The 57,671-nt window shown below is 48.1% G+C and carries 47 protein-coding genes (2 of these 47 only partly in view); 28 read left to right on the forward strand and 19 right to left on the reverse strand.

Features of this window, described 5'->3' with window-relative positions; translation table 11 throughout:
- From BMW79_RS16215 to treY, 10 genes are all read left to right on the forward strand, one after another.
- A protein-coding gene (locus tag BMW79_RS16215; RefSeq protein ID WP_089896484.1) for a FecR family protein crosses the window boundary here: on the forward strand, nt 1–552 show its 3' portion. It extends 417 nt beyond the left edge of the window; 552 of the gene's 969 nt are visible here — the last part of the coding sequence; its start codon lies off the left edge, out of view; its stop codon occupies nt 550–552.
- A gap of 108 nt (nt 553–660) precedes the next feature.
- Nucleotides 661–3,855: a TonB-dependent receptor domain-containing protein gene (locus tag BMW79_RS16220; protein WP_089896486.1), complete on the forward strand. Its 3,195-nt coding sequence runs from the start codon at nt 661–663 to the stop codon at nt 3,853–3,855.
- Between the two features lie 11 nt (nt 3,856–3,866).
- Nucleotides 3,867–5,282: a hypothetical protein gene (locus BMW79_RS16225; RefSeq protein ID WP_089896487.1), complete on the forward strand. Its 1,416-nt coding sequence runs from the start codon at nt 3,867–3,869 to the stop codon at nt 5,280–5,282.
- An 11-nt stretch (nt 5,283–5,293) separates the two neighbouring features.
- Nucleotides 5,294–6,643 (forward strand): alkaline phosphatase family protein, encoded by a 1,350-nt coding sequence (locus tag BMW79_RS16230; RefSeq protein WP_089896489.1) that lies wholly within the window; start codon nt 5,294–5,296, stop codon nt 6,641–6,643.
- A gap of 160 nt (nt 6,644–6,803) precedes the next feature.
- Entirely contained in the window at nt 6,804–7,385 is a 582-nt protein-coding gene (locus BMW79_RS16235) for a DJ-1/PfpI family protein (RefSeq protein ID WP_089896491.1), read from the forward strand.
- Nucleotides 7,386–7,481: 96 nt separating this feature from the next.
- Complete coding sequence (locus BMW79_RS16240; protein WP_218150322.1) at nt 7,482–9,950, forward strand: heavy metal translocating P-type ATPase; 2,469 nt, start codon at nt 7,482–7,484, stop codon at nt 9,948–9,950.
- 185 nt (nt 9,951–10,135) lie between these two features.
- Nucleotides 10,136–10,645, forward strand: coding sequence for a response regulator (locus BMW79_RS16245; RefSeq protein ID WP_089896494.1), 510 nt, complete (start codon nt 10,136–10,138; stop codon nt 10,643–10,645).
- Nucleotides 10,646–10,671: 26 nt separating this feature from the next.
- Nucleotides 10,672–12,192 (forward strand): 4-alpha-glucanotransferase, encoded by a 1,521-nt coding sequence (gene malQ / locus BMW79_RS16250; protein ID WP_089896496.1) that lies wholly within the window; start codon nt 10,672–10,674, stop codon nt 12,190–12,192.
- Complete coding sequence (gene treZ, locus BMW79_RS16255) at nt 12,185–13,999, forward strand: malto-oligosyltrehalose trehalohydrolase (RefSeq protein WP_089896498.1); 1,815 nt, start codon at nt 12,185–12,187, stop codon at nt 13,997–13,999. Before malQ ends, treZ begins: the two co-directional genes overlap by 8 nt.
- Nucleotides 13,989–16,628: a malto-oligosyltrehalose synthase gene (treY, locus tag BMW79_RS16260; protein WP_177192199.1), complete on the forward strand. Its 2,640-nt coding sequence runs from the start codon at nt 13,989–13,991 to the stop codon at nt 16,626–16,628. The genes treZ and treY overlap by 11 nt, the downstream gene beginning before the upstream one ends.
- Here the strand turns inward: treY and glgX are convergent.
- Nucleotides 16,620–18,743, reverse strand: a complete 2,124-nt coding sequence (gene glgX, locus BMW79_RS16265; RefSeq protein ID WP_089896916.1) for a glycogen debranching protein GlgX — start codon at nt 18,741–18,743, stop codon at nt 16,620–16,622. The genes treY and glgX overlap by 9 nt on opposite strands.
- A gap of 60 nt (nt 18,744–18,803) precedes the next feature.
- Complete coding sequence (locus BMW79_RS16270; protein WP_177192200.1) at nt 18,804–19,172, reverse strand: response regulator; 369 nt, start codon at nt 19,170–19,172, stop codon at nt 18,804–18,806.
- 304 nt (nt 19,173–19,476) lie between these two features.
- Between BMW79_RS16270 and BMW79_RS16280 the strand changes: the two genes are divergently transcribed.
- The 6 genes from BMW79_RS16280 to BMW79_RS16305 all read left to right on the forward strand — a co-directional run bounded on the left by BMW79_RS16280 (nt 19,477) and on the right by BMW79_RS16305 (nt 23,655).
- On the forward strand, nt 19,477–19,893 hold the full coding sequence (locus BMW79_RS16280) for a hypothetical protein (RefSeq protein ID WP_143059179.1): 417 nt from the start codon (nt 19,477–19,479) through the stop codon (nt 19,891–19,893).
- 121 nt (nt 19,894–20,014) lie between these two features.
- Nucleotides 20,015–20,344 (forward strand): ArsR/SmtB family transcription factor, encoded by a 330-nt coding sequence (locus BMW79_RS16285; RefSeq protein WP_089896507.1) that lies wholly within the window; start codon nt 20,015–20,017, stop codon nt 20,342–20,344.
- A 200-nt stretch (nt 20,345–20,544) separates the two neighbouring features.
- The gene (gene arsB / locus BMW79_RS16290) at nt 20,545–21,615 is read left to right on the forward strand and encodes an ACR3 family arsenite efflux transporter (RefSeq protein ID WP_089896509.1); all 1,071 of its coding nucleotides are present in this window, start codon (nt 20,545–20,547) and stop codon (nt 21,613–21,615) included.
- Nucleotides 21,616–21,628: 13 nt separating this feature from the next.
- On the forward strand, nt 21,629–22,123 hold the full coding sequence (locus BMW79_RS16295; RefSeq protein ID WP_143059180.1) for a DUF6428 family protein: 495 nt from the start codon (nt 21,629–21,631) through the stop codon (nt 22,121–22,123).
- Nucleotides 22,124–22,140: 17 nt separating this feature from the next.
- Nucleotides 22,141–22,554: an arsenate reductase ArsC gene (locus BMW79_RS16300; protein WP_089896917.1), complete on the forward strand. Its 414-nt coding sequence runs from the start codon at nt 22,141–22,143 to the stop codon at nt 22,552–22,554.
- A gap of 30 nt (nt 22,555–22,584) precedes the next feature.
- Nucleotides 22,585–23,655 carry an ArsO family NAD(P)H-dependent flavin-containing monooxygenase gene (locus tag BMW79_RS16305; protein ID WP_089896513.1) on the forward strand — a complete coding sequence of 357 codons (1,071 nt, stop codon included), beginning with the start codon at nt 22,585–22,587 and terminating at the stop codon, nt 23,653–23,655.
- A gap of 36 nt (nt 23,656–23,691) precedes the next feature.
- Here the strand turns inward: BMW79_RS16305 and BMW79_RS16310 are convergent, their stop codons facing one another.
- The 5 genes from BMW79_RS16310 to BMW79_RS16330 are packed head-to-tail and all read right to left on the reverse strand — an operon-like array spanning nt 23,692 to nt 29,828.
- The gene (locus tag BMW79_RS16310) at nt 23,692–23,991 is read right to left on the reverse strand and encodes a hypothetical protein (protein WP_089896515.1); all 300 of its coding nucleotides are present in this window, start codon (nt 23,989–23,991) and stop codon (nt 23,692–23,694) included.
- 24 nt (nt 23,992–24,015) lie between these two features.
- Complete coding sequence (locus tag BMW79_RS16315; RefSeq protein ID WP_089896517.1) at nt 24,016–27,168, reverse strand: efflux RND transporter permease subunit; 3,153 nt, start codon at nt 27,166–27,168, stop codon at nt 24,016–24,018.
- Nucleotides 27,165–27,470, reverse strand: a complete 306-nt coding sequence (locus BMW79_RS16320) for a DUF190 domain-containing protein (RefSeq protein WP_089896520.1) — start codon at nt 27,468–27,470, stop codon at nt 27,165–27,167. The genes BMW79_RS16315 and BMW79_RS16320 overlap by 4 nt, the downstream gene beginning before the upstream one ends.
- A 10-nt stretch (nt 27,471–27,480) precedes the next feature.
- Nucleotides 27,481–28,545: an efflux RND transporter periplasmic adaptor subunit gene (locus BMW79_RS16325; RefSeq protein WP_089896918.1), complete on the reverse strand. Its 1,065-nt coding sequence runs from the start codon at nt 28,543–28,545 to the stop codon at nt 27,481–27,483.
- An 8-nt stretch (nt 28,546–28,553) separates the two neighbouring features.
- Nucleotides 28,554–29,828 carry a TolC family protein gene (locus tag BMW79_RS16330; protein ID WP_245752511.1) on the reverse strand — a complete coding sequence of 425 codons (1,275 nt, stop codon included), beginning with the start codon at nt 29,826–29,828 and terminating at the stop codon, nt 28,554–28,556.
- Between the two features lie 235 nt (nt 29,829–30,063).
- Between BMW79_RS16330 and BMW79_RS16335 the strand changes: the two genes are divergently transcribed.
- The 5 genes from BMW79_RS16335 (at nt 30,064) to BMW79_RS16355 (ending at nt 35,035) form a co-directional block, all read left to right on the forward strand.
- Nucleotides 30,064–30,420 carry a hypothetical protein gene (locus BMW79_RS16335; RefSeq protein WP_089896524.1) on the forward strand — a complete coding sequence of 119 codons (357 nt, stop codon included), beginning with the start codon at nt 30,064–30,066 and terminating at the stop codon, nt 30,418–30,420.
- A 45-nt stretch (nt 30,421–30,465) separates the two neighbouring features.
- Nucleotides 30,466–32,955: a TonB-dependent receptor gene (locus BMW79_RS16340; RefSeq protein ID WP_218150324.1), complete on the forward strand. Its 2,490-nt coding sequence runs from the start codon at nt 30,466–30,468 to the stop codon at nt 32,953–32,955.
- Between the two features lie 30 nt (nt 32,956–32,985).
- Nucleotides 32,986–33,924: a DUF4625 domain-containing protein gene (locus BMW79_RS16345; RefSeq protein WP_218150325.1), complete on the forward strand. Its 939-nt coding sequence runs from the start codon at nt 32,986–32,988 to the stop codon at nt 33,922–33,924.
- A gap of 5 nt (nt 33,925–33,929) precedes the next feature.
- Complete coding sequence (locus tag BMW79_RS16350; protein WP_089896527.1) at nt 33,930–34,406, forward strand: DUF4625 domain-containing protein; 477 nt, start codon at nt 33,930–33,932, stop codon at nt 34,404–34,406.
- Nucleotides 34,407–34,474: 68 nt separating this feature from the next.
- Nucleotides 34,475–35,035 (forward strand): hypothetical protein, encoded by a 561-nt coding sequence (locus tag BMW79_RS16355; protein ID WP_089896529.1) that lies wholly within the window; start codon nt 34,475–34,477, stop codon nt 35,033–35,035.
- A 36-nt stretch (nt 35,036–35,071) separates the two neighbouring features.
- Here the strand turns inward: BMW79_RS16355 and msrA are convergent, their stop codons facing one another.
- The 5 genes from msrA to BMW79_RS16380 form a co-directional block, all read right to left on the reverse strand.
- Nucleotides 35,072–35,563 carry a peptide-methionine (S)-S-oxide reductase MsrA gene (msrA, locus tag BMW79_RS16360; protein ID WP_089896530.1) on the reverse strand — a complete coding sequence of 164 codons (492 nt, stop codon included), beginning with the start codon at nt 35,561–35,563 and terminating at the stop codon, nt 35,072–35,074.
- 159 nt (nt 35,564–35,722) lie between these two features.
- On the reverse strand, nt 35,723–36,256 hold the full coding sequence (locus tag BMW79_RS16365) for a TolB-like translocation protein (protein ID WP_089896532.1): 534 nt from the start codon (nt 36,254–36,256) through the stop codon (nt 35,723–35,725).
- 159 nt (nt 36,257–36,415) lie between these two features.
- A complete protein-coding gene (locus tag BMW79_RS16370; protein WP_089896534.1) occupies nt 36,416–37,243 on the reverse strand; it encodes a glycoside hydrolase family 16 protein in 828 nt (275 codons plus the stop codon).
- 181 nt (nt 37,244–37,424) lie between these two features.
- Nucleotides 37,425–38,480, reverse strand: coding sequence for an NAD(P)-dependent alcohol dehydrogenase (locus BMW79_RS16375; protein WP_089896535.1), 1,056 nt, complete (start codon nt 38,478–38,480; stop codon nt 37,425–37,427).
- A gap of 32 nt (nt 38,481–38,512) precedes the next feature.
- Nucleotides 38,513–38,911, reverse strand: a complete 399-nt coding sequence (locus BMW79_RS16380; protein ID WP_089896538.1) for a (R)-mandelonitrile lyase — start codon at nt 38,909–38,911, stop codon at nt 38,513–38,515.
- Between the two features lie 238 nt (nt 38,912–39,149).
- Here BMW79_RS16380 and BMW79_RS16385 point away from each other — a divergent pair, with 238 nt between their 5' ends.
- From BMW79_RS16385 to BMW79_RS16395, 3 genes are all read left to right on the forward strand, one after another.
- Complete coding sequence (locus BMW79_RS16385; protein WP_089896541.1) at nt 39,150–40,046, forward strand: helix-turn-helix domain-containing protein; 897 nt, start codon at nt 39,150–39,152, stop codon at nt 40,044–40,046.
- Between the two features lie 159 nt (nt 40,047–40,205).
- Complete coding sequence (locus BMW79_RS16390) at nt 40,206–40,946, forward strand: hypothetical protein (RefSeq protein ID WP_089896543.1); 741 nt, start codon at nt 40,206–40,208, stop codon at nt 40,944–40,946.
- A gap of 5 nt (nt 40,947–40,951) precedes the next feature.
- Nucleotides 40,952–43,705 carry an outer membrane beta-barrel protein gene (locus tag BMW79_RS16395; protein WP_089896545.1) on the forward strand — a complete coding sequence of 918 codons (2,754 nt, stop codon included), beginning with the start codon at nt 40,952–40,954 and terminating at the stop codon, nt 43,703–43,705.
- Between the two features lie 2 nt (nt 43,706–43,707).
- Here BMW79_RS16395 and BMW79_RS16400 read toward each other — a convergent pair whose 3' ends face one another.
- The gene (locus BMW79_RS16400) at nt 43,708–45,630 is read right to left on the reverse strand and encodes a carboxypeptidase-like regulatory domain-containing protein (protein ID WP_089896548.1); all 1,923 of its coding nucleotides are present in this window, start codon (nt 45,628–45,630) and stop codon (nt 43,708–43,710) included.
- A 363-nt stretch (nt 45,631–45,993) separates the two neighbouring features.
- Between BMW79_RS16400 and BMW79_RS16405 the strand changes: the two genes are divergently transcribed.
- Entirely contained in the window at nt 45,994–47,199 is a 1,206-nt protein-coding gene (locus tag BMW79_RS16405) for a DUF2252 domain-containing protein (protein ID WP_089896550.1), read from the forward strand.
- 55 nt (nt 47,200–47,254) lie between these two features.
- On the opposite strand, the gene BMW79_RS16410 is transcribed toward BMW79_RS16405, so the two are convergent.
- The gene (locus BMW79_RS16410; RefSeq protein ID WP_177192201.1) at nt 47,255–48,778 is read right to left on the reverse strand and encodes a DUF5010 domain-containing protein; all 1,524 of its coding nucleotides are present in this window, start codon (nt 48,776–48,778) and stop codon (nt 47,255–47,257) included.
- Between the two features lie 300 nt (nt 48,779–49,078).
- On the opposite strand from BMW79_RS16410, the gene BMW79_RS16415 reads away from it, so the two are divergent.
- Nucleotides 49,079–49,384 carry an HP0495 family protein gene (locus BMW79_RS16415; RefSeq protein ID WP_177192202.1) on the forward strand — a complete coding sequence of 102 codons (306 nt, stop codon included), beginning with the start codon at nt 49,079–49,081 and terminating at the stop codon, nt 49,382–49,384.
- Nucleotides 49,385–49,509: 125 nt separating this feature from the next.
- Nucleotides 49,510–50,181: a YceI family protein gene (locus tag BMW79_RS16420; RefSeq protein ID WP_089896556.1), complete on the forward strand. Its 672-nt coding sequence runs from the start codon at nt 49,510–49,512 to the stop codon at nt 50,179–50,181.
- Between the two features lie 72 nt (nt 50,182–50,253).
- On the opposite strand, the gene BMW79_RS16425 is transcribed toward BMW79_RS16420, so the two are convergent.
- Complete coding sequence (locus tag BMW79_RS16425) at nt 50,254–50,958, reverse strand: porin family protein (protein WP_089896558.1); 705 nt, start codon at nt 50,956–50,958, stop codon at nt 50,254–50,256.
- Nucleotides 50,959–51,276: 318 nt separating this feature from the next.
- On the opposite strand from BMW79_RS16425, the gene BMW79_RS16430 reads away from it, so the two are divergent.
- Entirely contained in the window at nt 51,277–51,783 is a 507-nt protein-coding gene (locus tag BMW79_RS16430) for a GNAT family N-acetyltransferase (RefSeq protein WP_089896560.1), read from the forward strand.
- 149 nt (nt 51,784–51,932) lie between these two features.
- Here BMW79_RS16430 and BMW79_RS16435 read toward each other — a convergent pair whose 3' ends face one another.
- The 4 genes in view from BMW79_RS16435 to BMW79_RS16450 are tightly spaced (at most 24 nt apart) and all read right to left on the reverse strand, a layout consistent with a single transcriptional unit that may run on beyond the window.
- Nucleotides 51,933–52,970, reverse strand: a complete 1,038-nt coding sequence (locus BMW79_RS16435; RefSeq protein ID WP_089896562.1) for a DUF4998 domain-containing protein — start codon at nt 52,968–52,970, stop codon at nt 51,933–51,935.
- A gap of 15 nt (nt 52,971–52,985) precedes the next feature.
- Nucleotides 52,986–54,179 (reverse strand): DUF5000 domain-containing lipoprotein, encoded by a 1,194-nt coding sequence (locus BMW79_RS16440; RefSeq protein WP_089896563.1) that lies wholly within the window; start codon nt 54,177–54,179, stop codon nt 52,986–52,988.
- A gap of 24 nt (nt 54,180–54,203) precedes the next feature.
- Entirely contained in the window at nt 54,204–56,129 is a 1,926-nt protein-coding gene (locus BMW79_RS16445) for a RagB/SusD family nutrient uptake outer membrane protein (protein ID WP_245752512.1), read from the reverse strand.
- A 14-nt stretch (nt 56,130–56,143) separates the two neighbouring features.
- Nucleotides 56,144–57,671, reverse strand: the 3' end of a protein-coding gene (locus BMW79_RS16450; RefSeq protein ID WP_089896564.1) for a SusC/RagA family TonB-linked outer membrane protein. The gene runs 1,703 nt beyond the window's last position; only the last 1,528 of its 3,231 coding nucleotides appear in the window; its start codon lies off the right edge, out of view — the gene reads right to left on this strand; its stop codon occupies nt 56,144–56,146.

Raw genomic sequence — 57,671 nt, forward strand, 5'->3', positions numbered from 1 at the left:
TTCGCGAGATCCGAAAGAAAGGTACTGCTCTCCGGTGAAGCTTTTTTTGACGTGACTGCTGATCCGGCACATCCCTTCCGGGTGAGCGACAGCAGCATGACCACCACTGTATTGGGCACTTCTTTCAATATCCGCGCCTATGCAGGTGAATCTACCCGCAAAGTGGCCGTGGTGAGTGGTCGCGTGAAAGTGGAAACGCCCGGTAACTCCTTTACGCTGCAACATCATGAAATACTGCAATACCAGCCGCTTTCCGGGAAGGCCTGGCAAAGCCATGCAGATACGGCAGGTATGCGCGACTGGCAGGATGCCGTACTGGATTTCGATCACTTTACCATTGCAGAAATGATGGCGGCGCTGGAACGGCATTACCCTGTTCACATAGTATTACACAGCAGACCCGCAGATACCACTGTTTATAATATCCGCTTCCATAAAGAAAGCGTGGAAAACATATTGGGCGTGTTGAAAGGATTAACCGGCATCACCGTACATCCGCTCAACGGCCAACTGATTATTGACACTAAAACCTATGCGCAACAAATGAAATAAGGGAAAAAAACAAAACCGGAAGTGCTACCAACACCCCCGGTTTTTACCAGCACACTTGTGATGTGCCACATTTTTAAACGCTTGTAAACACTTAAAAACATTACAAAAATGAGAAATTTTTACACTGGTTGTATCAAACCAGTCAATACTCTTTTTTTCCTGAAGATGAAGCTAACATTGTTCCTTATCGTTCTTTCCGCCACCATGGCGTCGGCAGAAAGCATTACCGGGCAATCCATGGACAAAGTAAAAGTGACGATTGCCGTCCGCGAAGTAACCATGAAGCGGGTATTACAGCTGATAGAAGCACAGTCATCGCTGAGTATCGGTTACGACCTCAGTGTGATTCCATCTGAAAGTAAGATCAGCTATTCCGCCTCCGGGAAACCGGTATCGGAAGTACTGCATGAGTTGCTGAAAACTTTCCCGGTAAACATAGTACAGGTAAATGATAAATATGTGCTGATTCAGCCCGATGGTAGCCAGCAACAGGTAAAGATCACAGGTAGGATCACCGATCGTACTACCCATGAGCCTTTGCCCGGTGTAAGCATCAGCATCAAAGGCACCGGCGCCGGCACCCAATCGGATGTAGACGGCCGCTTTGCGCTGAACTTCCCCGCCAGCAAGGAAGATCTCACCCTCTCCGTATACCTGCTGGGCTTCAAGAAGAAGGAACTGCCACTGACCCGCGCCAATTGTACCGGTCTGCAGATTTCTCTGGAAGAAGACCGTCTCGGTCTGGATGAAGTAGTGGTAACCGGCCAGGGCATCGATATCTCCAAACGCCGCCTGTCTTCCACCGTTGTGAGCATCGGCTCCCGCGAACTGGAAGATGTGCCCGCCACGAGAATAGACCAGCTGCTGCAATCCAAATTACCTAATGCGCAGATCCGTCTTACCGGCGGTCAATCCGGGGCTACCTCCATTATCCGTGCAAGGGGTGTTAACTCTGCCTTTGTAAACTCTACACCGATCATCTATGTAGACGGAGTAAGAATGGATAACCTCAATACCGTTACCGCCCTGGGCGGTGGTAGTGCACAAGGCGCCGCCATCAGCTCCCTCGCGGATATCCCGATGGACAATATCGATAAAATAGAATACATCAATGGTGGTGCCGCCACCACTATGTACGGTTCTGACGCTGCCAATGGCGTGATCCAGATCTTTACCAAAAAAGGAGGCGCCGGCAAAACATCCGTTACCGCCGAAACGCAGATGGGCGTGGAAACACCGACGGGCGACTTCCTGCATTTCAAACGCACGAAGGAACTGCTGATGCAGAACGGCTTTTACCAGAAACAACATATCGGTTTGAATGGTGGCCAGGATAATTTTGGTTATAGCTTTTCTGCCAATTACCTCAATTCACAGGGAACGGAATTATTTAACCAGAACAACAACCGCAAAGTAGATTTCAGTACCGGCTTTCATGCTGGCCTGAGCGATAAGGTGACCTACGAAAGCTCTTTCACTTATGTAAATAATAAGTATAAGCGTAACCGTAATGGTAACCAGGGCGGCTATACGGGATTATGGTTTGCAGAAAGCGGTGCTTCCGCTATCACCGGCCCGAAATTCGATCCGAATATTGATAACTTGTCCGATAGCGCCTTCCAGCGTATGAAAGATTATGTGAGAGAAGCAGAACGCCTGCAGGACAATGATATTACGGTAAACCGTTTCCAGACTTCCCAGTCGTTTAAATACCGTCCGTTGAAAAACCTGGTATTCAAAGCTACCGGTGGTATCGATTACCGCGTGATGAAAAACCAGGTAATTACTACCAATCAATACCTGTCGTTTACCACCAACACCCAGGTAAAAGATCAGGGTAGCATCAACAACAACGACCGCAAATACCTGGGCATCACCCTGGAGTTGAACGGACAGTATGAAGCCAAAGTAAATGATTTCTCCTTTGTAACAACAGCCGGTACGCAGTTCTTCCGTAACGAAGACCAGCAGATCGCTTACAACGGCAGCAATATCCGCGATGGTGCAAAAAATATCAAAGATGCCGCCACTAAAACCAGTGATGAATTTTACCTGGAAGCCGTGAACTATGGCGTATATATCCAGGAGAACATCGGGTTTAAAAATAAACTGTTCCTCGATTTTGGTATTCGTGGTGATGGTAACCCGGCTTTTGGTAAAAACATCGGTATCCAGTATTATCCTAAAGTGGGATTCTCTTACATTCCGAGCGCAGAACCATGGTTTAGCGGTTTGTCGCAGGTAATTACCTCCGCCAAAGTGAAAGGTGGTTACGGTATTGCCGGTAACCTGCCTACGCCATTTGCCAATGAAAGAACCATTGCTTTCCAGGGATACAACAGCGATCAGGCCGCATTTTTTGGCCAGCCGGGAAATGATAACCTGCGCCCCGAGAAAACGCAGACCACAGAAGGAAGCGTAGACCTGGGTTTCCTGAAAGACCGTCTCCTGATCTCTGCCGGGTACTACAATTCCATCACTACCCATGCACTGTTCTATGTGCCACCTACGCCTTCCACAGGACAGTCTTTGTCGCAGTTGTACAACGTAGGCAAGATCCTGAACAAAGGCTGGGAATTCAGCATCACGGGAGTACCGGTAGAAACAAAAAACATTACCCTGCGCCTGAATGCTTCCGTGAACACTTTATACAATAACGTGGAAGATGCCGGTGGCGTACCACCTTTCAACATCAACGGATTCAGCGCCAGAACCATTCAAACAGTGGTAGAGCAGGGGCATCCGGTGGGTTACCTGAGAGGAAACTATGGAGTATTCGGACCTGATGGCACGCTGCAATCAACGGTAGCACAACAGAGCCTGGGTACTACTATTCCCAACCTGTTTGGTAGCATGGGATTGAACTTCCGGTACAAACAACTGAACTTCTTTGCCAACGCCGACTATCAGAAAGGTGCTTATGCGAACTCCTTTGACCGTCAGTTCCGCTTCAACTACGGCGCGGGTAACGAGGGTATTCCGCAGGCAGAAATTGATAAGAACAAGCGCACCAACTGGCTCAATTTCACCAATATGTTCACAGAGAAAACAGACTTTATCAAAGTGCGGATGATCGGTGTAACGTATAGCTGGAAACCGGCTATGTTCCGTAAAGTAGTGAAATCGGCCAACGTAGGTTTCTCTGCCATGAACCCGTTCAATTTTGCCGCTTCTTCTTTTGATCCGGAAGCAACGATCAGTGGTAGTGCACAGGGCCAGGGGGGCGCCACCACCGGTGGTATCTCTTACGCTACTTATTCTGCACCGCGCCAGTTTCTGGGTACGTTACGCTTAAACTTCTAAAAAAGATCTTCATGAAAAAATATATCTCCATTATCATCGCCGGCGGTATGCTGGCTTTACATGGCTGCTCCGTATTAAATCCGAATGTAACCGAACCGGTGTACCTCGATAATCCCAATCCGGCGAAAAGCTGGGTGACCGGTATGCGCAGGCAGCTGGCACTTACCATGAACCAGGTAGTAGTAAGTACCGAACTGGTATCTGACAACTATTTCAACAACCGTACCCTCAGCAGCAAAGTGTTTGATATTCCGCAGATCGACTATTTCGACCTGGATGTCAACAACCTGCAGGTACAGGTACAACGCTTACGGGAAATGTCTGAATACGGATTAACGAAAGTGTTGCCCGCAGATGCTTCCAGCACAGCGTCCGATTCTGCCGAAGTATATTTCAGCGGGGCTTTTGCCCATCTGCTCAGCGGCGAGCTGTTTGTAGGATTACCCGGCGCCGCCAAAGGAGCCGTACTTACACCTGCGCAGCACTATAACATAGCGCTCGATCAACTGAATAAGGCGATCGGCCTGAGCAAGGATGCCGCTGAAATTGCCGCGTACACGCTGTTGAAGGCGAGGGTATATTATGCCCTGGGAGATGCTGCCAATGCGGCGCTTTACGCCAAAACAGCCCTCAATAACACCGCCTTGTTAAGACAGGTAAAGTATGATGGGGTGAACAATGTGCCGAACGATATGCAGACCTATCTGTATTCATCTACCAACAACGAATTTGCACCTTTACCACGCCTGGACTTCCTGGATCCTAAATATTATCACACCGGTTTACCTGCCACCGATCAGAAGCCGGTAACCATCGTGAAAGCAGAAGAAGGTTTTCTCATCCTGGCGGAAACACAGATCTCCGCAGGGAATCTCGATGACGGCAGAAATACCTTGTTACAGTTGTTGTCTGTGGTAAATGGCCGCCCGGTAGTATTAATAGACGATAAGAAAGAAACCCGCAATGGTGGTAACAGGACCGACTATCCGCTGACAGCCGTAAAAGTGAAATTTGATGCCGCCGATTCCCTGCGCAGCAACTATGTACTGAACAGACAGGCAGGTAACATCAAAGCCTATACGGTGTCCGGTACCATGGTCACCGTAAATGACCTGCAAACAGCTACTACACAGGACCGCCTGTTATATGTACTGTATCGTATGCGCCAGGAAATATTTATCGCCGAAGGCAGAAGAATGACGGACCTGGGTATTAAGTTCCCTGTTTCGCAAACAGAGCAACTGAATAATCCTAATGTAAAAGATACGGATATCAAAGCGCAGATCCCTGCCTTTATTCCATTGAACAGGGGCATGGATGATTTCACGTACGACAAAGCAAACGGCGTTGTGACCATGAAATACGACATGAATGCCGTATTGGTGAATAACAAACATGCCAAAGAAATTTTTCCGTTTATTAATTAAAAGTTGAACTGATGAAACGTATTATCTTAACGATAGGAGCATATATATTGCTGACAGGACAGCTGGCAGCACAACAGGCAAAGTATGTAGTAATGGTGAGTATCGACGGTTTCCGTCCCGACTTCTACCTGGACAGCCGCTGGCCGGCGCCCAACATGCAGCAGATAAAAGAAAAAGGCGTGCATGCCACCGGGGTGCGTGGTATTTTCCCTACCATCACTTATCCTTCACATACCACACTGATCACCGGTGTGGCGCCTGCCAAACATGGCATCTGCTATAACACCCCGTTTGAGCCGGAAGGTGCAAGTGGCCGCTGGTATTCAGAAACCAGTCATATTAAAGCAGAAACCTTATGGGATGCTGTGCATAAAGCGAAGTTAATATCTGCATCTGTGTCCTGGCCGGTATCCGTGGGTGCGCCGGTAGACTACAATATCCCGGAAACTTTTTCACTGACGAATCCGGGTGATCGTCGCCAGCCCACCAGTGAGCAGGCAACACCTAAAGGATTGTTTGAAGAAGTACAGCGCTACGCCACCGGTGAATTGCAAAGCACCGATATGAACCTGCGTTACCTGGGTATGAATGAAACACTGAGCAGGATGGCGGCTTACCTCATTACCAGGTATAAGCCCAATCTGCTCACCGTACATCTGCCCTGCACCGATGAAGTACAGCACCGCGTGGGTCGTGAAGGAGCGGATGTAGCACAGGCAGTAGCTGCAGCAGATCATGGTATCGGTACCATTCTCGAAGCGATTGAGAAAGCAGGTATCAAAGACAGCACCGCTATCATCATCACCGGTGACCACGGTTTTGTAGATGTGCATACCAGTATTTCTCCCAACGTATGGCTGGCAGAAAAAGGATTAGCCGGTACTACCGCAGATCCCGGCAGCTGGAAAGCTTTATTTCATAGCGGTGGAGGATCTGTTTTCCTCAAACTGAAAGATAAAAATGACGTTAAAACTTTACAGCAGGTAAAGAAAATGCTCAGTGAATTACCAGCTGGTATACAAAAGTTATTTACCGTACTGGATAAACCGGCTCTCGAAAAAGTGGGTGCAGATCCGGATGCGATGCTGGCACTCAGCGCCGTACAGGGTATTGCTTTTTCTGCCGCCAGAACAGGCGATGCCATCAAAGCCACCAGCGGCGGTGCACATGGTTATTATCCTGATTTCCGGGAAATACAGACCGGCTTTATCGCCATCGGTGCAGGCCTTGGCAAAGATGTAACAGTACCGGTTATCGGATTGGAAGATGTGGCCCCGCTGATTGCAAAATTGCTGGGTATTTCATTGGAGAAGGCAGATGGCGTGGTGTATCCGGGGATGTTGAAGAAAGTGAGTAAGTAAAATAAGTGAAGAGCTAAAGCAGGCGCGTATATTACGCGCCTGCTTTTTTATTTGTACATCTGTAAACAGGACAAAAACAGGCCGCCATCCGACAAAATTAAGCAAGCCCCTGCGAACCTCACTGCTTACCTTTGCCACATACCGCTAAACTGATCCCCATATGAAAAAAGTACTTTTACTCCTCGCAGATGGTTTTGAAATGTTTGAAGCCAGCGTATTTATCGATGTTATCGGATGGAACCTGGTAGATGGTGACGGCACCACTTCGCTCTACTCTGTAGGATTGCAAAGAGAAGTGACGAGTACCTTTAAACAGCGGGTACTCGTGGACTATACGACAGACGAAGTAAACGTAAGCGATTTTGATGCACTGGCCATACCTGGTGGCTTTGCAGAATATGGATTTTACGAACATGCTTATGATGAACGTTTCCTGGCGCTGATCCGCCAGTTTGAAGCGCAGCAGAAACCTATTACGACCATCTGCACAGGTGCATTCCCGGTTGCGAAAAGCGGTATCCTGCATGGTCGCCGTGGAACTACTTATAACCTGAACCCGGTAAGACAACAAACCCTGAAAGGTTTGGGCGTGAACGTAGTGAATGAAGCTATTGTAACAGATGGGAATATTGTTACCTCCTGGAACCCTTCTACAGCACTGGACGTGGCTTTCCTGTTGCTCGAAAAACTGACTTCACCGGAGCAGGCAGATAAGATCCGGACACTGATGGGATTTAAATAGAATGCCGCTTAGTTGCAATTTTTTACGGTAGCGGTCTTGATGGAATATTTTATATTTGATAGTGTTGCAACAACAGACCTCCAAAAAGATTCATCAATGGCAGCTATCAAAAAGTGGCAGGTAGAAATACCTGTACTGTTACCCGAAGTAAAAGACGAAAGAGATCATTGTGTAGAACGCATCATCGCATTATTACAGGGCCGGCAGGGCATTGAAAAAGTGCATATCAGCGACACCGATGGCAAACACCTGTTCTGCGTTCATTATGATGCAGATGTGATCAGCCTGGAGAGAATAACGGAACTGGCTACACGCGCGGGAGCGGAATTAACAGCCCATTATGGTCATCTCACGATAGAAGTACAAGGCATACGCCATGTAAGACATGCGCGCATTATAGAAGATAATTTACGGCGTAAGCAGGGCATCGTGGAAGTGAGCGTGGGGGCTTCCGGTTTTATCAGCATCGAGTTTGATAAACAGGTGAGCAGCCAGGAGCAGGTGCTGGCGCTGATTAAGCGGCAGGGACTTACTCCGGTGCATGTAGAAACGGAAGCGGTGGACCATGAACATACGCACGACCATGAACACAAGCATGAACATACACATGCCGAAGGAGAGGAGCACGACCATGATCATGGCGGTATCTTCGGAAAGAATACCGAACTTATTTTTAGTCTTATCTGTGGCGCATTCCTGGCTGTCGGTTTCGGATTATCCTTTGTAACGGCGTTGCCCGCCTGGGTAAGCCTGGCCTGTTATATTGCCGCGTATTTTTTTGGTGGCTACTTCACGGCCAAAGAAGCGGTGGAAACCGTGATGAAAGGAAAGTTCGAAATAGATTTCCTGATGCTGGTGGCCGCAGTGGGGGCAGGTATCCTCGGCGCCTGGCAGGAAGGCGCGCTGTTGTTGTTTCTGTTCAGCCTGGGCCATGCCCTGGAGCATTACGCCATGAATAAAGCCCGCAAATCCATTGCGGCGCTGGCGGAACTGGCACCTAAAACAGCATTACTCAAAAAGAACGGCGAGGTAAAGGAAGTGGGCATTGAACAATTGCAGCTCAATGATATTATTGTGGTGAAACCCAATACGAAGATACCCGCAGATGGGATGGTGGTAGCCGGTAGCAGCAGTGTGAACCAGGCGCCCATTACCGGGGAAAGTATACCGGTAGATAAGAAGGCAGCGCCGGCAGACAGCAACGCCAATGATCCCGTGCATACTGTTTTTGCCGGATCTATCAATGGTAACGGTTCCCTGGAAATAAAGGTGCTTAAACTGGCGCAGGACTCCACGTTATCAAGACTGGTGAAGCTGGTGAACGAAGCTCAAACGCAGAAGTCGCCCACCCAGCAGTTCACAGATCGGTTTGAAAAATACTTCGTACCGGCAGTGCTGATCCTCGTAGTACTACTTTGTTTCGCCTTTCTGGTGCTGGATGAAACTTTCAGCGATAGCTTTTACCGCGCTATGGCGGTGCTGGTAGCATCCAGTCCATGTGCACTGGCCATTTCCACCCCCAGCGCTGTGCTGAGTGGTGTAGGACGGGCAGCAAGGGAAGGGGTGCTGATAAAGGGAGGCCGCCCGCTGGAAGATTTGGGTACGTTAACCGCACTGGCTTTTGATAAAACCGGTACGCTCACGGAAGGAAAGCCCCGGCTCACGAAAGTGATCCCCGCTGCTGGGGTAACAGAAGATACATTGCTGGAAGCTGCCGTAGCAGTAGAGGCGCTGAGTGATCATCCGCTGGCAAAGGCGATTGTGACGGATGGAAAGGAAAAGTTAAAAGGCCGGCCGATCCCGGAAGCACAGGGACTGGAAGCGGTGTTGGGAAAAGGTATCAAGGCCAACTGGCAAAATTCGGCCATTTATATAGGCAACCGGGCTTTGTTTGAAGAATTGGGGGGTACCGCGCTGCCCGACGATTTAAAGCAAAAAATGACCGCCCTGGAAAGCGAAGGCAATACCTCGATGCTGGTGCGTCAGGACGACCGCTTCCTCGGTGTCATCACCATGATGGACACGCCACGGCCCGAAGCCAAAGCGGCATTGCAGCAATTAAAAGAGATCGGTATCCGGAAAATGATCATGCTTTCGGGAGATAACCAGCAGGTAGCAGATGCCATTGCGCAGCAAACGGGTTTAACGGAGGCATGGGGTGGCTTATTACCCGAACAGAAAGTGGAAGCCATCAAAAAATTAAGGACCGCCGAAGGGAAGGTGGCGATGATCGGCGACGGGGTGAATGACGCACCCGCCATGGCCAACAGTACCGTAGGCATCGCTATGGGCGCTGCCGGATCTGATGTGGCGCTGGAAACCGCCGATATAGCCCTGATGGGCGACCGGCTCGACCTGCTGCCTTTTGCCATTGCGCTGAGCCGCAAGGCAAAAGGGATTATCCGGCAAAATCTCTTTATCAGCCTGGGTATGGTGGCACTGCTCATACCACTCACCATCCTTGGTATTGCCAGTATCGGTCCCGCTGTGATTGCCCACGAAGGCTCTACACTGGTAGTGGTATTTAATGCACTCCGGTTGCTGGCTTTCAAACGGAATGGATAGGAATCCGTGCTAACTGTGAATACAGCACTGCGAAATTATTACACAACTGAGTGATATTATCCCCATGATATAAAAAAACATCATTTCTGCAAACCGGCTTCAATAGCGGGTTTGCAGAAATGGCATCATCCGGCATCTGATTTGTTTTGCGGGTCTGATAAAATAAGATCCCAATATATTGTCGTATGAAAAAGAAAATCACCAGCCTGTTAATTGACGCAAAGCCCGATCAGCGTATCCAGTTTTATTTATCACTGGACTTATTACAGGTAAACCGTGCCTGCGTTTGCCAGGATAATACTTTTGATGCGCTTGCTTACCTGAAGCAACACTCCGATTTTATTCCCGATTATATTTTTATCAGTGCAGACCTGCCGGTAGAACATGCGACTGCTTTTATGAAGCATGTCCGTAAAATAAGCCGGCTGGCAGATATTCCCGTATTGCATTTTGCGGCCCCGGGCGAAGCATTAGCCCTGGCGCCCCTGACCGCAGCGGGTTTCAACGGCTGCCTGTTAAAGCAACGGGATATTTACACTTTGCGCGATGCCCTCAGAATGATTTTTGAACAGACGTTCACGGTGGAAAAAGCACCTGCACCGGTTTCACCATTAAGCAATGTGGCCGTACTTATCAAGGAAATGTTACAACGTCACCAGGTATTACTGGAGGCGCCGCACCGGCTGTCGGCCTGAGTTTTTACCATTAAAATACGCAACATATGGCATTACCACCTGCTGGCAAACCGGCAAGGAAGGCAGGCATCCTCCTGCACTTAACTTCTTTGCCGGGTCCTTTTGGAATAGGAGATATGGGGCCGGCTGCCAGGACGTTTGCGGATCAGTTGCAGAAAAGCGGTCAGCGTATCTGGCAGGTGCTGCCTGTTAACCCGATCGATGCAGGCAATGGTTCGCCTTACAGCGCATTGTCTGCCATGGCCGGCAATATCTTGCTGATCAGTCCGGACCTGCTGGTCACTGAAGGTTTGCTGGAAGCGGAAAGTCTGCTTAAATACCAGCAGCCGTCCACCAGTGCGGTCGATTTTGCCACTGCCGCCCGTTATAAAGTAGCGATGCTGGAATCTGCCTGGCTGAATTTCAGCAGCGGTTCTTTCCCGGCACTCCACGCGGAGTTCGAAGCCTTCTGCATCCAGGAAGAAGCCTGGTTGCAAAGCTATGCTACCCACAAAGCCCTTACGGTGAAATATGGCAATAAGCCCTGGCAGGAATGGCCGGCGGCCGACCGTAAAAAAGAAGCCACTCTCAACAGCGAATATGCCGTCATTGCTTTAAAAGAGCAGTGGTGGCAATTTATTTTTGACCGGCAATGGCAACAACTGAAAGATTATTGCCATCAGCGCTCCATCGCCCTGTTTGGTGACCTGCCTTTTTATATCAGTCATGCCGCCGCAGATGTATGGAGCCACCGCGATCTTTTTTTGCTGGACGATAAAGGACAGATGACCAGCGTAGCAGGTGTGCCACCGGATTATTTCAATGCGGGCGGCCAACGATGGAATATGCCCATCTACAACTGGGCACAGATGAAAGCAGCAGGCTATAACTGGTGGTTGCAACGTATCCGCCGCAACCTGCACTGGTTCGACCTTTTACGCCTGGATCATTTCCGGGCTTTTGCCGCTTACTGGCAGGTACCGGCAGAGGCGCCCACCGCAGAAACAGGTACCTGGGAACCCGGCCCCGGCAGCGATCTGTTGCAAGCCATGATCAGCGCCTTCCCGGATAATCCTTTCGTAGCAGAAGATCTTGGCGCTATCGATGCTGCGGTAACAGACCTCCGGGATAAAACCGGTTTGCCCGGTATGAAAGTATTACAGTTTGCTTTCGGAAAAGATATGCCGGAAAGCGAGCATATCCCGCATCAATACCCGACTCACTGTTACGCCTACACGGGTACGCACGATAATAATACAACACTCGGCTGGTGGCAGCAGGAGGCCGGTCCACTGGAAACGGGGCACCTGAAACAATATACCGGTGTAAATCCCGGGAAGAAAAAAGCACACCTGTTGCTCGGCCGCCTCGCCTATGCCTCCGTGGCAGCTACTGCGATATTGCCTATGCAGGATGTACTTGGACTTGGCGCAGCAGCCAGGATGAACACACCTGCCGGGGAAGGTCAACACTGGACCTGGAGAATGTTGCCCGGTGAATTTGATAAGAAAACCATGAACCGTTTAAAGAAATGGACTCAACTATATAACCGTTCTGCTCATGAATAAATATCCTTTAGCCGGCGCCCGCAGCGCTCCGGATGGCACTACCACTTTTCGCCTGTGGGCGCCTTTCCGGAAAGAAGTGGCATTGGTGCTGCCCGATCAGACGCTGCCCATGAAGGCCGTTGCCGAAGGATACTGGGAACTAACGGTTACGGATATATATCCCGGCGCACGTTACCTGTATCTGCTGGATGGTGCTTTGCAGCGCCCGGATCCTGCTTCCCGCTGGCAGCCGGAAGGAGTACATGGCCCCTCTGCCATACCGGACGAAACATTTGTATTTACAGACCAGCACTGGAAGGGACTGGCCGCAACGGAACTCATCATCTACGAAATTCATACCGGTACTTTTTCTGCTCCCGGTACCTTTTCCGGCATCCGTGAAAAACTCGACTACCTGAAAGAACTCGGCATCACTGCGATAGAACTGATGCCGGTAGCACAGTTTCCCGGCGAACGCAACTGGGGATACGACGGCGTATATCCGTTCGCGGTACAAAACAGTTACGGCACACCGGATGATCTTAAAATGCTCGTCAATGCAGCACATGCGCTGGGCATAGCCGTAATTCTGGATGTAGTGTATAATCACCAGGGACCGGAAGGGAATTACTTCTACGACTATGGTCCTTATTTCACCGGCAGATACAAAACCCCCTGGGGAGATGCTATCAATTTTGATGAACCCTGGTGCGACGGTGTACGTGGATTCTACCTTCAGAATGCGTTGATGTGGCTGGAGGAATTTCATATCGATGGCCTTCGCCTCGATGCCGTACATGCTTTTTCAGATAACAGTGCCATACACTTCACACAGGAATTATCGGTGGCCGTAAAGGAACTGGAAGCACGCACGGGAATGCGGAAACTGCTTATCGGGGAAATCGACCTGAATAATCCCCGTTTTATTGACCCCGTGGAAGCAGGCGGCTATGGCCTGGATGCACAATGGGCCGATGAATTTCATCATGCATTGCATAGCCGGCTTACCGGTGAGCAGCAGGGATATTATGAAGATTTTGGTAGTATTGAACACCTCCGCCACGCTTTTGAAAACGCGTATGTATATACCGGTGAATATTCTGTTCACCGCAAAAGAAGATTTGGCCGTAAGCCGGTCAATAACCCATTTCATCAGTTTGTGGTCTTTGCACAGAATCATGACCAGATCGGCAACCGGATGATGGGCGAGCGCCTATCTGTCCTGCTCTCCTTTGAAGCGCTGAAACTGGCTGCTGCCACGGTATTATTATCTCCCTTTATTCCCTTGTTATTTATGGGGGAAGAATATGGAGAAAAAAATCCTTTCCTGTTTTTTACCTCTCATGGAGATGCCGATCTGATAAAGGCCGTGAGAGAAGGCCGGCAGCAAGAGTTTGCACATACCGGCGAAGCTCCTGATCCGCAGGATACCCACACTTTTGCACAAAGTAAATTAAGCTGGCAAACAGCGGAGGGGCATCATGCGGCGCTCCTGCGTTATTATAAGGAACTGTTATTGTTGCGGAAGAACACTCCCGCATTGTTGAATACCGCAAGGGAAGCCACCCGCGTACATCATACCAATAGTGAAGACTTGTTGGTGCTGGAACGAAGTAAAGACGCGGCAGCATTGCTGATCGTCTTTAATGCAGGTATTACCAGTCACGAACTGTCTTATACAACTTATGGAAAGTTACGCCTGCTATTTGACTCTGCTGCGTTGGCATTCAATGGCCCGGGTACCAATACAGCGGTAGCTGATGATCAGCCGTTGATGATATCGCCTTTGTCGGCCGTAGTTTATGAAATCATTGCTTATGAAAACTGACACAAACTTACCACTAACTACCTACCGCATACAGTTTAATGAAACATTTACTTTCAGACACCTGGAAGAAATACTCGATTACCTGCAACAGCTGGGTATTACCACCATATACGCGTCGCCCATCTTTGATGCGGTGCCGGGAAGCATGCACGGCTACGATGGCATCAACCCCCATCGCATCAATCCGGCGATCGGTACACTGGAAGACCTCCGCCGCATCAGCGCATCGCTGCAGCAACGTGGCATGAGCTGGGTACAGGACATTGTGCCCAATCATATGGCGCTGCATCCCGGCAATGCCTGGCTGATGGACGCATTGGAAAGAGGACCGGTATCGCCCTGGTATCATTTCTTTGATATCGACTGGGAGCATCATGATCCGCGTTTGCACGGGCGGCTGATGATTCCTTTCCTGGGGCAACCTTTAACGGAAGCCATCGCCGCGAAACAGATCCGGCTGGCGGTGAGTGAAAATGGATTTGTGATCGATGCCGCTGGCATGTCTTTTCCTTTGTCGGCCCCCGCTTATGATATTTTACTCGACGCCTTTGAAGAATTACAACCGGAGATAAAAGCACTCCTGCAACAGTTGAAACATGATATCCACCTGCACCTGCCTGCGGCAGAATGGCAGCAACGCAAACAGGCCCTGTTTGCCGGCCATACGCCGGACGATTTTTTAGCACAGGTAAACCACCACGAAGCGCTGTTGCACTTACTCCTGGAGCATCAGTTTTATTTGCTCACCTATTGGCGGGAAACGGAACAGCAGCTCAACTACCGCCGCTTCTTTACGGTGAACGGTCTTATTACCCTGAGGATGGAAGATAAAGCGGTGTTTGATACCTGGCATCGCTTCCTGTTGGAATTATACGGGGAAGGACTGATCCAGGGATGGCGTATTGATCACATTGACGGCTTACTGGAACCGGCCATGTATATACGAAGATTGCGCGAAGCATTCGGAGAGGACTGTTATATCATTGCGGAAAAGATCCTGGCGGAAGGGGAGTCGCTGCCGGGCGACTGGAAGCTGAATGGCACCACCGGTTACGAATTTCTGGCGGATGTGAATCACCTGCTTACGAATACGTTGGGAGAGGAAAAGATCAGTCGCTTTTACCGGGGGCAGTTTCCTGAACTGGCGAAGTATGGTCAGCTGGTGCAGCAGAAAAAAACGATGATCCTGCAAACGCAGCTGGGGGCAGAATGGGACAACCTGGTATGGCTCCTGTTCCAATACCAGCTGGCGCCGAGGCAAACGGATCGCCAGAAGCTGAAAGCGGCGCTGGGATTGTGGATGGTGTGCATGCCGGTATATCGCATCTACCCCGAATCCTGGCCATTACCTCCGGGAGATGTATCCGTGCTGGAAACTGCGCTGGCATTGGCGGCAGATCATGCCCCTGCTTTGTCGGAAGAGTTCCGGTTGCTGCATACCTGGTGGCAGGAAGATTATGAAAGACCTTCCGTAGCTCTGAAGTTCCTGAAAAGAATGATGCAGTTTACAGGGCCGCTGATGGCGAAAGGCGTGGAAGACACCGTGTTTTATGTGTACAATGCGTTGTTGTCGCACAATGAAGTAGGAGATGCACCGGTAGGCCATCATTGCTCTCCTGCGGCTTTTCATGAACGCAGTATCAGGCGGCAGCAACAGTTTCCAGGCGCATTGAACACCACTGCTACACACGATACCAAAAGAGGAGAGGATGCGCGCATCCGTATCAATATGCTCACCCTGTTGCCCGATACCTGGATCCAGCAGTTGCAGCAATGGCATGAGATGAACAGTAGCTTCGGCGAAGCAGCATTACCGGCAAAGAACGATGAATTTTTTATTTACCAGAGTATCATAGGTGGTTATCCGGAGAACGAAGATCTTTCGGAAGATTTTATCCAACGGTTATCAGACTTCCTGATCAAAGCCTTGCGCGAAGCCAAGGAACGGAGTAACTGGGCTGCGCCGGATGAAGATTACGAAAATACCTGTCTTGCTTTTATTCAACGGCTGTTTGATCCATCACATACTTTTATTGAAAGTATCCGCGCATTCATGGAAAAGATCCATCCGCGCGCAGCGCAATATGCGTTGAGTCAACAGGTGTTGAAGATCACGGCGCCGGGTGTTCCTGATATTTACCAGGGTTGCGAGCTATGGGATTTCAGTTTTGTAGATCCGGACAACAGAAGGCTGGTAGATTATATCAGCCGTATGAATATGTTATCGCTCCTGCAACAGCAGGAGCAGGAAGATAGGGTGGCTTTGTTTAAGCTGCTGACTGAAAACCGGCGTTTAGGCTGGGAGAAAATGTTTGTGGTGAGTAAGGCATTGGCCTTCCGGAAAGCAAATGGGGCTTTGTTTCAGCAGGGCGACTATATTGCATTGAGCGGGCAGCAGGATCCGTTGATTGCTTATGCCAGACAATATGGAAACGATCAATGTATCGTGCTGGCGGCATTACCGGAGGAGGTGGTGTTTGAGCAACGTTATTTATTACTGGATAGTGCTTTCCAGGGGCAATGGCAGGATATATTTACGGGGGAAAGTATCGGGGCCGTGGACGGGAAGCTTCCATTGGCTTTACTGGATCGCTTCCCGGTGGCTTTATTGAAAAAGATATCAGACTGATTTATTTTCTTCCTTCATTAACAACAGCAATGATCTGCCGGCGGCGGTTATCTGTGTAGCAGCGGGATAAGTGGCGCCGGTTTCTTCAGTGGCGGTATCCAGCACCAGTTGCCATTGTTCACCATATGCAGCGGGAGGCAGCTGGAAGTTGAGTTCTTCATGATGCGCATTAAAGATCAGGTAAAAACTATCATCCAGGATTTTATTCCCTTTGGCATCGCGGGTGCGTAAGCTCAGGCCATTGAGGTATACGCCGAGGGAGCGGGCGAAATCGGTATCCCAGTGTTCTTCCGACATATGATCGCCTTCGGGGAGGAACCAGGCAATATCTTCTACGCCTACACTTTCTACGGGTTGGCCACGGAACCAGCGTTTACGACGGAAGATAGGATGTTGCTGCCGCAGGGCGATTACTTTTTTGGTAAAGTCGATCAGTGCGGAGTCCATCTGTTCCCAGTTTACCCAGCTTACTTCATTATCCTGGCAATAGGCGTTGTTGTTGCCTTGTTGTGTTCTTCCTGCTTCATCGCCTGCCAGTAACATCGGAATGCCCTGTGATAAAAACAGGGTGGCAATGAAATTCCTTTTCTGCCGGTCTCTCAGCGTATTCACCAGCGGGTCGTGCGTGGGGCCTTCATTCCCACAGTTCCAGGAGCGGTTATGATTTTCGCCGTCGTTGTTATCTTCTCCGTTGGCTTCATTGTGTTTATCGTTGTAAGATACGAGGTCCTGCAGGGTAAATCCATCGTGTGCGGTGATGAAGTTGACGCTGGCGGTGGGGCGGCGGTAATCTTCTTTATACAGATCGGCGCTGCCGGTAATGCGGGATGCAAATTCCGACAGGGTGCTGTCGGCGCCGCGCCAGTAATCGCGGATACTATCGCGGTACTTTCCGTTCCATTCGGCCCATCCGGGAGGGAACTTGCCCACCTGGTAGCCGCCTTCGCCGATGTCCCAGGGTTCTGCGATCAGTTTTACCTGTGAAATAACCGGGTCCTGGTGAATGATATCAAAGAAGGCACTGAGGCGGTCTACTTCATGAAGTTCCCGGGCCAGTGTGGCAGCGAGGTCAAAGCGGAATCCATCCACATGCATTTCTGTGATCCAGTAGCGGAGGCTGTCCATGATGAGGCGGAGTACATTTGGCAGCCGGGCATTCAACGTATTGCCGGTGCCTGTATAATCCATGTAATAGCGTTTGTCGTCCGTCAGGCGATAGTATACGGCATTGTCTACTCCTTTGAAGGAAAGGGTGGGGCCTAGGTGATTGCCTTCTGCGGTATGGTTATATACCACATCCAGTATTACCTCAATACCTGCGGCATGCAGGGCCTTTACCATTTCCTTGAATTCGGCGACCTGCTCTCCGCAGGTACCGGAGGCCGCATAACGTGCATCGGGTGCAAAGAAGCCAATGCTGTTATATCCCCAGTAATTGGTCAGTCCTTTATCTACCAGGTGCCGGTCTGCCACGAAATGATGCACAGGCATGAGCTCTACGGCGGTTACGCCAAGCTGACGGATATAATCGATCGTAACAGGATGCGCCATGCCTTTGTAGGTGCCGCGTATCTCTTCCGGAATGCCCGGATGTAATTTGGTAAAACCTTTTACATGGGTTTCGTAAATAATAGTTTCCTGGTAAGATGTTTTTGGCGGCTTGTCGTCGCCCCAGTCGAACTGCTGATCTATGACCACACTCTTGGGAAGAAAAGGGGCACTATCGGTTTCACTGTAGCTGAGATCTTCATCGGCATGACCGGGTTCATAACCAAAGAGCGAATTATGCCAGTTGATAGTACCACTGATGGCTTTTGCATATGGATCGATAAGTAGTTTGTTGGGATTGAACCGGTGGCCTTCCGAAGGCTCGTATGGCCCGTGTACGCGGTATCCGTAGGGAAGTCCGGGTTTGGCTCCGGGCAGGTATACATGCCATACGTTGCTGGTTCTGTCGGACAACCGGATGGTAGCTGTCACTTCTCCATCGGGGGTATCAAAAAGGCATAATTCTACGCGGGTGGCATTTTCTGCATACAGGGCGAAGTTAACACCTTCACCGTCCCAGGTAGCGCCTAAAGGGAAAGGTTTCCCCGGATATGTTTTTGTTTCCATAGACCAGCTTCTAAGCAAAGCCGGTGCCATGATATGTATAAAAAAATAAGCCGGTAATTATTACCGGCTTATTTTCTGATCAATGGCTATATGTACCCTCGCAAGTAGTTCTGGCCCGGAGAACGGCTTCATAATAAAGTCGTCACCCGGACATGCATGCCGGATAAAGTCGAGATCCTGAGAACCCGCAATAATCAGAATAGGAATATCCTTCGTCGCCTTATTTGTTTTAAGATACTGGCATACTTTCGATACGTCCACATCAGATAGATGCGTGCTTAGTACGAAAAGATCCGGCGTCTCAAATTGTCCCTGTAAAAGGATGTCTGCATCTTCCAGAAAACTTACGTCATAGTGTCGTCTCAACAATGATGATAAAAGCATTTTTATATCAACATCGTTTTCTGTGATTAGGATTTTCCTGTTCATCGTCATACGATTTGATCCGGCTCTACCACGACGAATATCGCACCAAACTGCGGCGTATGGAACCGGTTTTCTTGGCTTGACTTATACTTAATATTGTTGAAAATGAGTTGTTTATATATAATTTCTGATGCCCTAAATGCATCATTGAATATGCGGCAAACGCAGTTTTTTTGTGCCGTTTTTTTTGTGGAAATCATTGCCCGTTGTGCATTTGTTTGTACATTTTTAAGCAATATTTTTCTTTTTATAGCAACCATACCGCGTGAATATCCGTATTGAATGATAACCAAAATAGACAACCTATATGCAAATACGTAACTGGCTGCCCGCTCTCACTACCTGCGTTATGCTTATCTCCGCCTGTAGCAGGAACAATGATGATCAACCCCAGATAGATACCAGTGCGCCGTCGAAAGGCAGCTGGAAAGTGACGTTGTTTTCCGAAAGAGGGGAGAATAATACCAATGACTTCAATGGCTACACGTTTACATTCAACAGCAATGGCACTGCCGTAGCGGCAAAGGGTGGTGTGGAGAAAAGCGGCAGCTGGAGTTTCGGCAATGCGCGCTACAATATAGATTTCGGCGCCAAAGGCGATGGCAACAAGCCATTGGGTGAACTGACGGACGATTGGGTTATTATCAGCATCAATGATACCCAGATTAAGTTGAAAGACGATAATGATAACAGCCAGGAGCAATTGGTGTTCACGAAAAACTGATCATGTTTTCCGGAAGGGTGTTTTGTGATCATGAATGACAGTCGGGAGCACTATTTAAAAAAGTATTGGTTAATTCAAAGACTAATCGTAATATTGCGATACGATAAACGACACCGGTATTATGGGCGCAACGAAATCAGATTTATTCACCAAACAGCAGAATGACATTGCCAATATGGCGAAAGCGCTGGCGCATCCCGCCAGGATAGCCATTTTGCAGTACCTCGTTAAAAAGAATGCCTGCGTTTGCGGCGACCTGGTGGAGGAACTTGGCCTGGCCCAGGCTACTACTTCGCAGCATCTCAAGGAATTGAAAATCGCCGGTCTGATCCAGGGTACCATTGAAGGCGCCAGTGTGTGTTATTGCATTAATCCGAAGGTATGGAACCAGTATCATAAAATTCTGGGGACCTTCTTTACGGAAGTGCAGGATATTAAATCCTGCTGCTAGCGGTGCAAACCGACTTTTTTTAAGGGGCAGGAGATATGCGATCCTGCTGCTAAAGCTTTCTTTAAAAAGATAAACATTATTATATCCTGCTGCTGAAAAAGCAGACAGCAGGAAAGGCTATTGCCATTATTTTTTATACTATATCATCGTAATATTGCAATTATACAATTGATTGCAGTCACCCGTAAATGACACGCCACATGCAAAATTGTAATCCGGCACAACGAAAGCAGCTCAGCTTTTCAGACAGGTATCTCACCTTATGGATCTTCCTGGCCATGGGCCTGGGAATAGGCATCGGTTATTATTTCCCGGCATCGGCTGGTTTTATCGAATCTTATTCTTCCGGAAGCACCAACATTCCGCTGGCCATCGGATTAATCCTGATGATGTATCCGCCACTGGCAAAAGTGAAATACGAAAAGATGAACGCCGTATTCCGCAATACAAAGGTATTGTCGTTGTCGCTGCTGCTAAACTGGGTGATTGGCCCCCTGCTGATGTTTGGCCTGGCGGTATTGTTCCTGCACGGATACCCGGAATACATGACCGGCCTTATCCTGATTGGCCTGGCCCGTTGCATCGCGATGGTGATGGTATGGAATGAACTGGCAGATGGTAACCGGGAATATGCCGCCGGGCTGGTGGCGCTCAACAGTATTTTCCAGGTATTGCTGTACAGCGGATATGCATGGTTTTTTATGACCTGGTTGCCTGAGATATTGGGTATGAAGGCGATGAACGTAAATATTGCTATGGGTGAAATTGCGAAGAGCGTTGGTATCTACCTGGGTATTCCGTTTGCAGCCGGCATCATCAGCAGGTATGCCGGGATCGCCATAAAGGGAGAAGTATGGTACCAGGAAAAATTTATTCCTTTTATCTCTCCCATTACCCTCATCGCTTTATTATTTACCATCGTGGTGATGTTCAGCCTGAAAGGCGCCCTGATCCTGCAGATCCCGATGGATGTAGTGAGGATCGCCATCCCGCTCCTGATCTATTTTATATTGATGTTCCTGCTGAGTTTTATCCTGGGAAAGGCCGTGGGGGCCGATTATTCCAAAAATACCGCCATCGCTTTTACGGCAGCCGGCAACAATTTCGAACTGGCAATAGCGGTTGCCATCGGCGTATTTGGTATCAACTCGGGGCAGGCCTTTGTAGGCGTAATTGGTCCGCTGGTAGAAGTGCCTGCACTGATTGCCCTGGTAAACGTGGCTTACTGGCTGCGCAAACGCTGGTATCGTCCGCTTGTTCAAAACACTTAAAATCTATACTACCATGAGTAATGAAAAAATGACCTGGCAAACGTTCAAAAACCAGCTGGAAAAACACCCGGAAAGGGTATTACAGTTTCAATATGCAGCCGGTAAACTGGTGGCACCTTCTTATCATATCACGGAAATCAAACAGGCGCCTGTTACCTCCGTTGACTGTGGCGGTAAGATGAATGCATGGACCGAAATCATCGTGCAATTATGGGAGCCGGAAGAAGTACAAACAGATCGTGCCATGATCGCCAGTAAAGCGATGAAGATCGTTCATCTCGTAGAACAGCACATCGATCTGCATCCCGGGGCAACGGTGAAAGTGGAATTTGGAAATGCCGCTTTTGATACGCGTCAGATGTATCCTAAAGAATTTATACTGGATGGGGAACAACTGATCGTAAACCTGCAACCGGATGCCACCCAATGTAAAGCAATAGACCGGGGCGATACCTGCGGCACACCTGTAACAAAAGATTCCTGCACACCCGGAGGCGGTTGTTGCTGATTTATAAAAACAACTATATGAAGAAAGTTTTAGTACTCTGCACGGGCAACAGTTGCCGCAGCCAGATCGCAGAAGGTTATCTGCGCTATTTTGCCGGAGATAAGGCGGAAATATTCAGCGCCGGCGTGGAAACACATGGTGTGAATCCCCGCGCTATTGCCACCATGGCAGAAGATGGCATTGATATTTCCATGCATACGTCCAATCACATCAACGAATACCAGGGCATTGACTTTGATTATGTCATCACGGTATGTGATCATGCAAAAGAAAGGTGTCCTTTTTTCCCTTCTTCCGCCATTAAGTTGCACGAGAATTTTCCGGACCCGGCAAAAGCAATCGGCACGGAAGAAGAGATCGTATCAGCGTTCCGGCAGGTGCGCAATATCATAAAAAATTACACGAAAGATTTTGTGGAGCAATGCCTCTAAAATACCTTCGTCGTATTTCAATACAGGCATATGGACAAACAGGAAACCGGGTATGACGTGATTGTGATCGGGGGCGGCCAGAGCGCTCTGGCTGTGGGCTATTTTCTTCGCAGAACGAACTTGCGTTACCTGCTGCTCGACAGTAGCCCGGAAGCAGGAGGAGCCTGGCAATACGCCTGGGATTCCCTTCACCTTTTTTCTCCTGCACAATGGAGTTCGCTGCCCGGTATCCTGATGCCCGGAGGAACAACGCATTATCCTTCCAGGGCCGCCACCATCAGTTATTTACAGGAGTATGAACAACGGTACCAGTTGCCCGTAAAACGTCCGGTTACCGTATACCAGGTAACTCCGCAAAATGGAGGCTTTGAATTACATACCTCCGCCGGGAGCTATACCGCCAAAGTCGTCATCAGTGCTACCGGTACCTATGCTCATCCATTTATACCTGAAATAGCAGGTGCGGGAGATTTCAAAGGTGTGAGTATCCATTCGTCTTCATACCGCCAGCCGGATGCCTTTGCTGGCAAGCGGACCGCCATTATCGGCGAAGGTAATTCCGGTGCGCAGATTCTCGCAGAAGTTTCGAAAGTAACGGATACACTATGGATCACTACAAAAGAACCGGTGTTTCTTCCCGATAATATTGATGGTAAATTCCTGTTCGACGCCGCTACGCAACAATATGAAGCGAAGAAACTGGGCAAAGCATATCAGCCACTCTCGCTCGGAGATATCGTGGCCGTGCCTGTGGTGCAGGAAGCGAGGGCAAGAGGTGTGTATCAACAGACACTACGCCCTTTTCAACACTTCTCATCAGATGGTCTCGTATGGCCAGATGGACACGAAGAAAAAGCAGATGCCGTTATTTTCTGTACCGGATTTAAGCCCGCCTTACAACACCTCGCCGCCACCGGTATTGTACAACCCAGTGGAAAAGTAGCCACGAACGATACCCGTGTGACAGGTATTAGCGGGCTTTGGTTGGTGGGCTATGGTAACTGGACAGGTTTTGCATCTGCCACATTGATTGGTGTGGGCAGATCTGCCAGGAAAACGGTAGAAGAAGTGAAAACTTACCTGGAACAGCAGCCAGGTTGATTGCTTACTTTGGGCGTTAACGGAAGAATAGTATTCCTAATCATTATTTTTTTCCCGTTGCTCGGCCTTCCATATGAGCAGATCGATACCGGATAAACCGGATGGATGTGCTGCCGCATCGCCTTCTTCGGTTTTCTTTGCAGGCGCCGCTGGCTTCTTTTTCGCGGGCTTTGCATCTGCTGTAAAATCAGTGGTGGCAGGCCGGTTATTCTCCCAGAAATTCGACAGGAAATTCAAGGCTTGCTGTGGGGTTTCTATTTTCTGTTCTTCTTTCAGCAATTCCATGATCTTCAGATCGAACCTTACTGATACGGGTTTATTTTTTTCTTTTGCCATAGTTACAAATATATACAATTACCATCAGAGCGTTTCATCTTGTTCAGATGTAGTGTCATGGCTATTGTGAGCCGTTTTTCTTTCCAGCCAGTAATATAAGGGAGGAATGACAACAGGCGTAAACAACAGGGTAAAAGTTAAGCCGCCAATGATCACGGTAGCCAGCGGTCGTTGTACATCGGAACCAATACCGGTACTCAGCGCTGCCGGAACAAGACCAATAATAGCCACGATCAGCATCATCATGATGGCTTTGAACTGATCGACTGCCACTTTTTGCACGGATGCGCGTAAGGTTAGCGGCGACTTATACATTTCCCGGTTCAGAGCTGATACCAGCAGTACGCCTGCCATTACAGAGATCCCGAAAATGGACACAAATCCCACACCGCCGGAAACATTGAAATGATAGCCCCGGATGAACAGCGCGGCAATGCCACCAGCCAGCGCCACCAGGATGCAGCTCATGGTAACGAAAGTATGTTTCATACTTTTAAACAACATAAACAGGAATACGAACACAATTACAATGGTGAGCGGAATGGTGAGCGACAACTGTTTTCCCGCTCTTTCCAGGTTTTCATACTGTCCGCCGTAAATAATGTCATATCCTTTAGGCACATGTACCTGCTGGTTGATCTTCTGTTGTAATTCCGCTACAAACGATCCCTGGTCGCGCCCGCGCACATTGGTTCTTACGGTAATCATCCGCTTACCGTCAATACGGTAAATGTTGGTTTGTCCGTCGATGAACTGTATATCAGCTACCTGTTCCATGGGAATCAAAGCGCCGGTTGAAGAGGGGATCTGCAGGTTTTTAATGGCTTCCGGTGTATTCCGGTATTCCGGCAGGTAACGGATCACGATATCATACCGTTTGGTGCCATCGTAAAGTGTGCCGATGGTTTTACCACCAATGGCCGCTTCAATCATACCCTGTATATCGCTGACATTGATGCCGAAACGTGCGGCGTTTTCCCGGTTGATATTGATGGCCAGTTGTGCCTGCGTACCTTCCTGTTCTATATTTACAGAGGCAGATCCTTTTGTGGCTTTTACAATATTGGCGATGCTGTCGGCTTTTACCCGCATCATAGCGAGGTCGTCGCCCACTACGGAGATGGCCAGGTCTGCCGCGCTACCGGTCACGATTTCCATTACCTGGTCAATGATGGGTTGCCCGGAGTTAAAGGAAGCGCCCGGAATATTTCTTTCCAGGTCGGCCTGTATTCTTCTCACCAATTCTTTTTTGGAGATGGTATCGCTCCAGAGATGGTAGTCTTTCAACCCGATCAGTATTTCCGTCCGGTTGGTAGGGAAAGGATCGGTACCATCATCATTACGCCCGGTTTGTGTGATGATATATTTTACCGGCGGATATTTCGCGGCAATCTCCCGTATTTTGGGCGCTATCAGGGCATTGTCCTGGATCGTTACACCAGCGGGCAGAAAGGCGCGCATGAAGATAGAGCCTTCGTCCAGTTCCGGCAGGAACTCTGTACCGAGCTTAGTACCCAGCGCGATAAAGAGCAATACAAAGATACCGGCGCTTATCACGGTTTGCTTATGGAAACGCAGGAAGAAGTTCAGGGAGTTTTTATAGGCACGTTCGCAGAAGTCAAGTACTGGGTTGCGATAGGATTTCATGGGCTTATCGGACGACAAGGCCTTTTTATAGGCAAATGAAATAAGCACGGGAATCAGCGACAGCGCGCAGATCATAGAGCCTATGACGGCAAAAGCCAGGGTGAGCGCCATCGGGGAGAAGAGTTTACCTTCTACCCGCGTCATCATCAGGATAGGCGTGTATGCCAGGATGATAATGGTGACAGAGAAGAAAATTTCCCTGCCTACTTCCTGCGCTGCCAGCATGGTGATACCGATGATGCCGCCTTTTTTCTCCGCCTCCGTAGCATTGCGGTAGCGCCGGATCAAATGCTCTGCCATTACACAGGCGCCGTCTACGATAATACCGAAGTCGATAGCGCCCAATGATAACAGGTTAGCCGGGATACCCGTAAGCCGCATTAAAATAAACGCGAAGAGCAATGCAAACGGAATGGTGGCGGTTACCACCAACGCAGAACGGATACTGCCCAGGAAAAAAACAAGGATGATGATGACGATGCTTACGCCCATGAAAAGCGTATGCGATACGGTTTCCAGCGAATGATCGATTAAAAAGCTTCTGTCATACAATACCCGTAACGTAACGCCTTCCGGAAGCGAGGTACTGGCGATATCCGCCATTTTTGCTTTGAGTGCTTTGAGTACTTCGCTGGGATTTTCTCCGCGGCGAAGCAGGATAATACCTTCCGGAGAGCCCACTTTATCAATGCCGGCATCGGGTACAGCATAGCCTAACACGCCCGAAGGTGGCGGTGGTGTTATTTCTACGGTGGCTACATCGCGGATATACACCGGCGTTCCATTCACGGCAGTAAGCACAATATTCTGGATGTCTTTTTCTGATTTAACGCTACCCAGGCCCCTTACGGCGAAACCTTGTCCGCCGCGCTCAATCACATTACCACCGGTATTCTGGTTGTTTTTACTCACGGCATCCATCACATCCTGCAGCACAAGATTGTATTTGCGTAATTTATCCGGAGCTGTCAGGATGTGATATTGTTTCAGAGGACCACCGAAGTTGGTGACATCTGCAATACCGGGCACCTGCAGGATGGCCGGCCGGATCACCCAATCCTGCAGATCGCGCAGCTGCATGGGGCTGTAGCTGGCGGGCGCTTCTACTACATAACGGTATATTTCACCCACCGCAGTGGTGAGGGGCGCTAATTCGGGAATGACACCATCGGGCAGGGTGATAGACGATAAGCGTTCAATGACCTGCTGCCGGGCAAAGTAATCATCTGTACCATCCTGGAAAGTGAGTTGTACAACTGATAATCCGAATATAGTACGGCTTCTGCGGTCCAATACCCGGGGCACGTTATTCAGCGCTCTTTCTATCGGGATGGTAACCTGCTGTTCTACTTCTTCTGCGGCTCTTCCATCATAGGGGGCTACAATGATCACATTGGTATCGGCAATATCCGGATAAGCTTCAATTTTTAACTGGGTAAAGCACCAGTAACCAATACCGGACAATACAATGGCCGCAATGATAACTGCCCAACGATTGCGTAATGAGAAGATGAGTATGTTGCGGATCATGCGTCAAATGGATCTACTACGTGAGTAATAATAAAGCCTCCTTTGTATTGGGTGCGCAGTTGTTTTAATACTTCCAGCACTTTCACTGCCTCGTCGATGAAGGTGATCATAATAGGCGGGTCATCAAAGGAGAAGATCTGTTCCGGGCGTTTCATTTGCTGGTTCACTCCAAATCCCATCACGCCTTTATAGGCTGTGGCGCCTTTGATCTGGTGCAGCAGTAAAAACTGCATGATAAACTCATACAGCGGGCGATCGCCCTGGAGATCATTTTTATCGATAAAAATCTGAGCCTGTAACATGTTAAGGTGTTTAATAGCCAAATGAAATCCCCTTCAGCTGCATAGCGCCATCGGTGACTACCATATCGCCTTCCTGCAAGCCATTGTAAATGATGATGCGGTCGTTTACCTGTGGTCCCTGCAATACTGTTTTTCTTGCAAAGGTGTTATCTGCATTTTTCACAAATACATAGTTCTGGCCTTGTACAGTTACCAGGGCGGCTTTGGGGACCGACAGGCTGTTGCCTTCATTTACGCCGAATTTTACGGTTGCAAACATACCGGCGCGGAGCTGGTTCTGTTTATCGGTGACTCCGATCCGTAATTTTACCATGCGCGTAATATTGTCTACTACTTCTCCAATGTCTTCGATGGTGCCGGTAATGGTTTCATTGGGGTAGGAGGTAAACACCAATGAGCAGCTGCCACCTTCTTTTACTTTGTTCACCTGGTTTTCCGGCATATCACAAATGATCCATACCTTATTCAGGGGCGAGTGTACCAGCGCCTGCGGATCAAAGCCGGCCATCTTGAGCCTGGATTCATGTTCAATGATGGAGGTCTTTTCATTCGACAGGTCCGTTTCTGCGATCTCCATATCCGTTTGTGCGCTGATGAGATCCGTTTTGGCATCAGATACATCTTTGCCTGTACCGGCGCCATGATCCGCGAGATCCTGGAAGCGGGCGACTTCTATTTTCTTCTGGTTCACGATGGCCTGCTTCTGCTGGATAATACCTGCTTTCTGCCGGATGTTGATGATATGCTGCAACAGTTCTGTATAATTGGCGGTCAGATCTGCATTGTCGAACAGTACGAGGTTCTGACCGGAGTTATCGATCGACTTCACCACGGTGGCGACTACACGTGCCGGTGCGGTGAGCAGGGCATTAAGATCGCTTTTGGTAACCGGTTCTGTTTTGAAATAGCTGAGGGTAAGGCTATCCGGCGGAAACTGGATCACGCGGCCACTGTCTTTTATCACGGGTTTATCGGAAGCAGGCGCCGGTTGCTTTTTGGGATCATGCGATCCGCAGGACAACAGCCCCCATGCAAGGAGGGAAACGACCGGTAAACGGTGGATGATTCTTTTCATCTGGATCATTATAGTTGATTGATTAATCCGGTAACGTATAATAACTGGAGATAGCTTTTGCGATAGTCATACAAGGCCGTATAGTACATTTTCCGGGTGTCGAACCAGGTGCGCTGTGCTTCCAGGAAATCGATGATGGTGGTACCGCCCCTGGCATAGGCATACTTCACAGAAGTAAGTACCTGCGTGGATTTGCCGAGAATGCCGCTATACTTTCGGATCGCTTCTTTATTCACGAGGTAAGCACTGAAAGCGGTTTGTACATCCGTTTTTATTTGTTGCTTTACCGCTGAAAACGACTGTTCTGATTGTTGCAGCAGGAACTTCGATTTTTTAATCTCTCCCTGGTTCCGGCTAAAAAAAGGAAGGTCGATGGTACCAAAGAAACCAAAATAGGGAACGGTATTCTGCGGGTTGTAGATCACACCCATTTCAGGTACGGGAATGGCCAGGGCGCGTTGCAGTTTGATATTGCTTTTGGCCGCTTCAATGGTATTTTGTGCTACCTGTATATCCGGTCGCTGCTGATAAGATAAATTGAGCAGACTGTCTAATTGCTCCGTAATGGACAACGTAATCACCGGATCTTCGGTGTCAATAGCAACGGTATCGGGGTTGCCGGTAAGCAGTTGCAGGTGCTGTGCCTCGCTCTGATAACTTTGTACGGCCTGCTGTAACTGAAGCTGGTACTGTTCTGCCAGCAGTTGTGTTCTGGCAAGATCGCTTTCACTGATCACCTGGTTTTTAAGGCGGATCAACTGTGTGGTCACCAGGCTGTCGATATTACCTTTGGCTTTTTCTACCAGGTCCAGATTTACTTTATTATACCATACGTCCAGCCATTTGTTGCCGGTTTCCAGGAGCACACTCAGTTCGGTCCCCGCATAATTTTTTTCTGTGACGGCTACATTTTTGATAGCCACTTCCTGTTTGTATTTCCGTTGATTGGCCAGCTGGAAGGGTTTGGTGACCTGCCACCATACCTGCCGGTTATGCGGACTCTGAAACTGGGTACCGGTGGCAAAGTATTTATCATTCATCAGTTGCAGGGTCTGATTATTCAGACTTATGTTGGGCCTCAACCCTGCAGTGATCACATCGCTTTGCGCAATATTGGTGTTAAGTTGTTCCGGCTTCAGAAAAGGATTGTTTTTTTGCGCCGTATGTAGTGCCTGTTGAAGCGTCAGGCCCGTCTGGGCTTGCGATACGGACAAGTACCCGGGCAGGAATATGGATATCAGAAGGGCTTTTTTCAGCATACCTGTATGTTCGGTTGTTTTCAAATAAGATCATTCAGCCATTGAACAGCACTACAGCCGGGTCAACTGGAAATGAACATACTAATCCCGGGAAAAAAAATTGAGGTCACATACCGGTTATTCACAGACAGCAGAAAACGGGGATCAGTGATTGTTTTCCGAATATAACTATTATTAGACTTCGGTTGGTGAATGCGTCGATGAAATTTTTTTAAATCATTTGCGATTGTAAGAAATTAAACGCAACTTTGTTGCAAATATGCAAAAGGAAAGAAGATACATATATAAGCCTTTTCAGCAGCTGCTCTCCGTGCTGCTGTTATTGCTTTTTCTTTCCGTTCCGGTAGTGCAGGCATTTCACCATCATCATAAGGCAGCTACAGAGCAAACCACAGATGACCAGGAAGACGTCAGCACCACCGTCAATAAATGTCCGCTTTGCGAATATGCAGACCATAGTCAGGGCAAGGTGTTGCATTTATCTTACCCGCCCATCGTGGTAGTACCATTGCCTGAACCGGTAGTTTTAGGAATCAGGGTATATGCGCGCATCTACAAATTCACTTTGCAGGGTTTCTCTAACAAAGGTCCCCCATCCTTTGCTTTTATCGCTTAAGGTCATTCCTGTTTTCAGTTATTATTCATTACTCATTTCATAGCCATGTGGGCCATAGGCCTGCCTGTCTGTAGCTATACGCCTGTCGCCATACAGGCCCTGTTTCTCATGCGGTCATTTTATGTATTTGTTTTTTGTCTGCTTGGCTTTTGCCGGGTAGATGCCCAGGGAGTACGCCTGTCGGGGAAAGTGGTAAATCATGCACAGCGGCCGCTTTCCGGTGTAATCATTACCTTGTCCGGTACTGCTGCAACAGGCATTACGGACACCCAGGGTGATTTTTCTTTTACCGGCCTGCCGGCCGGAGACTATGAATTGGTAACGGCGCTTCCCGGTTACAGACAGCACCACGTTTCCGTGAAGATAAAAACAGCCGATGTGTATCTCAACATCCGGTTATCGCCGCTACGCCGGCAATTGCAGGAGGTAGTGGTAGCGGATAACCATGTGCAGGAGCGGAAAGCCACCGCCCCGCTGAACACAGAAATAGTAACACCGGATTTTATACAGCGTCACCTGGGCGGAAGTCTTATGAAAACGCTGGAACGGCTGCCTGGCATCAAAACCATTGGCATCGGCTCGGGGCAGTCGAAACCGCTGATCCGTGGCCTCGGCTTCAACCGTGTAGTAGTACTCGACAAAGGTGTAAAACATGAAGGGCAGCAATGGGGCGCCGATCATGGTCTGGAGCTGGACCAGTTTGCCGCCGGCGATATTGAACTCATTAAAGGCGCTGCCTCTTTTATGTACGGCTCTGATGCCATAGGCGGTGCTATTGATGTGAAACCGCCACCACCGCCACCACTGCATACCTTCGGCGGCTCGGTAGACCTGATCGGTAAAACGAATAATAACCTGTACGGTACCTCTTTCCGTCTCTACGGACGAAAACAGCATTGGTTTTTTGATACCCGTTTCACTTATCAGAACTATGGTGATTACCGGGTACCCACAGATACCGTGTATGTGTATGACTACGCCGTAAACCTGCATCACCGTCAACTACGCAATACCGCAGGAAGAGAAACAGGGCTGCACCTGAACACGGGCTACCTCGGAGAAAAATTCCGTTCCGTATTTTATGTCAGCAATACTTTCAGCAAGAGTGGTTTCTTTGCCAATGCGCACGGATTGGAACCGCGCAGGGTAGATGAGGCGCTGCATGACGCATCCAGCCGCGATATACAGTTGCCCAGCCAACAGGTAAATCATTTTAAACTGATTAACCGCAGCAGTTACGTATGGAACCACCATCAACTGGAAATGGAACTGGGCTACCAGCGTAATTTCCGCCAGGAGTTCAGTCATTACGTCAACCATGGTTACATGCCACCGGTATACCCCGACACGATGAAGATCCCGCACGACCTGGAGCGGGAATTTGATAAGCAGGTGTACTCCGCCAATTTCCGGGATCGTATTACCACCGGCAAACACGTCATCACTTTGGGAATCAATGGAGAATACCAGCATAATATCATCAACGGGTGGACATTCCTGGTGCCGGCTTTTGATCAAAAGACCGCCGGCGCCTTCGGGTATGATCAATATCAGCTGAATGAACATGTACTGTTGTTTGGCGCAGTGAGGTATGATTACGGCCAGTTGCAGTTGTTCCGTTATTCGGATTGGTTTCCTTCGAAAACCAGCAGCGGGGAACAGCAATATCTTGTAAGAGCAGCAGACCTGAACCGTACTTTTCATAGCCTGGTGTGGTCGGCAGGTATGAATTATAACCGCGAAAAATTCAACCTGAAAGCCAATGCAGGTAAGAGTTTTCGTATGCCCATCGCGAAAGAACTGGGCGCCAATGGCGTCAATTATCATTATTTCAGCTACGAGCGCGGAGATCCTGGATTGTCGCCGGAACAGAGTTACCAGGCAGATCTTAGTGTAGGTTGGACAGAAAAAAAATGGTCTGTACAACTCAGTCCTTTTTACAATTACTTCCCCAACTATATTTACCTGAACCCTACTGCCGATCATGATTATTATTATGGCGCGGGTAACCAGGTATTCCAGTATGCCCAGAGTAGCGTAATGCGCTATGGGGGAGAGGTACAGCTGAAGTACCGGTTTTCGGAAAAGTTCCGCACCGAATGGTTGGGTGAATACCTGTATGCCCGCCAGCTTTCCGGAGATAAAAAGGGATATACGCTGCCCTTTTCCCCGCCTGCATCTGCATTGATTAATCTCACCTGGACGCCCGCTACAGGCAAGCTTTTCAGGGATACGTACTGGTCGGTGGACTATCGTATCACGGCCCATCAGCACCACATTGTGCCACCGGAAAAGAAAACGCCCGGCTACCAGGTAGTGAATATGCAGGCGGGAACAAAAGTGCATTTATCACGGCAGCCGGTGCTTGTGAGTCTCCAGGTACAGAACCTGTTCAACACCCGTTACCTGAACCATACCAGTTTTTACCGGCTCATTGAGTTGCCCGAAGCCGGGAGGAATATTATTCTATCCATCAAAGTTCCTTTTTTTTTTCAGAGAGATAGCCAGCCAGGCGTAGCACCTGGCTCAAATTGACCATCGTTTAATCTATAAAATCAATACACAATGAGAATGGAAACACATGTCCGCAAATTCGCGAAGCTATCGTTAGCTGCAGCACTTTTTGCCACGTTATTTACCGCCTGTAAAAAGGAAGATGAACCGGCGCCGCCGGCCAAACCCGTTGCCACCAATATTGAGATCGGCACCGCCAATAACAAACGCGCCCTGATAGGAAGGGATTTCCATTTCAACGCAGATGTGATTGTTAGCGGAAAGATAGCGGAAGTACAGTTTAATATCCGCCAGAAAGCCAGTGAAACCTATGCCTCCCAATGGCAGCTGGAACTCAAATGGGACGAATATAAAGGGGTGAAAAATACCAACGTGCATAAACACTTTACCATCCCGGCCAATGCCCCGGTAGGAAAGTATGATTGCTTCTTTATTGTACTGGATGAAAACGGCGCTAAACTGGAAATAAAAGAAGAGCTGATCATCAACGATCCTGCCACTATGCCGGTAGATCCAAAGATCGGAAGGGATATGATTTCCAGGGGCGATTCCCTGATCTATTATATGGATACCTGGGTAGAAAAAGAGCTGATCTTTAAAAAGAACGATGTATTGAAAGCACATGCGCAGATCTCCGAAATCAAAGGCGATGGCATTCTTTACACCGTGCTTATAAAAAAGAAACTGAACTATCATCCTGAAAGCATCGACCAGCTTGATTTCAGCAAAGTGATTGTGATCACTAAAGTAGAGCACAAAGGATTACCCGCATCTTCCAAGATCGCTACCCTGAAAAACATCAATGGCGTATGGGGTGGAGAACAGATCACTATCGGGGCGGATAAGGATGGCAATGAACCGTCACCTAACCCTGTTACCGGTGAAAAGGCCTGGGAATCGGGACAATATAACCTGGTGATTCTCTACAAGAATACCTCTTTTAACATGAGTGTTTATAAATCACTCCCCATTACGATCGATTATAAATAGTGACCATGAAAAGAATCACCACATCGACGCTGGCTGCGCTGACAATTTTACTGTTTGGGCAGTGCGGCAAGGATAAGAACGAGTCCGTAGATACCACCTACCCGGAAATCAATATCACCGCAGCAGATGCTTTTCCGAAGCAATGCAGTGTGATCAAACGGGGAGAAACAATCGTGTTCCGGGCACAGCTGAGCGACAATGTACAGCTGGGCTCTGTAAGCGTGGATATTCATCATAATTTTGACCATCATACGCATAGCACCGAAGTGGAGAACTGTAACCTGGAGCCGGTGAAAACGCCACAGTCGCCTTTTCTAATGATAAAATCCTTTCCCATTCCGGCAGGACTGAAAACCTACCAGACGGCGATTGAGATTCCTGTTCCTGCGAATGTAGATGCAGGTGATTATCATTTTATGATCCGGCTTACCGACAAGGAAGGTTGGCAAACGATCAAAGGACTGAGCATTAAAATTATTTAAAGGTGCTGGTATGGCGGTAAATATCTCCCGGGATTTACCTAAATTAAGGCCTTATAAATAAAACTATGATGCGTCACCTATTCAGACTATGCCTTTTACTTTGTGTGGGCCTGCCGGCTATGGCTCAGAAACAGGCGAATGAATTACATTTTACCAGCAGTCAGCAACAGCTCATTACGGTTTATAAAGGCACCATTTTCGTGAATGGCAACAAGGCTTTTATTTTTTCGAATGATATCATTAACTATAAGAGCAGGCGTAACCGGCTGATTGAAAACGGCAAGTCTGTATTCCTTTTCCTGGAAGTGGATGGCCGTCCGAATAAGGACCGGATGTATGTATTCAATATTGATCACTCGCTGGCAGATTCCGTGGTGAACGCGATCAGTTCAGATGTAAAAGACCTGGACCGAGATGGGAACCTGGAGTTTGGCGGGAGTGACCTGACCGAGAAATATCCATCTGCGGATTCGATGTATTATGTGCCTTCCCGGTTTTATGAGATAAAGAAGGGTAAGATTACCTATGACGCAGAACTCACAGAAACAACTGATAAGAAGGTAAATGGTATTTTCCTGGCGCATCCAACAGATAAGCAGGTGATTCCGATACCGAAAAAGCGGCGTTAAGTAAAAAAGGCTTTGAGTTACTCAAAGCCTTTTTTTTTATTTCAGTTTCCAGTCGGGCCGTTCAAAGTGACAGGTATACCCGTATGGATGTTTTTGCAGATAGTTCTGGTGTTCCTCTTCCGCATTCCAGAAATCGGAAGCGGGTACCACTTCTGTTACGATGGTACCAGGCCATTTACCGGAGGCCGTCATTTCGGCGATCAGTTGTTTGGCGGTATCCCGTTGTGCGTCGTCCAGGTAAAAAATAGCGGAACGATAGGAAGTGCCTACATCGTTTCCCTGGCGGTTGCGGGTGGTTGGATCGTGGATCTGGAAGAAATATTCCAGCAGGCCGCGATAAGACAGTATCGTTGGATCAAATGTAATTTCAATGCCTTCTGCATGGGTGCCATGATGCCGGTAAGTGGCGTTGGGAACATCGCCACCGGTATACCCCACTACGGTGGAGAGCACACCCGGCTGATGCCGTATCAGTTCTTCCACGCCCCAAAAACAACCTCCGGCGAGGATCGCTTTTTCAATAGCCATAACTTTCTCTTTTAATCAAATGAAGTGAATGCCTTTTACACCAGGCTGGTTGGAAGCGAAAATAATGATATCTGCGGACAACGCCAATTAGGGGAAAGTACCGGAAATCAAAAGGCCGGAACACCTGTTCCGGCCTTTTGATTTCCGTATAAATGCTGATTAGTAAGCGCCGCCTAATTCTGTATGGCCGCTGCCTGCCGGCATATCGTAGAGTTTTGTAACACCGGTGCCATCAAAATTGCAGGAGTAAATATCATCTTTGTTGCCCTGCACTTTTGTGTCCTGTACCACAAAGAATAACTTTTTACCGTCCGGAGATAAACGTGGGTGACCGGCAATTTCAAGACCCGCGGCCAGGGAGATGTTCACTTTGGCCTGACCGGTACCATCATAGTTCATGGACCATATTTCTGTTGTTTTTGTAGGATCTATTTTCAGGAACACTACTTTATTGAGCTGGGTAGCGCTACCGCCGCTATTGGCAGACAGTACGCCCGTGCTGCTCACTGTAAGGCCGCTGCCTACTATCACACCACCTAAAGTAGTGCTGGTAGCGGGAGGCAATTTATAGGCGGAGCCATTGCCGCCGGGTTCTGGTTCTGCGTCTGCAGATTTGGTACAACTAAACTGGAAAAGGAGAATAGCGGACGAAAACAGGATCAGGGTAAACGATCCTAAAATGAGTTTTTTCATGGGATAATTTTAGGTATAACTACAGCTTTATGCCAGGCACAATGTATTAAAATATATTTATTATTAAAATATTTTATATCTGAAAGATGCCCTTCTGCTGATTGCTGCGTTATAGTCGTTTACCGGGTCCTGTTTTCTAAATTGTCTTGTTTCGGAAAACTACTGGTAAACCTTTACCCAGTCTACGATCATTTGTACCGGCAATGTACCGGGTTTCACGGCGCCTACCCAGTCGCCGCCCAGCTGTTGATCTATGAGCAGGTAGAATGGCTGATCATAGGGCCACTGTGAAGGATCTACGTTTTTTACACGTGGGTATACGAATGTTTCTTTTCCATTGAGCAGGAACACAATCTTATCCGGGTACCAGCTGATGCCAAAGGTGTTGAACTCAAGTGGATTTAGTGCGGCAGTGCCGAAATGAGGTGGATGCTCCGTTTGTTTGAGGTTCAGGGTATAGTAGGAGTGGGTGGTCTGGTAGAAGATGCTGTCGTAGTTCAGGTGCTCCATGATATCGATCTCCCCGTTTTTCGGGTACTTGCCATATTTGTCTGTTTCTGCCAGCATCCACATGGCGGGCCAGGCGCCCTGTGCGCATTCCAGTTTTGCGTGGATTTCAATTTTGCCGTATTGAAAGGCAAACTTTCCTTTTGTGTAAATGCCTCCTGTCAGGAAGGGGCGGGGATCTTTCAGTGTATCGGGGTTGTTGATGCCGATGAGATATAATTTGCCACTGTCGATCCGGTAGCAGCGATCGTCGGCCGACATATGTTTGCCCCAGGCTGCATTATTGGGTGGAATACGTGTCCATTTGGTGGTATCGATCTGCGGCCCGTTGAAATCGTCCTGCCATACCAGTTTCCATTTTTTATCCGCCCATCCTGTTTTTTGCGTATACAGGTAACCGTTATGGCCGCTTCGTTCTGTTACTTTACATGCGGTAAAACTCGCTGCCAGGGTGAGCAGGAGAAGAATGTGTTTTTTCATTGCAACTGTTTATCAGGGTGGCTTTATGCCGGGCCCGGTGTATACAAATATAACAGCTATAATGGATTTATTTCTTCTCCGATAGTAATGTGGTTGATTTTAAAAGAAAGGAATACCAGTTGAGCGGAGTAAAATAAAGATGCCCTGTAGTTTATAACTACAGGGCATCGTCTACTGGTGATTAGTTTTTTACAGAAGCCATATCAATTACAAAGCGGTAGTGCACATCGCCTTTCAGCAATCTGTCATACGCTTCGTTGATCTGCTGGATATTGATCAGCTCAATATCTGCTGTGATATTATGTTTTCCGCAGAAGTCGAGCATTTCCTGTGTTTCTGCAATGCTGCCGATGGTAGAACCTGAGAAGCTTCTCCGGGTGGGGATCAGGCTGAATGCGGCAATTGGTAACGGCAGTTCAGGCGCACCCACGAGTGCCAGGGTACCATCTACTTTCAGGCAGTTCAGGTAGGCGTTTACATCATGCTCTGCAGAAACTGCATCTACTATGAAGTGAAGCTTCCTGGCCTGTTTGCTCATTTGCCCGCTGTCTTTGGACAATACTACTTCGTCTGCCCCTAAGCGTTTGGCATCTTCAAACTTCGCTACTGAAGTCGTAAATACTACCACATATGCGCCCATGGCTTTTGCCAGCTTGATAGCCATATGTCCGAGTCCACCGATACCTACTACACCTACTTTGGTACCGGGGCCAACTTTCCAGTGTTTCAGGGGCGACCAGGTAGTGATACCTGCGCAGAGCAATGGTGCGGTGGCTGCCAGATCGAGGTTGGCAGGAACATGCAGTACATAGTTTTCATCTACCACTACACTTTCTGAATACCCGCCATAGGTAGGAGTTCCGAGGTGTTTGTCGGGAGAATTGTAGGTAAGCGTATTACCAGGTTCACAGTATTGTTCCAGACCTTCCTTGCAGTATTCGCATTCGCGGCAGGAATCTACCATACAGCCTACTGCGGCGAGATCGCCTACTTTGAATTTACTCACATGGTCGCCTACACGTGTTACCCTGCCTACAATTTCGTGGCCTGGCACCACCGGGTATACGGTATGATGCCATTCGTTTCTGGCCATGTGCAGGTCAGAGTGACAAACACCGCAGAAGAGGATTTCAATTTCCACATCGTGAGGGGTAGGTGTTCTGCGGTTGATTTGTAAGGAATTCAGGGGAGCGGTAGCAGATTCCGCACCATATGCTTTTACATTCTTTGTGTTCATGAAGCTGTTTATTTGGTGGTGTTGGTAAAAAATTATTGCTGATGATATTGTGCGTCCGTGACCTGCTCCAGCCAGTCGACCGGCGACCCGTTCAATTTTTCCTGGATAGCAATATGGCTCATGGCGGTGGTAGCGGTGGCGCCATGCCAGTGCTTTTCTCCCGGGAGAAAGTAGACTACGTCTCCGGGGTGGATGTTCTGCCGGGCATCGCCTTCCCGCTGTACCCAGCCGCTGCCGGCGGTAACGATCAGGGTTTGTCCGAGGGGATGGGTATGCCAGGCCGTCCGGGCGCCCGGTTCAAAGGTGACGAGTGCCATAGCTACCCGGGCCGGTTCGGGCGGACTGTTCAGCGGATCGATGCGTACGGTACCGGTGAAGTAGTCTGCGGGACCCTTGCCGGAAGGCTGGGAGCCGCTGCGGATGATTTCCATAGCTTGTTCCGTTTTGATGTTTATGAATGATAGCTCTTACGGTATATGCTGACTAACAACCAGATAGAATAAAAGTTGTTCGTATGCAGCTGTAAATTGATGTTGCAAAGATCCTGGCTATTCTTTTGCCGGGAGGTATACCGATTACTGTTTTATCTACCAAAATCACTGATTGCCGGGAAGGGGGTATTCAAACAGCGGGTAAACCAGTAACTTTGGCCATTATAATACGAAGCGTATGGATAAGATCGTGAGATTTGATACTATCAGCCAGTACAATGCCTTTAACCATCATGAAACGCTGCACCCGCTGGTGAGCGTGATTGACCTGTCAAAGGCCGCTCCCCGGCAGCATGCCCGGACAAATTTTGGCTTTTATACCGTTTTTCTGAAAGATGAAAAATGCGGGGATTTACGTTATGGCCGTAATTATTACGATTACCAGGAAGGCACCCTGGTATTCCTCGGGCCCGGCCAGCTGCTGGGTATAGAGAACAACGGGGAATATTACCAGCCACAGGGCTACGCATTGGTGTTTCACCCGGATCTGATCCATGGCACCTCCCTTGGCCGCCATATGGACGACTACAGCTTCTTCTCCTATGAAGTATATGAGGCGCTTCACTTATCGGAGCGGGAGCGGCAGGTGGTGCTGGATTGTTTTTCTAAAATAGCCTTCGAACTGGAGCAGGCGGTAGACAAGCATAGCAAAACGCTCATCGTAACAAATATTGAATTGTTTCTGAATTATTGCTCCCGGTTTTACGACCGGCAGTTCATTACCCGCGATGGCGCCCACAAGGGAATCCTCGAAAAGTTTGAAAAATTACTGACCGGTTACTTCCAGTCCGATAACCCACAGACGCTTGGGCTCCCATCTGTAGGCTATTGCGCAGGGCAACTAAATTTATCGGCCAACTACTTCGGGGATCTGATAAAAAAGGAAACCGGCAAATCGGCGCAGGAATATATCCAGTCGAAGCTGATAGATATCGCCAAAGAACGGATCTTTGATCCGGCGAAATCGGTGAGTGAAATCGCCTATGAGCTTGGATTTAAATATCCGCAGCATTTTACCCGCCTGTTCAAACAACGGGTAGGCTTCACTCCTAACGAATACAGGATGAGAAATTAAGCGAAAGAAAGATTCCTTTTAAGCGTTCATCCCCAACCGGAACCACGGCTACTTATCAAGTAGCCGTTCCCTTTTTGTACATGACATGTTGAGTTACGGATATTCTTGTTACTTTGCGCCCCAAATCGACCTTAGCTGCAATATTATATCTGACGGACCATGAGTGTACTACCTGACATGCCTATACGTAAATGCCTGTATGCTTTTTCTTTATTATGTTTGAGTATTCCCGGTATCGTATCCGCACAAATGTCCGGTCCTGAAAATGTAATGATCGACGGGAAGCTGTCGGAGTGGGCAGATCCATTACCCAATTTTGATAAAGCCACATTGCTGTATTACGTGGTGCACAACGATAAAGACTTTCTGTATATCGCGATTAAGCGTTCCAGGTGGGCCGAAAAGATAAGAGCGGAAGGGCGGATACTATTCAGCGTAGGAGCCACGGGTGTTAAAGGAAATACGTTGAAGATTGTTTACCCTGCCAGCGATAATTATGATCCCGTAGATATGTGGAACTTCCTGCAATTCAGCCAGCCGGGCAGCCGTAATACAACAACAGAGACTATTTACAACGATTATGGTATTCAGGCGGGTGGCCGGTTCTGGACAACGACTGCTGAAAATGGCGATAAAGCGTCGTCATCTTCCGGACAATCCGAAAAGCCAATGAATGCGGTGAGCGGTGCTGACTGCGAGCTGGCAATACCGCTTAAGCTTTTGCCGGCCACTACCAGTGGTTACACGATACAGATTAGTTTACGTGGCGATGCAGCCTCTGCCAGCGCCGTGAGTGTGCTGTCCTCTCTGGGAGGGATGCGGCTTCCGCCCGAAATAGAAGACAAGGTAAGAGACACAAACACTTCCACCACACTCACCATTAATTACAGCTTAAAATAGAGAACTTGTATAAATTCCTGTTAACGGTTATTTTCCTGGTAGCAGGAAGTTCATTGCTGGTGGCGCAAACCAAACCGCTGCCGGTAAGAAGGGTCAATGGTATTGTAAAGGACAGTCTGGGCAAAACCATTCCTATGGCCACGGTGCGCCTGGTATCTGCAAAAGACACCATCAATACCCTTTCATCGGAATACGGCGTGTTTAACTTCACCGGCGTAAAATCGGCCGATTTTACCATCCAGGTACAGGTAATGAGTTACCATCCATACCATAAAAGATATTTTTTCAACGATACAAAGCCTATCCTGGTGTTACCGGCCATGATCATGACTTCCAGCCTTGTGCAGCTGAAAGGGATTGTAGTGACCACTGCCAAAGGCCCGCAGGAAAGAGGGGATACCACGGAGTTCTGGGCCAAAGACTATATTGTACGTGACTATGCCCGCCTGGAAGACCTGCTGAAACGAATGGAAGGGGTGACGGTAGGTACCGATGGTAAACTCAATTATCATGGCAAGCCGATTGCACGGGCACTGTTCAACGGGAAGAAATATTTTGGCGGGGATGTAGTATCAGCCATCAAAGAGTTACCTGCTGATATTGTAGAAAGGATCCAGATCATAGACGATAACGCAGATGGTACCGGTCCCAAACTGGCCAAATCAGATGAGTCGTCCAAAACGCTGAACATTGTTACAAAAGCAGATCGGTCGGCCGGAAAGATGTACCAGGTAAACATGGAAGCAGGCACACAGGATCGCTACCTGGGCGCTCTTTCTGCGCGCTCTATTGATGCGTCGAAACAGTGGAGTATTTCCGCTGGCGGTTCACAACAGCCGCTGGGTATTGCACAGGGCGAACAGATAGGTACAGTGAGCAATATGATGAGAACCTTCGCCTTTGGTGGCGGAGGCGGTGGCATGTCTGGCGGTACTGCCAAGAATTCGCTGGTCAATCTGCAGTATAGCAATATGTTTGGCAAACTACAGTTTAACGCCAACTATTTTTTTTCGGACAATCATATGCGCAGCGAAACGGAAAGCTTATCTGAACAGTTTTTCAATGAAGGAACGATGCGGAAAAAAACAAAGAGCACGGTCGATAATTCAACCACCTCACATCGTGCGGTGATAGGAGCATCATTATACCAGAAGGATTTCTCCATGTTCCTGAATGTAGACGCGGCAATAGATAAAGATAACGGAAATACACTCCAGGAAACAACACAAACCGGTATGCTGGAGAGCTTTCAACGCAACAGGAATTACAATGGATCAACGCGCCCACAGCTGGGGCTGATGTCCAGGTTTAATTTCTTCAGAACCCGCAAAGTGATGCTGGATGTGATGCTGAACAGTCGCTATAACAGTTCCACCGGATCCGGTGATGAAACCACTGATACTTATGGTCTTCACTCCACTACACCCGACAGCAGTCTGACGCTACAGCAGAAGATGGACAGAACAACCCTTAGCAATACTCTTGAAACAACAGTGAACTACGGAAAAGGAAAGAAGCTGGAGGTCCGTTTAAATACCGGTTTATCGCAACAACAAAATGATAACAGCAACTACAGGGATGAACTACGCGCGGGGCTTGATCCGAAACGGCTGAATGATCAGAGTAATGATAATACCCTCGTGAATTATAAGGTACCCACAAAACTCGCTGTTGTTTACAATGTCAATAAGGACTTGTCTGTAGAACTGAACGGTACCTACGAAATGAATTGGCAGCAGGGGAAATTCAGAACGAAGAACCTGGATTTGTCGACCCACATGGATAATTTTTTACCGGGTTTCTTTGTCAAATACATTAACCGTACCACGGGCAACCTGAGTTTCTCCTACAACAAAAGAGTGCAGTTACCAGACCTGCTGCAGTTGAACAGCACACCTTATTATGAAACGCCTTTCGATGTGGTGGTGGGAAATAAAGATCTTGTTGCCAGTGTAACGGGTAACTGGTCATTGAACTATAATTTTTTCATTCCCCGTGTGAATATTGATCTGAATGCGGGCGTTAATCTTGGACAGACAGCCAATACTATTGCGGCAGACAGGCGTATCCAGATTGATACCGCCACCAAAACAATGCGGACAGAAACGCATTTCAGGAATGTAGACGGCACTAATTTTAAAAGTGTCAATTATGGCATAGGAAAGAGTTTTCCGGCTATAAGAATGACATTGAATTTTACAGGCGGACTGAATTTTGGAAGGAGTATTTATTTTGCCAACAACAGGCAGGAGACGAATGATATGGTATCAGCTAACCACAGTTTAAACATGGTAGTAACGCCTGTCAAATGGCTGGACCTGTCGCCTGAGTTATCTTACAGAACACAGAACAGTAAAAATTCACTCGCAATGAATGGCCCTATTTATAACAAAGAGTTCCTGGGTAGTTTAAAGAGCTCCATTATTTTACCTCAAAATATTACGGTCAACATTCATGCAGTACAAAGTATGACAGCCGCCACCAACTTACTGACAAGTCCCCGTCCGTTGGTAATTGACGCGAACGTAGAAATGCGTATGCTGAAACGGAAAGATGCTATCATCAGTTTTGTGGTAATGGATATGTTGCAGCAGAACAGAAGTACCGCTTTTAACCAGATGGAGAATGGTTTTATCAATTATGTATCCAGCAGTAAAAGCCGTTATTTCCTGTGCCAGTTTTCCTGGCAACCGCAGCGTTTTACGCGTAGTAAGTCTGCCAAAGGGGTACGCAATAGCGATGGTAGCTTTGGGTTGTAGGATCATTCACCGGCCAGCGGCTGTACTGTCATGTTAAACCCGACACTGACGGCCCCGAATTTTTTCCATTCGCCTTCACTGATGGTCCGGTGCCAGGTAGCGCCATGCAGGAGGGCGGCCGACAAAAAGATGGCGCCATGTTTTTGTGTGGAAGCCCCTTGCACCCATTCAAGTGCTACAAAAACATCCCCATGCATCAGCAGGTGGTAGGCGCTCAGATCGATGGCATAAGTGCCGCGCTGGCTGCCTACTCCTACAATGATACTTTCCTGAAGAATATTCTCCGCCGGAAGACCATCTGCAAACCGGTAGATATTGAGCCGGAATACGGCGGTATCCAGCCGGTTTTCTGCTACTGTAAAGCGGAAGCGTTTCAACAGCACATCTTTTTTCCCGAGTTGCATTCGGCTGCCGATTTCAGAGCCGAGGAATTTTAAAGGAAATCCAAAGCTCATGGATTTGGAGGTGCTGGTACTGCCAATGATCCTGGCGGGTTGTAGCCTGGCTACCGCCACCGCTTCCTTTAGTTTTGTTACACGGGGGAACAACGTGAAAACCAACGGCGCCTGTCCGGTAGAAATGGCATACGTGCTATCCCGGTAGCCCACCATGGATACCCGCACGCTGTCGGCCTCTTTCCCTGCATGGAGTTGCAGCCGGAAGCTTCCGTTCTGTGCGGATACGGTACCAATGTTTTGATGTGGCACGCCAATGTTTGTAAAAGGGAGAGGCTGGCCTGTTTGTCCGTCCCGGACCATGCCTTTTACGATGGTGGTATTTTTGTCTGCAATGCCCGCAGCTATCGGGTAAAGGGTATCTGCCAGGTGTCGGCGCAGGAGCGATAGTTCCTGTTCCCGCAATGCGCGCGGTTTGTTTTTCAAGTATTCATCAAAGAAAAGACGTGCATAGAGGCAGCTTTGTGTATACACCTGGTTGCTGTCTGGCACTTTACCGGAAATGAAGGAAGGGAGCGAAGGTAAACAGGAAAAATCTTCATGGCCTGCACCGGCAAAACGGAAATATCGTTTGCTGGTATGTAGCGCTGGTAAAATACGGAAGATGGAATCTGCCGGATAATCCTCCTGTTTACGATCACTTTCCAGGTATGCATAAGGCGCGTTGATGGCTGCTGCCTGAAAGTAGTGTGCTTGCCGCAACGCATTAAAGTCATTGTCTTCTTCCTGGGAATTACCATAATAATGAATCTCAGAGCCATCAAAGGATAGCACGGCATTGATCTGCTGCGTTTGCATGGCCATTATTGAAGCTGCGAGGCCACCCCAGCTATAGCCCATTACGCCGGTTTTTCCAGGCATTGTATACACCTGTTCCTGCAGGTAATGCCAGGCAAATAAACCATCTTTTACCTGTTCCATCAGGTCGGCAGCTTTGGTGTGCATATCGCCAGGGTAGCGACCCACAGAGGTAATGGCCGCTACCACGTAGCCATGCGCCGCCAGTGATTCAAACAAAGGAATGTTTTCATAGCTCATACCGTCATAGCCACACATATAAATAATCAGCGGAAAGCGTTGCTTTATCGGCGGAGTATCCCGATAACTGCTGGTCCGCAAACACGATAGCATGGCCGTATCCGCGATATTCACATTCGCAGCGATATATTGCAGTAGTTCCGCCGACATGCCGTTATACACCGTATCATCCTGAAAGCGGTTGGCCCGTTGCTCCAGCAATCCGACAAATGTGGAGAAGGGGATGGGCATTGACCCGGCTGTGGTTTGGGCGGGGTACCATACATCCACTTCCAGCGGACGGAAATGTAGTTGATGGCCCGCATGGCTGCCCGGTTTATATATCCTGGAGGAATCGGTCAGAAAGATAGCGCGATAGCCTGCCTGATAAGACTGTGCAGTAATGGAAGCAACGGAAAAGATACACAGGGTGAATGCGTATAAACCTTTCATGGTAATGGTTTTGCTCTGGGTAAATGCCCGGCTAAGGTATGGGAAGCCGTACAACCCTGGTGTTATAGCTATGTGAAAATGGGCTGACAAAATAATACAGGATAAGTAGGGCAGGATGTTTACGTTTCTGTTATTTTTTCGCGAGATAATTACCTGTTATTTTTCACAGCGGCTAAGTACGTGGAACAAATTTCCCATTTGGAATATATGGTGCGTTAATGGATCCACAGGTGGGTATCTTTCCTGAAAGTTGCTACGGACGCTTGCACAGCAAAACATACACCACGGCGGGCCTGTAAGGAAGATATTGCTTACTCACCGCATTCAGGCATGGATTTAATGTGAACAGGTAAACACCACCCCATGTCAGGTTTATCCAGATTGCTTAAATCCTTCAACAGTCACCGGTTACAGGAAATGATTCCCTTTAAATATGAAGCGATGGCGGAAAATATATTCCGTTTTTACCGGGGAACCTGCCACCTGTTCTATGCTACGCTCAACAAAGCAAAGAAAGCGATTCCAGCTTCTCCTGCAGTCTGGATCTGTGGTGATCTGCACCTGGAGAACTTCGGCAGCTATAAGGCGGATAACAAGCTGGTATATTTTGACCTGAACGATTTTGATGAAGCTATACTGGCGCCTGCCATCTGGGAAGTTATCCGGCTGGTGACGAGTATTTTTATTGCTTTTGACACATTGGAAATTGATCCTAATCAGGCCACCAATATGGCGGCGTTGTTTCTAAAGGTATACGCCACCACCTTATGTGTCGGGAAGGCGATCAGTATAGAACCAAGAACGGCCAAAGGGATTGTCTGCCAGTTTTTAGAAGGAGCAGAAAGAGGTACCTACTCGGAAGTATTGGAAAAACGGACGGAGAAAAGAAGAAGCAGGGTAGTGCTTTCTTTGAAAAATGAGCGGCACCTGAAATTGCAGAAAACATTAAAGAAGGAACTGAAGGCGCATATTTCGGATTGGATCCGGAACAGCAGTGACGGTCCCTATAATTACGAGGTCAGAGATGTTGTTTTTCGTTTGGCTGGTACAGGTAGTATTGGCGTGAAGCGGTACTTGTTTCTGTTAAAAAGTACCAATACAAAAGGCAGGTACCTGGTGGTAGATATGAAGCAATCTTTTTCTTCCAGTCTCAAGCCATATATACCAATTAAACAACCCAAATGGAAAACGCAGGGAGAAAGGATTACTACTATTCAGCACAGGATGCAGAATATGTCTGCATCGCTTTTAAGTACCACTGTTTTCAAGGGAGAGTCTTATGTGATCCAGGAATTGCAACCGGAAAAGGATACGATTAATTTTAAACTGATTAAGAACCAGTACCGCGATATTTACCAGGTAATTTCTGATATGGCTGTGCTCACGGCCTCTGCTCAGCTAAGAAGTAGCGGCATGAATGGTTCAGCGACTGCAGACGAGTTGAAGTTTTTTGGCAGGAAGAAGGGCTGGCGCAAAGTGGTGTTGAATTACGCGCAAAGCTATGCAACGGGTATAAAAAATGACTACAGGCAGTTTATGAAAGATTATAAAAACGGCGTGTTTTCCTGAGCACGTCTGTTTAATAAGGGAACACAGGTATGATTACCTGTGTTCCTTTTTTATTTTACAAAGTTACCCGGTTAAAGAAATTAATACTTAAAGAACCGGATACAATTTTTAATCGCACAGTATGCAGGCCGTCTGCCGGCAGGGAAACTGTGCCGGCGTCTATCAGTGACCATACACCGTTGTTGGTTATGGGCATATTGATAATAGGCAGATCATTGCCATCAACGCTAAACCGGATAGAGGCCGCCTGGTTGGAAGAATAGCGGACCTGGAATTTACTGTCCCCGGCGCTGAAGGGAAGTTCTCTCCATTCCAGCCATTCGTTGGCCTGGGTATTGTTGACATGCCATCCTCCATAGGTATCGCCATTTTTTACAATGTCGAGGTCCCCGTCACGGAAGGTGCCGCCGCTGTTGCCTGTGGTCAGGTCGTTGTAGAAATCGCAGCCTTCTGCTTCCACTTTCAGTGTGGCGGGGTATGGATCATTGCTGAAGCGGCGAAGGATATTGATGCGTTGGTTGGGATAGTCGTAGTAGGTGACATCCTTACTTCTGAAAATGGCGGCATTCTCTGCACAGTCGGTAAAGCCTTCCAGCAGGGTGAGTACCGCGCCGGCGCCCCAGGTATTGGTGAGGGTGTTGATCCAGGTTTGTCCGTGGTTGGCATCAATAAACATGTTTGTGGTGCCTTGTACCACGCGGAAGCCGGGTACACCGGAGCCTACTTTCACGCCATTGAAAGTATACAGCGTGGATGGGTTGGTCATGTTGAACCAGTTATGCACTGCATCGGTAACGGCTGGGTCATTTACACTGGCGTCTCTGTCGATCCACGATTTATCAATAACCAGGTAAGGATCCTGGTTGAAAGTGGCGTTGAACTGCGCGCGTACGTATTGCAGAATTTTTTTCAGGTTGCCATTGCCTGAGTTGATGGCCCAGCTGGGATGTACTGCCCAGAAAAATACGACGGGTCTGCCGTTGTACTTAAACCGTTTGGCGTCCGGGATATTCTGGAAAGCGGTTTTGATATTATAGGTCCAGATGTATTTGTAGTTGGCGGTATCGCCGCAATCGAACGGGGTGGCTGTCGTATAGCCGAGGCCGTTGTCTACGTTCCTGTTGGCGCACCAGGACGAGGGGCAGTCGTCAAATACGGCTATTTTGAACTTGCCGGTTACACCCCGGCGGTCCATTGCCTGTGTTAGTTTGGTCAGTTTACGCGGATCTCCGTGATCAACCGTGGGGACGTTGGGACTATAACCACGGCAGTTGGCCGCAAAAAAGTCCTGCCCGCTGAAGGCAAATTCTTCCACCAGGTTATCCCACCAGTCGTCTTCACTGGCGGAAGATTTATACAAAGGCTGATTATAGAGGATATTACCGGCAGGAGTAGGACTGGCGCCGCCTCCGGCACGGATGGTGTTATTAAATCCTACTACAGAGCCGATAAACCGGGTAGGCGCGCCGGCATTTTCTACCGTCAGTGATTTCCCGTCGGGGATGGGTTCGAGTGTTGCTTCCTTCCTGGAGCAGGCAGCAAGACAGAGTACTGCCAGCAGGCAGAATTGATTTTTCATCATTTGATAGGTTTTATAACGTGGCAGATCAGGCAATATGCCTGTAAAGGTTAAAAAAAGGATAGCAGCATAACAGGGCTGCCATCTCAGGGAGAATGGCAATAACAGTACTTCATATCGTGGTTTTTTTGAAAGAAAATGGGAAGATAAAAGCCGGACGCTAACAAAATGATTAACAGGTTTATTAATAACGGGAATGGCTATACAAAAAAAGATCCCGGCATCAGAAACATGCCTGTTTTTAAAAAAGGATTATTTTGCAGGTTGATTTCGTATATAAAATTGAGAAATAGTATTAATATGTCTACAGGTGAAAATGCAAATGCCGGCTTAAGCGGAGATCCATATGAAAATTTTCGTTCATTGTTGCAGCAGTCAATCGTATTTCCTTCGGAGTATATCTTTAAGTTTATTATTAAAGCAGAGGAGGAGAAGATAACAGCGCTGAAATCCATGTTTGCCAATGCTTCGGCTACCATTTCGGAAAACAGCTCTTCTGCCGGGAAATATAAGTCATTTACAGTGCAGGTGCTCGTTCAGGATGAAGAAGAAGTGATCGCCTATTATAAACAGGTGTCGAAAATTGATTCTGTTATTATGTTATAAGGGGTGAAATTAAGCGTTGCAACACATGAATTGTTAAAAGATTGACATTTTTCAATGTGTTGGATCGTGGAATCAACCCAATGAATTAATTTCGTGGACTTATATATAATACTTAATCCAGATTTATGAAGCAAACAGTACCTGCTTTTATCCTGCTGGCTACATTGGCCGCATGTGGTGGTGCTTCGACCGATCAGGCGAAGACCGAAGAAAAGAAAGAAGCGGCTGTTGCCACAGGCACAGCTTTCGCTATTGACACTACTACGACCACTGTACAATGGCGTGCTACCCACAAAGGTGGATTTGCGCCACGTTTCGGTGCGATCAAAGTGGCTGATGGTAGCCTCAATGTTGAAAACGGTGCAGTTACCGGCGGTAGCTTCGACGTAAACCTGACTTCCCTGGCGGTAGATCCTGCTTCTGTTACTGAGCCGGACAAGAAACCAGCCGACCTGGAAGGTCACCTGAAAAGCCCGGATTTCTTTGACGTGGCTAAACATCCTACAGCTAAATTTGTGATCACAGCGGTGGCTCCTTACGACAGCACCAAGCAGAAAAGTCTGCTTCCCGGCGCTACTAATCTGATCAGCGGTAACCTGACCCTGAAAGACAGCACCCTGAACATCACTTTCCCTGCACAAATCACTGTTGGCGCAAGCGACGTTACTGCAAATGCAAAATTTGTTATCGACAGATCTTCCTGGGGTATCAGCTACAAAACAGAAGGTAGCCCTGAAAACTGGATGATCAGCAAAGATGTTGAAATTGGTTTCAGCCTGAAAGCAGTTAAGAAGTAAGTTCGCAATGATCTTATTAAAGAAGCCTTACAGCGTAGCTGTAAGGCTTCTTTATTTTATATTTGTTGTTGTTTACAACCTGTATCCTACTGTGAAAGAAAGATTACGGTTTTTGTAATCGCGTGTGGAAACAGTGCCATCTTTCAGGGCGCCTATATTGACAAGCCCCATTTCATAATTCACTCCAACACGGAATTTTCTGTATTCCGCTCCCACACCACCGGAGAGCCCATAGTCCAGTCTGTCGAGGCCCGTGCCCGTATCGCTGAAAGTAGCAGTGCTGGATTTATTATCTGGAATTGCTGCGGTTTGATGAACCGTGTGGTTACGGCTCACTTCTTTACCCGCAATACCCACCGCCACATAGGGCCCAGCGTTGATAAAAAGCCGGGTGGCCGCGCTCACCGGTACCCGGTAACCAATCAGCAGGGGGAGCTGCAGATAAGATTGACGTATTGTCTTTTTCCAGTAGGTCACCGCCGGATTTGTAGATCCTATCCAGACATCTGAGCCCTTACGGATGCTGCCTTTAGTGGTGAATGAAAGGCCAGATTCCAGGTAAAACGAATGTCCCAGTTGGTAGTCTGCCAGCACGCCTGCCTGGAAACCCGGTTTGCTTTTCTTTTCCCCCATAAGATAACTGATCGTTTCGCTGGCATTGGAGATATTAAAACCAGCATTTATTACAAAGGAAAAGGGCTTGTCTTGTGCGTGTAATGTAACAGTGGCGAGCAATAGCACAGTGAGAGCCGGAAAAATAAAGTATCGGGCATTCATATAGGTATTTTTTTGATTCGGGTTGTTATCGTGAGATGAGAACGTTAAAATACATCATTCTCCGGTTTTGGTACCGTTAAATCGGATACTAGAAAACATCAGCATAACAGGATTTCAACGCTGCAATTGAGAAACATTATTATCTTTATGTCTTATGACAACTTACGCTATTACCGCCGCCACAATCATTGTGGCATAATGCAGCTGGTCTTTGCCTGTCGGCAGATCACTACTGCATTTTCCTTCCTGGTTGCTTAATTATTTACCCAAGAACTTTTATGCCCGGCAGATGGCCAGGGCTTCTAATATTATCATGTCATGATACAGACACCCAACTTATACATTCAACCGTTGACATATCCGCAACTGGTAAAATATATCCGCGCCGACTATTCCCTGGAAGAAGAATTACAATTGAAGCCCATTCCCCGGACAATTGCGCCGGAACTGAAAGAGGCAATGGAACAATCCATTCTTCCACAGGTGGCCAACGCTAACAACAATTACCTGTTTCATACCTTATGGACCATCATCTCCCGGAGTGAACAACAAATGGTGGGCGACCTGTGTTTCACCGGCGCACCCGATGATTCCGGGGCCATAGAAATTGGTTACGGTACCCATGAAGCATTCAGGGGACGTGGTTTTATGACGGAAGCGGTAAAGGAGATGCTGAACTGGGCTGCTGCACAATCCGGTGTGAAATCGGTTATTGCCACCACGAATAAGGATAATCCATCGTCGCAGGCAGTACTAAAAAAGAATGGATTTGTTGTATCCGGAGAAACGGAAGAAATGATATACTGGAAATTCCCGGTTGCCTGAGTGAAAGATGCCGGCCCTGTGCTATGGTCCGGTATTTAAGCCTGTATTATACTTTTGTTTCAAAAGAAAGGGCCGGCCTGAAAGCCGGCCCCTGTTATTTTACCAATGAAGGGGTTAAACAGTGAACATATTTCAACTTAATAGCGCGTTTATAATAAGGTTAGTGTTTCATTTACTTCACGGTCGTCACCGGCAGTATTGGTGTAACCGGTGATGAGGTGGAGGGTACCGGATATTTTGTCGTAGCTGGCGGTAACCACTTTGAAAGAACCGGGTTTAATGCCGGAAAGCATGGTGGCATTTACCGCTACAGTCAGTTTACTGCCATCATAGGTAAGTATGTATTTCCAGCCATTGGCAGCGAGATTGGCATAATCTATTTCCACCTGCGTGGCATTAAGTTCTACTGCTTTCTTATCACCACTTAAGGCTGAGGAGCCGGCAATTACATTACCCGCTTTCGGACCGGTATAGTTGATTCTGGTCCCGCTGCTCGTATACCAGCTGGAAAGCGCATTTTCTTTTATCAGCGTATCAGCCCGGGCGGCATGGAAAGTATCAATAGCACCGGGTTCCGGCAGGTAGGCAGAAACAACCGTAATTTTTGTTCCGTAGGCATAGCCCGGCAGCATCGTTTGTTCGTCGCCGTTATTAACAATCACCGATTTACCTTCCCCGTTTGTGACCATATACCGAACGGTGCTGAAGATGCTGTTGGGAGGGGCCTGCGCCCAGTCTATCTTCAGTCCCTCGCTGGTAACAGCGGTAGATGCAGCACTGCGGTTACCCACCCCATCTTCATATTGTGCGCCGTACGCATTACCTAATGCGAACAAAGGAATGGAGACATTGTTTTTTGCATCGTAAGTACGGATCTCAATGCTGATGGCCCCTTCTTTCAGATTGGGAACATAAGTCACGGCGGTATCTACATAGCCTTTGCGTATCACAGGTACTTCCAGCGAATCCTGGTGGTTGTTCCAGAACAGGCGGTAGTGGGTAATTTTAGGATCTGAGGTAAAAAGGCCGGTTACTTTCACGCGGTTTTTGCCGGCAAATACTTTTACGGAATCCATGATACCTGGATATGATATCTCCCCGCCCTGCTGGAATTTTTTGTAATCATCCATCTTGGAACATGCGGTCAGGATGAACAAAAGGAACAGATATAAATAATATTTTTTCATGTTGTAGTATTTAAATTACATGGAGGCGCCCCATAACTTTAGTTGAGAAATAGAAAAGCCATAATGTCCCTGCCAGGTGCGGAGCAGTTTAAACCGCAGATATTTGTAGGGAGGCAAACCTGCCGGAAAATCAAACTCCCAGCCGGCAGTGGCCAGCTCCTGGTCCCCGGTAGTTTCTGTGCCATAAGGCTGTCCGGAAGGTTTGATTACTTCGCAATCCCGCAGCTTGGTCCAGCTGCTCCAGTTACCATCTGGTGATGGGTTGTTGGAACCATATACTTCAAAGAGCCGCACATTTCCCCTGATGTAGTAGTTACTGCCGATTTCCATGTAGGGAAATATTTTAAAGCGACTCAGGATGGTTGCTTTTCCCAGGTTCATGGTGATGGATACCGGACCTCCGGCAGATTCGTCAGTGAAAGCGGATGGCCATTGACTGGCTCCCCGGCCATCCCACATCATTTCCTGGTTGGTGGAATAAACAAATTTTGCATCATTTGCCAGATGAACCGCACTGTAGGTAAGCCTGTCCAGCTGTTGCTCATAGATAGGCTTCAGGGTGGCATACATCGTATCGGTGTGATTCAGAAAACGATCCCGGATACTGATGGCAAATTTTGTGGCAACGGTATCCAACCCCCTGATATTCCGGTTGATCAGTGAATCTTCTGTATAGATATTGTCCAGTGTTGAATAAGCTCCTTTACCGGTAGAATCGTACAATGGCATGATCACCAGCGGATACCTGAATTGATTGGTGGTTTGTATATTGATGCCTCCAAAAGTAGCCACTACTTTCATACTTCTGTAAGTAAGTGTGATAGGGGATACCAGGGGTTGTACCGTAATGGTTACCGGCTTGGATGCTTCTTCGCCCCGGTTTACAGCATACAATTGCACCTGGTGTGCCAGCGTATCGCCAAACCCATCTAAGGTCATGCGGTTGGTGTAATAAGAGGCCTTTATTTCTCTTTTGGTACCCCTGCCCACTTCATATACCGCCTTTACATATGCCAGATCGGGGTTATCCGGGAGCTGGTAAATGATATTGGCAAAACCATTGCGGTTCTCAATCTGCACCTGCGATATTTCTCCGGGTGCACCTTTACTTTTTTCTATCGGCCCCCGCAACATTTCTTCCTTACAGGCAGAGAAGAGCATGGTAGTACAGGCGGCGGTGAGTATGTGTTTGATAATATGTTTGTTCATCAGTTATACTTTAATGATCAGCAGTTACCAGCCCGGATTTTGGACCAGGTTGGGGTTTACACGTATGTCGGCTTCTGAAATGGGCCACAGGTAATCTCTGGGTACTACAAACCGTTGTGAGAAAAAGGTAACCGGTTTATAGTACAGGTTGGCATCCGACTGATTGGTGTCCCAGCCCTGGATGTTGCCATTCAGTTGTACACCGGCTTCTTTCCATCGTCTGAGATCCCAGAACCGTTGTCCTTCGAAAGCCAGTTCTATACCCCGTTCCTGGTGAATAATAGCGCGCATCCCATCTTTGGTAGTAAACTTCGCTGGGTTGCTGGAGTATTGGGTCCAGGAGGTGGCTACCGTTTTCAGACCTGCCCGCTGCCGTACCTTGTTTACATATTCCTGTACGGTGGCAACCGGTCCCTGTGCTTCATTCAAAGTTTCTGCATACAGGAGATACAGATCTGCCAGGCGGATTTCCGGCCATGCATAGTTCTCAATGTACACGGCATTGCTGGCCTGCCAGATGAATTTGCGGTTCACAAGTTTTTTGGGATAGTAACCGGTGACAGGAATATTTAAACCACTTCCGAACTGTCCCTTTTTAGTTTGAAGATTCCAGGTATCGTCATCTGAATTACTGGGGCTGTTCGTCATATACCAGATGCCGCCATCAAAGCCCAATGAGCTGTAAAAGCGGGGCTCCCGGTCGAAGTTGATCCTCGCGGTCTGGTAATTTTCTATGATGTTATATTTTTCGGCGGTGACCCCGGTACGCAGTTGACCCGGGCTGGAAAAATTCAGTGTTTTATCTTCTCCCACCGGCACGCCGTTCTGTGTGTAAAACAGGTTTACCAACTTTAGGGTAGGGGCCATTACCGCAATAGAGCCGGTGTTGGTAGACTGTTCCGGATCTGTATGCGCCATTGAAAATGCCTGTAATGCAACTGTGAATGAATTGGTCAGCGGCCATATCACCTCACTGTTAAGCGGCTCTGATACTGCGCCTCTCAGGCTCATCTGAATGCGGGTAGTATCGGTGATATTGAATTCAGAATTGGCAGGAAATTCATATAATTTTACGCCAATAGCTTCTGCTGCCGTCACTGCTTCCTTACAGGCATCAGCAGCGCGTTGCCATTTTTCAACCTGATAGGCCGTATTGAACAGGGGCAAACCATCCTTGTCTTTAAACCCGCTATAGTCGGGATTTCCATTAAACAGCGGACTTGCGGCCATGGTCAGTAACTGCGCTTTCACTGCTTTTGCAATCACCCCGGTGATTCGTCCCATTTCGGTAGCATTGTTCTGAATTCTTTCCGGCAATTTCAGGATAGCAGTATCCAGTAAGCCCGCAATGTAGTTCACAACTGAATCTATCGGTGCGCGTTTCACCCGCATCTGATCGATCGGAGCATCGATGGGCAGGTTTTTGTCGGCAATAACCACCGGACCATACTGACGAAGCAGCAGATAGTGGTAATAAGCCTTGAGAAACTGCACTTCGGCAGTCCACCGGGTACGCATATCAACGCGCAGATCCGGTATTTTGGCAGGATCTTTTACCTGCTCCAGGAAAACGTTACAATCCCTGATGGCGCGGTAATAGGATGCATCGCTGCTCCAGGTGTTAATATATGGCGTTGCCTTATTCTGATTGCCTCTTCCTATATTCCATACATAACTGCTGATCCTTACTGTTGGATATTCCATCCACATTTCATCGGCTCCCATAAAGGCGGGATTACTCTGCACATCGCCATCAGCAGGCAGGTAGGAGTAACAGGTAAATAAATATTTTTCTGCTTCTGCCGCTGAATTAAATGCCAGATCAACCGTGGCAATGTTGTCCGGTGTAACGTCCAGGAACGCATGTTTACAGGAAGATACCAGCAGCATGGCGCCACCCAGGGCGATCAGGCCATTGATAAGATTTTTATATTGTTGTTTGATCATCATGGTAGGTTGAAAGTTTAAAATCCAATGAGCGCACCAATGTTATAAACGCGCTGTACAGGGTAGCCAAGACCATTGCCACCCATTTCAGGATCCCACAGTTTGAATTTGCTGAAGGTGAGCAGGTTCATACCATTCAGGTAGATTCTACCACTGTAGATCCCTATCCGCTTCAACAGGGGGCGGGGGAAGTTGTATCCCAGTTCCGCCGTTTTCAGCCGGAGGAAAGAGCCGTTTTGTAACCACCAGGTAGATGACTGCACATTGTTTGTTACATAGGTATTACTCAGTCGTGGCCAGAATGCGTAGGCATTACGGTTATCTTCTGACCAGTGATCCTGTGCAATCACATCCAGTAATCCGCTTTGGTAGCCAATAGGCAGCACTTTGTTGTTATCCAGCGGGTCCACCGGACCACTGATAAATGGAGAAACCGCCAGCGAATTAATAGAGAAGGAGCTACGGGCAGAGCCCTGGAAAAACATGCTGAAATCAAATGCTTTGTAACCGGCAGAGAATCCGAAACCATAAAGTATTTCCGGATATTCCGGAAGCCCGATCGGTACAATGTCGTCGGAAGTAATTTGTCCGTCGCCGCTCACATCGCGGTATTTTATATCTCCTGCCATATAATCACCAAACTGCCGTGGTGAATTGGCTACATCTTTTTCATCGATAAACAGGCGTTCTGCAATAAAGCCCCAGCGTTGCTTCAGCGAATGACCTACCTGTGAAAGATAAGCCCTGCCTGGCCCAAAGTCAGGTTCTTCATTTACCAGCAGTTTACTTGTGGCATAGGTAAAAGTACCACGCGCCTGCACCCAGGCGGTGGTGCCATAGGATTTTTTATAATCAAGTGCCACATCTATACCACTGCTTTGTGCTTCGCCGGTATTGGCCTGTGGTATTACCTGCAATCCTACGGTAGAAGGAATGTCGGCACGAGTCATCAGAATATTGGTACGCTTGTTCCGGTAGCCATCGATGGTAAAAGTGAATGCGTTGAAAATAGTGAGGTCCATCCCATAGTTCAATTGTTTTGACAATTCCCAGGTAACATTATTGTTGCCATAGCGGGATGTGGAAACACCCGGGCGGCTGTATCCCATGCGTTCACCAAATATGGCGCCTCGGTTAAGGTCATTCAGGTTTACCTGCGAGAGGAAGAAGAAACGATCTTCGTCCCTGCCAATCTGGTCATTACCCACCAAACCGAAGGTGGCCCTGAATTTCAGGTTGTCGACCACTCCGTGCAGACCTTCAAAGAATTTTTCATTGGATACTATCCAGCCGGCACCGATAGACGGAAAGAAGCCGTAGCGGTTGTTTTGGGCAAATCTTTCAGAGCCGTTATATCCAAAATTAAACTCCGCCAGATACCGGTCGTCGTAACCATAAGTAAAGCGCCCGCTTACACCAAGATTGCGTTTTGGGAGTGACAGCTGTAAACTGGTAACGCCTCCTTCCAGGTAGTTGAACATTCTGCCGATCAGCATTCCTGTTACATTATGTTTACCAAAAGTGTTGCCGTAGCTGAGCTGTGTT

It is taken from the genome of Chitinophaga arvensicola (genome assembly GCF_900110835.1).
Taxonomy (GTDB): domain Bacteria; phylum Bacteroidota; class Bacteroidia; order Chitinophagales; family Chitinophagaceae; genus Chitinophaga; species Chitinophaga arvensicola.

Coding starts and splice junctions, on each gene's coding strand:
- BMW79_RS16220 (WP_089896486.1), top strand. CDS start 661: ATGAGAAATTTTTACACTGGTTGTATCAAACCAGTCAATACTCTTTTT.
- BMW79_RS16225 (WP_089896487.1), top strand. CDS start 3,867: ATGAAAAAATATATCTCCATTATCATCGCCGGCGGTATGCTGGCTTTA.
- BMW79_RS16230 (WP_089896489.1), top strand. CDS start 5,294: ATGAAACGTATTATCTTAACGATAGGAGCATATATATTGCTGACAGGA.
- BMW79_RS16235 (WP_089896491.1), top strand. CDS start 6,804: ATGAAAAAAGTACTTTTACTCCTCGCAGATGGTTTTGAAATGTTTGAA.
- BMW79_RS16240 (WP_218150322.1), top strand. CDS start 7,482: ATGGCAGCTATCAAAAAGTGGCAGGTAGAAATACCTGTACTGTTACCC.
- BMW79_RS16245 (WP_089896494.1), top strand. CDS start 10,136: ATGAAAAAGAAAATCACCAGCCTGTTAATTGACGCAAAGCCCGATCAG.
- malQ (WP_089896496.1), top strand. CDS start 10,672: ATGGCATTACCACCTGCTGGCAAACCGGCAAGGAAGGCAGGCATCCTC.
- treZ (WP_089896498.1), top strand. CDS start 12,185: ATGAATAAATATCCTTTAGCCGGCGCCCGCAGCGCTCCGGATGGCACT.
- treY (WP_177192199.1), top strand. CDS start 13,989: ATGAAAACTGACACAAACTTACCACTAACTACCTACCGCATACAGTTT.
- glgX (WP_089896916.1), bottom strand. CDS start 18,743: ATGGAAACAAAAACATATCCGGGGAAACCTTTCCCTTTAGGCGCTACC.
- BMW79_RS16270 (WP_177192200.1), bottom strand. CDS start 19,172: ATGAACAGGAAAATCCTAATCACAGAAAACGATGTTGATATAAAAATG.
- BMW79_RS16280 (WP_143059179.1), top strand. CDS start 19,477: ATGCAAATACGTAACTGGCTGCCCGCTCTCACTACCTGCGTTATGCTT.
- BMW79_RS16285 (WP_089896507.1), top strand. CDS start 20,015: ATGGGCGCAACGAAATCAGATTTATTCACCAAACAGCAGAATGACATT.
- arsB (WP_089896509.1), top strand. CDS start 20,545: ATGCAAAATTGTAATCCGGCACAACGAAAGCAGCTCAGCTTTTCAGAC.
- BMW79_RS16295 (WP_143059180.1), top strand. CDS start 21,629: ATGAGTAATGAAAAAATGACCTGGCAAACGTTCAAAAACCAGCTGGAA.
- BMW79_RS16300 (WP_089896917.1), top strand. CDS start 22,141: ATGAAGAAAGTTTTAGTACTCTGCACGGGCAACAGTTGCCGCAGCCAG.
- BMW79_RS16305 (WP_089896513.1), top strand. CDS start 22,585: ATGGACAAACAGGAAACCGGGTATGACGTGATTGTGATCGGGGGCGGC.
- BMW79_RS16310 (WP_089896515.1), bottom strand. CDS start 23,991: ATGGCAAAAGAAAAAAATAAACCCGTATCAGTAAGGTTCGATCTGAAG.
- BMW79_RS16315 (WP_089896517.1), bottom strand. CDS start 27,168: ATGATCCGCAACATACTCATCTTCTCATTACGCAATCGTTGGGCAGTT.
- BMW79_RS16320 (WP_089896520.1), bottom strand. CDS start 27,470: ATGTTACAGGCTCAGATTTTTATCGATAAAAATGATCTCCAGGGCGAT.
- BMW79_RS16325 (WP_089896918.1), bottom strand. CDS start 28,545: ATGAAAAGAATCATCCACCGTTTACCGGTCGTTTCCCTCCTTGCATGG.
- BMW79_RS16335 (WP_089896524.1), top strand. CDS start 30,064: ATGCAAAAGGAAAGAAGATACATATATAAGCCTTTTCAGCAGCTGCTC.
- BMW79_RS16340 (WP_218150324.1), top strand. CDS start 30,466: ATGTGGGCCATAGGCCTGCCTGTCTGTAGCTATACGCCTGTCGCCATA.
- BMW79_RS16345 (WP_218150325.1), top strand. CDS start 32,986: ATGAGAATGGAAACACATGTCCGCAAATTCGCGAAGCTATCGTTAGCT.
- BMW79_RS16350 (WP_089896527.1), top strand. CDS start 33,930: ATGAAAAGAATCACCACATCGACGCTGGCTGCGCTGACAATTTTACTG.
- BMW79_RS16355 (WP_089896529.1), top strand. CDS start 34,475: ATGCGTCACCTATTCAGACTATGCCTTTTACTTTGTGTGGGCCTGCCG.
- msrA (WP_089896530.1), bottom strand. CDS start 35,563: ATGGCTATTGAAAAAGCGATCCTCGCCGGAGGTTGTTTTTGGGGCGTG.
- BMW79_RS16365 (WP_089896532.1), bottom strand. CDS start 36,256: ATGAAAAAACTCATTTTAGGATCGTTTACCCTGATCCTGTTTTCGTCC.
- BMW79_RS16370 (WP_089896534.1), bottom strand. CDS start 37,243: ATGAAAAAACACATTCTTCTCCTGCTCACCCTGGCAGCGAGTTTTACC.
- BMW79_RS16375 (WP_089896535.1), bottom strand. CDS start 38,480: ATGAACACAAAGAATGTAAAAGCATATGGTGCGGAATCTGCTACCGCT.
- BMW79_RS16380 (WP_089896538.1), bottom strand. CDS start 38,911: ATGGAAATCATCCGCAGCGGCTCCCAGCCTTCCGGCAAGGGTCCCGCA.
- BMW79_RS16385 (WP_089896541.1), top strand. CDS start 39,150: ATGGATAAGATCGTGAGATTTGATACTATCAGCCAGTACAATGCCTTT.
- BMW79_RS16390 (WP_089896543.1), top strand. CDS start 40,206: ATGAGTGTACTACCTGACATGCCTATACGTAAATGCCTGTATGCTTTT.
- BMW79_RS16400 (WP_089896548.1), bottom strand. CDS start 45,630: ATGAAAGGTTTATACGCATTCACCCTGTGTATCTTTTCCGTTGCTTCC.
- BMW79_RS16405 (WP_089896550.1), top strand. CDS start 45,994: ATGTCAGGTTTATCCAGATTGCTTAAATCCTTCAACAGTCACCGGTTA.
- BMW79_RS16410 (WP_177192201.1), bottom strand. CDS start 48,778: ATGAAAAATCAATTCTGCCTGCTGGCAGTACTCTGTCTTGCTGCCTGC.
- BMW79_RS16415 (WP_177192202.1), top strand. CDS start 49,079: ATGTCTACAGGTGAAAATGCAAATGCCGGCTTAAGCGGAGATCCATAT.
- BMW79_RS16420 (WP_089896556.1), top strand. CDS start 49,510: ATGAAGCAAACAGTACCTGCTTTTATCCTGCTGGCTACATTGGCCGCA.
- BMW79_RS16425 (WP_089896558.1), bottom strand. CDS start 50,958: ATGAATGCCCGATACTTTATTTTTCCGGCTCTCACTGTGCTATTGCTC.
- BMW79_RS16430 (WP_089896560.1), top strand. CDS start 51,277: ATGATACAGACACCCAACTTATACATTCAACCGTTGACATATCCGCAA.
- BMW79_RS16435 (WP_089896562.1), bottom strand. CDS start 52,970: ATGAAAAAATATTATTTATATCTGTTCCTTTTGTTCATCCTGACCGCA.
- BMW79_RS16440 (WP_089896563.1), bottom strand. CDS start 54,179: ATGAACAAACATATTATCAAACACATACTCACCGCCGCCTGTACTACC.
- BMW79_RS16445 (WP_245752512.1), bottom strand. CDS start 56,129: ATGATGATCAAACAACAATATAAAAATCTTATCAATGGCCTGATCGCC.